At 70.2% G+C, this 56,985-nt stretch carries 53 protein-coding genes (2 of these 53 only partly in view); 18 read left to right on the top strand and 35 right to left on the bottom strand.

Going from position 1 to position 56,985, the window contains the following annotated elements; translation table 11 throughout:
• The 3 genes from KBO27_RS07215 to KBO27_RS07205 form a co-directional block, all read right to left on the bottom strand.
• Positions 1–1,605: the 5' portion of an acyl-CoA synthetase gene (locus KBO27_RS07215; RefSeq protein WP_210969132.1), read on the bottom strand. It extends 36 nt beyond the left edge of the window; the window shows 1,605 of its 1,641 coding nt (coding positions 1–1,605); the start codon lies at positions 1,603–1,605; its stop codon lies off the left edge, out of view.
• 157 nt (positions 1,606–1,762) lie between these two features.
• Positions 1,763–3,313, bottom strand: coding sequence for an acyl-CoA synthetase (locus tag KBO27_RS07210; protein ID WP_210969131.1), 1,551 nt, complete (start codon positions 3,311–3,313; stop codon positions 1,763–1,765).
• A 135-nt stretch (positions 3,314–3,448) separates the two neighbouring features.
• The gene (locus KBO27_RS07205) at positions 3,449–4,486 is read right to left on the bottom strand and encodes an LLM class F420-dependent oxidoreductase (RefSeq protein ID WP_210969130.1); all 1,038 of its coding nucleotides are present in this window, start codon (positions 4,484–4,486) and stop codon (positions 3,449–3,451) included.
• Between the two features lie 91 nt (positions 4,487–4,577).
• On the opposite strand from KBO27_RS07205, the gene KBO27_RS07200 reads away from it, so the two are divergent.
• Positions 4,578–5,534 (top strand): Zn-ribbon domain-containing OB-fold protein, encoded by a 957-nt coding sequence (locus KBO27_RS07200; RefSeq protein ID WP_372448830.1) that lies wholly within the window; start codon positions 4,578–4,580, stop codon positions 5,532–5,534.
• A gap of 10 nt (positions 5,535–5,544) precedes the next feature.
• A complete protein-coding gene (locus tag KBO27_RS07195; protein ID WP_210969129.1) occupies positions 5,545–6,603 on the top strand; it encodes a thiolase family protein in 1,059 nt (352 codons plus the stop codon).
• Between the two features lie 41 nt (positions 6,604–6,644).
• On the opposite strand, the gene KBO27_RS07190 is transcribed toward KBO27_RS07195, so the two are convergent.
• Positions 6,645–7,865, bottom strand: a complete 1,221-nt coding sequence (locus tag KBO27_RS07190) for an RNA-guided endonuclease InsQ/TnpB family protein (protein ID WP_210969128.1) — start codon at positions 7,863–7,865, stop codon at positions 6,645–6,647.
• Between the two features lie 326 nt (positions 7,866–8,191).
• Between KBO27_RS07190 and KBO27_RS07185 the strand changes: the two genes are divergently transcribed.
• Genes KBO27_RS07185 through KBO27_RS07175 form a run of 3 tightly spaced genes read left to right on the top strand, consistent with a single transcriptional unit; the run spans position 8,192 to position 10,665 of the window.
• On the top strand, positions 8,192–9,352 hold the full coding sequence (locus KBO27_RS07185) for a thiolase family protein (protein WP_210969127.1): 1,161 nt from the start codon (positions 8,192–8,194) through the stop codon (positions 9,350–9,352).
• Positions 9,353–10,222 (top strand): TIGR03619 family F420-dependent LLM class oxidoreductase, encoded by an 870-nt coding sequence (locus tag KBO27_RS07180; protein WP_210969126.1) that lies wholly within the window; start codon positions 9,353–9,355, stop codon positions 10,220–10,222.
• Positions 10,223–10,233: 11 nt separating this feature from the next.
• Positions 10,234–10,665, top strand: coding sequence for a nuclear transport factor 2 family protein (locus KBO27_RS07175; RefSeq protein WP_210969125.1), 432 nt, complete (start codon positions 10,234–10,236; stop codon positions 10,663–10,665).
• Positions 10,666–10,847: 182 nt separating this feature from the next.
• Here the strand turns inward: KBO27_RS07175 and KBO27_RS07170 are convergent, their stop codons facing one another.
• Positions 10,848–12,074: a cytochrome P450 gene (locus tag KBO27_RS07170; RefSeq protein ID WP_210969124.1), complete on the bottom strand. Its 1,227-nt coding sequence runs from the start codon at positions 12,072–12,074 to the stop codon at positions 10,848–10,850.
• A 200-nt stretch (positions 12,075–12,274) separates the two neighbouring features.
• On the opposite strand from KBO27_RS07170, the gene KBO27_RS07165 reads away from it, so the two are divergent.
• Complete coding sequence (locus tag KBO27_RS07165; RefSeq protein WP_210969123.1) at positions 12,275–13,405, top strand: steroid 3-ketoacyl-CoA thiolase; 1,131 nt, start codon at positions 12,275–12,277, stop codon at positions 13,403–13,405.
• Positions 13,406–13,600: 195 nt separating this feature from the next.
• Here KBO27_RS07165 and hsaB read toward each other — a convergent pair whose 3' ends face one another.
• From hsaB to KBO27_RS07100, 13 genes are all read right to left on the bottom strand, one after another.
• Positions 13,601–14,155, bottom strand: a complete 555-nt coding sequence (gene hsaB, locus KBO27_RS07160; RefSeq protein WP_210969122.1) for a 3-hydroxy-9,10-secoandrosta-1,3,5(10)-triene-9,17-dione monooxygenase reductase subunit — start codon at positions 14,153–14,155, stop codon at positions 13,601–13,603.
• 11 nt (positions 14,156–14,166) lie between these two features.
• Positions 14,167–15,072 carry an iron-dependent extradiol dioxygenase HsaC gene (gene hsaC, locus KBO27_RS07155; protein ID WP_210969121.1) on the bottom strand — a complete coding sequence of 302 codons (906 nt, stop codon included), beginning with the start codon at positions 15,070–15,072 and terminating at the stop codon, positions 14,167–14,169.
• A 22-nt stretch (positions 15,073–15,094) separates the two neighbouring features.
• Positions 15,095–15,946 (bottom strand): 4,5:9,10-diseco-3-hydroxy-5,9,17-trioxoandrosta-1(10),2-diene-4-oate hydrolase, encoded by an 852-nt coding sequence (gene hsaD, locus KBO27_RS07150; protein WP_210969120.1) that lies wholly within the window; start codon positions 15,944–15,946, stop codon positions 15,095–15,097.
• The gene (hsaA, locus tag KBO27_RS07145; RefSeq protein WP_210969119.1) at positions 15,946–17,124 is read right to left on the bottom strand and encodes a 3-hydroxy-9,10-secoandrosta-1,3,5(10)-triene-9,17-dione monooxygenase oxygenase subunit; all 1,179 of its coding nucleotides are present in this window, start codon (positions 17,122–17,124) and stop codon (positions 15,946–15,948) included. Before hsaA ends, hsaD begins: the two co-directional genes overlap by 1 nt.
• A 30-nt stretch (positions 17,125–17,154) precedes the next feature.
• Positions 17,155–18,198 (bottom strand): 4-hydroxy-2-oxovalerate aldolase, encoded by a 1,044-nt coding sequence (gene dmpG, locus KBO27_RS07140; RefSeq protein ID WP_132679270.1) that lies wholly within the window; start codon positions 18,196–18,198, stop codon positions 17,155–17,157.
• Complete coding sequence (locus KBO27_RS07135; protein WP_210969118.1) at positions 18,195–19,100, bottom strand: acetaldehyde dehydrogenase (acetylating); 906 nt, start codon at positions 19,098–19,100, stop codon at positions 18,195–18,197. The genes dmpG and KBO27_RS07135 overlap by 4 nt, the downstream gene beginning before the upstream one ends.
• Positions 19,101–19,313: 213 nt before the next feature.
• Entirely contained in the window at positions 19,314–20,090 is a 777-nt protein-coding gene (locus KBO27_RS07130) for a 2-keto-4-pentenoate hydratase (RefSeq protein WP_210969117.1), read from the bottom strand.
• 110 nt (positions 20,091–20,200) lie between these two features.
• Positions 20,201–21,367, bottom strand: coding sequence for a lipid-transfer protein (locus KBO27_RS07125; RefSeq protein WP_210969116.1), 1,167 nt, complete (start codon positions 21,365–21,367; stop codon positions 20,201–20,203).
• A complete protein-coding gene (locus tag KBO27_RS07120; RefSeq protein WP_210969115.1) occupies positions 21,364–21,789 on the bottom strand; it encodes a MaoC family dehydratase in 426 nt (141 codons plus the stop codon). Before KBO27_RS07120 ends, KBO27_RS07125 begins: the two co-directional genes overlap by 4 nt.
• Positions 21,790–21,859: 70 nt before the next feature.
• Positions 21,860–22,819: a bifunctional MaoC family dehydratase N-terminal/OB-fold nucleic acid binding domain-containing protein gene (locus tag KBO27_RS07115; RefSeq protein ID WP_210969114.1), complete on the bottom strand. Its 960-nt coding sequence runs from the start codon at positions 22,817–22,819 to the stop codon at positions 21,860–21,862.
• 13 nt (positions 22,820–22,832) lie between these two features.
• Complete coding sequence (locus tag KBO27_RS07110; protein WP_210969113.1) at positions 22,833–23,987, bottom strand: acyl-CoA dehydrogenase family protein; 1,155 nt, start codon at positions 23,985–23,987, stop codon at positions 22,833–22,835.
• A gap of 9 nt (positions 23,988–23,996) precedes the next feature.
• Entirely contained in the window at positions 23,997–25,052 is a 1,056-nt protein-coding gene (locus tag KBO27_RS07105; protein WP_210969112.1) for an acyl-CoA dehydrogenase family protein, read from the bottom strand.
• A gap of 112 nt (positions 25,053–25,164) precedes the next feature.
• Positions 25,165–27,264: an acyl-CoA dehydrogenase family protein gene (locus tag KBO27_RS07100; protein WP_210969111.1), complete on the bottom strand. Its 2,100-nt coding sequence runs from the start codon at positions 27,262–27,264 to the stop codon at positions 25,165–25,167.
• 113 nt (positions 27,265–27,377) lie between these two features.
• Between KBO27_RS07100 and KBO27_RS07095 the strand changes: the two genes are divergently transcribed.
• Positions 27,378–28,061: a class I SAM-dependent methyltransferase gene (locus tag KBO27_RS07095; protein ID WP_307870275.1), complete on the top strand. Its 684-nt coding sequence runs from the start codon at positions 27,378–27,380 to the stop codon at positions 28,059–28,061.
• A 234-nt stretch (positions 28,062–28,295) separates the two neighbouring features.
• On the opposite strand, the gene KBO27_RS07090 is transcribed toward KBO27_RS07095, so the two are convergent.
• The 3 genes from KBO27_RS07090 to KBO27_RS07080 are packed head-to-tail and all read right to left on the bottom strand — an operon-like array spanning position 28,296 to position 31,319.
• A complete protein-coding gene (locus KBO27_RS07090; RefSeq protein ID WP_210969110.1) occupies positions 28,296–29,360 on the bottom strand; it encodes a prenyltransferase in 1,065 nt (354 codons plus the stop codon).
• Entirely contained in the window at positions 29,347–30,060 is a 714-nt protein-coding gene (locus KBO27_RS07085) for a methyltransferase domain-containing protein (RefSeq protein WP_307870283.1), read from the bottom strand. Before KBO27_RS07085 ends, KBO27_RS07090 begins: the two co-directional genes overlap by 14 nt.
• A 2-nt stretch (positions 30,061–30,062) precedes the next feature.
• Positions 30,063–31,319: a glycosyltransferase family 4 protein gene (locus KBO27_RS07080; protein WP_210969108.1), complete on the bottom strand. Its 1,257-nt coding sequence runs from the start codon at positions 31,317–31,319 to the stop codon at positions 30,063–30,065.
• A 171-nt stretch (positions 31,320–31,490) separates the two neighbouring features.
• Between KBO27_RS07080 and kstR the strand changes: the two genes are divergently transcribed.
• Complete coding sequence (gene kstR, locus KBO27_RS07075; protein ID WP_210969107.1) at positions 31,491–32,099, top strand: cholesterol catabolism transcriptional regulator KstR; 609 nt, start codon at positions 31,491–31,493, stop codon at positions 32,097–32,099.
• On the opposite strand, the gene KBO27_RS07070 is transcribed toward kstR, so the two are convergent.
• From KBO27_RS07070 to KBO27_RS07060, 3 genes are all read right to left on the bottom strand, one after another.
• Complete coding sequence (locus KBO27_RS07070; protein WP_307870274.1) at positions 32,085–33,113, bottom strand: MBL fold metallo-hydrolase; 1,029 nt, start codon at positions 33,111–33,113, stop codon at positions 32,085–32,087. The genes kstR and KBO27_RS07070 overlap by 15 nt on opposite strands.
• Positions 33,114–33,168: 55 nt before the next feature.
• Positions 33,169–34,065 (bottom strand): SDR family oxidoreductase, encoded by an 897-nt coding sequence (locus KBO27_RS07065; RefSeq protein WP_210969274.1) that lies wholly within the window; start codon positions 34,063–34,065, stop codon positions 33,169–33,171.
• Between the two features lie 284 nt (positions 34,066–34,349).
• Entirely contained in the window at positions 34,350–35,102 is a 753-nt protein-coding gene (locus tag KBO27_RS07060) for an SDR family oxidoreductase (RefSeq protein ID WP_210969105.1), read from the bottom strand.
• Between the two features lie 94 nt (positions 35,103–35,196).
• Between KBO27_RS07060 and KBO27_RS07055 the strand changes: the two genes are divergently transcribed.
• Genes KBO27_RS07055 through KBO27_RS07040 form a run of 4 tightly spaced genes read left to right on the top strand, consistent with a single transcriptional unit; the run spans position 35,197 to position 38,620 of the window.
• Positions 35,197–35,946, top strand: coding sequence for an enoyl-CoA hydratase family protein (locus KBO27_RS07055; RefSeq protein ID WP_210969104.1), 750 nt, complete (start codon positions 35,197–35,199; stop codon positions 35,944–35,946).
• A complete protein-coding gene (locus KBO27_RS07050; RefSeq protein ID WP_210969103.1) occupies positions 35,947–36,816 on the top strand; it encodes a CoA transferase subunit A in 870 nt (289 codons plus the stop codon).
• The gene (locus KBO27_RS07045) at positions 36,813–37,556 is read left to right on the top strand and encodes a CoA-transferase subunit beta (RefSeq protein WP_210969102.1); all 744 of its coding nucleotides are present in this window, start codon (positions 36,813–36,815) and stop codon (positions 37,554–37,556) included. Before KBO27_RS07050 ends, KBO27_RS07045 begins: the two co-directional genes overlap by 4 nt.
• 11 nt (positions 37,557–37,567) lie before the next feature.
• Positions 37,568–38,620, top strand: coding sequence for an NAD(P)H-dependent flavin oxidoreductase (locus tag KBO27_RS07040; RefSeq protein ID WP_210969273.1), 1,053 nt, complete (start codon positions 37,568–37,570; stop codon positions 38,618–38,620).
• Positions 38,621–38,714: 94 nt separating this feature from the next.
• On the opposite strand, the gene KBO27_RS07035 is transcribed toward KBO27_RS07040, so the two are convergent.
• Genes KBO27_RS07035 through KBO27_RS07025 form a run of 3 tightly spaced genes read right to left on the bottom strand, consistent with a single transcriptional unit; the run spans position 38,715 to position 41,346 of the window.
• Entirely contained in the window at positions 38,715–39,341 is a 627-nt protein-coding gene (locus KBO27_RS07035) for a TetR/AcrR family transcriptional regulator (protein ID WP_307870273.1), read from the bottom strand.
• A gap of 44 nt (positions 39,342–39,385) precedes the next feature.
• Entirely contained in the window at positions 39,386–40,159 is a 774-nt protein-coding gene (locus KBO27_RS07030) for an SDR family oxidoreductase (protein ID WP_132678869.1), read from the bottom strand.
• Positions 40,156–41,346 (bottom strand): acyl-CoA dehydrogenase family protein, encoded by a 1,191-nt coding sequence (locus KBO27_RS07025; RefSeq protein ID WP_210969101.1) that lies wholly within the window; start codon positions 41,344–41,346, stop codon positions 40,156–40,158. Before KBO27_RS07025 ends, KBO27_RS07030 begins: the two co-directional genes overlap by 4 nt.
• A 104-nt stretch (positions 41,347–41,450) precedes the next feature.
• Here KBO27_RS07025 and KBO27_RS07020 point away from each other — a divergent pair, with 104 nt between their 5' ends.
• Genes KBO27_RS07020 through KBO27_RS07005 form a run of 4 tightly spaced genes read left to right on the top strand, consistent with a single transcriptional unit; the run spans position 41,451 to position 45,515 of the window.
• Positions 41,451–42,305, top strand: a complete 855-nt coding sequence (locus KBO27_RS07020; protein ID WP_210969100.1) for an enoyl-CoA hydratase — start codon at positions 41,451–41,453, stop codon at positions 42,303–42,305.
• Positions 42,306–42,308: 3 nt separating this feature from the next.
• Positions 42,309–43,424, top strand: coding sequence for an acyl-CoA dehydrogenase family protein (locus KBO27_RS07015; protein ID WP_210969099.1), 1,116 nt, complete (start codon positions 42,309–42,311; stop codon positions 43,422–43,424).
• Positions 43,421–44,392 carry an acyl-CoA dehydrogenase family protein gene (locus tag KBO27_RS07010; RefSeq protein ID WP_210969098.1) on the top strand — a complete coding sequence of 324 codons (972 nt, stop codon included), beginning with the start codon at positions 43,421–43,423 and terminating at the stop codon, positions 44,390–44,392. Before KBO27_RS07015 ends, KBO27_RS07010 begins: the two co-directional genes overlap by 4 nt.
• A 46-nt stretch (positions 44,393–44,438) precedes the next feature.
• Positions 44,439–45,515, top strand: coding sequence for an acyl-CoA dehydrogenase family protein (locus KBO27_RS07005; protein ID WP_210969097.1), 1,077 nt, complete (start codon positions 44,439–44,441; stop codon positions 45,513–45,515).
• An 85-nt stretch (positions 45,516–45,600) separates the two neighbouring features.
• Here KBO27_RS07005 and KBO27_RS07000 read toward each other — a convergent pair whose 3' ends face one another.
• The 3 genes from KBO27_RS07000 to KBO27_RS06990 all read right to left on the bottom strand — a co-directional run bounded on the left by KBO27_RS07000 (position 45,601) and on the right by KBO27_RS06990 (position 47,718).
• Positions 45,601–46,029, bottom strand: coding sequence for a MaoC family dehydratase (locus tag KBO27_RS07000; RefSeq protein ID WP_210969096.1), 429 nt, complete (start codon positions 46,027–46,029; stop codon positions 45,601–45,603).
• A 2-nt stretch (positions 46,030–46,031) separates the two neighbouring features.
• Complete coding sequence (locus KBO27_RS06995) at positions 46,032–46,493, bottom strand: FAS1-like dehydratase domain-containing protein (protein ID WP_210969095.1); 462 nt, start codon at positions 46,491–46,493, stop codon at positions 46,032–46,034.
• Between the two features lie 64 nt (positions 46,494–46,557).
• Positions 46,558–47,718 carry an acetyl-CoA C-acetyltransferase gene (locus KBO27_RS06990; RefSeq protein ID WP_210969094.1) on the bottom strand — a complete coding sequence of 387 codons (1,161 nt, stop codon included), beginning with the start codon at positions 47,716–47,718 and terminating at the stop codon, positions 46,558–46,560.
• A gap of 224 nt (positions 47,719–47,942) precedes the next feature.
• On the opposite strand from KBO27_RS06990, the gene KBO27_RS06985 reads away from it, so the two are divergent.
• Positions 47,943–48,257 (top strand): hypothetical protein, encoded by a 315-nt coding sequence (locus tag KBO27_RS06985; protein ID WP_132678882.1) that lies wholly within the window; start codon positions 47,943–47,945, stop codon positions 48,255–48,257.
• 12 nt (positions 48,258–48,269) lie between these two features.
• Here the strand turns inward: KBO27_RS06985 and KBO27_RS06980 are convergent, their stop codons facing one another.
• From KBO27_RS06980 to KBO27_RS06960, 5 genes are all read right to left on the bottom strand, one after another.
• Entirely contained in the window at positions 48,270–52,319 is a 4,050-nt protein-coding gene (locus KBO27_RS06980) for a tetratricopeptide repeat protein (RefSeq protein ID WP_210969093.1), read from the bottom strand.
• A 153-nt stretch (positions 52,320–52,472) separates the two neighbouring features.
• Positions 52,473–53,537 carry a lysozyme gene (locus tag KBO27_RS06975; RefSeq protein ID WP_307870271.1) on the bottom strand — a complete coding sequence of 355 codons (1,065 nt, stop codon included), beginning with the start codon at positions 53,535–53,537 and terminating at the stop codon, positions 52,473–52,475.
• Between the two features lie 195 nt (positions 53,538–53,732).
• Positions 53,733–55,229 (bottom strand): tripartite tricarboxylate transporter permease, encoded by a 1,497-nt coding sequence (locus KBO27_RS06970; protein ID WP_210969091.1) that lies wholly within the window; start codon positions 55,227–55,229, stop codon positions 53,733–53,735.
• Positions 55,230–55,691, bottom strand: a complete 462-nt coding sequence (locus KBO27_RS06965) for a tripartite tricarboxylate transporter TctB family protein (RefSeq protein WP_210969090.1) — start codon at positions 55,689–55,691, stop codon at positions 55,230–55,232.
• A gap of 5 nt (positions 55,692–55,696) precedes the next feature.
• On the bottom strand, positions 55,697–56,695 hold the full coding sequence (locus KBO27_RS06960; RefSeq protein WP_210969089.1) for a Bug family tripartite tricarboxylate transporter substrate binding protein: 999 nt from the start codon (positions 56,693–56,695) through the stop codon (positions 55,697–55,699).
• Positions 56,696–56,922: 227 nt separating this feature from the next.
• On the opposite strand from KBO27_RS06960, the gene KBO27_RS06955 reads away from it, so the two are divergent.
• Positions 56,923–56,985, top strand: partial view of a Tex family protein gene (locus tag KBO27_RS06955; protein ID WP_307870270.1) — the 5' portion only. The gene runs 2,352 nt beyond the window's last position; the window shows 63 of its 2,415 coding nt (coding positions 1–63); its start codon is at positions 56,923–56,925; the stop codon falls past the right edge of the window.

The raw sequence follows: 56,985 nt of genomic DNA, 5'->3' as shown, positions 1-56,985 counted from the left end.
TTCGGTGGGTTCGTGGGTCTCGGTGTGCTTGCGCGCCCACGGGTAATCGGGCTTCCCGCTGGGCGAACGGGTGATCTGCTCGACCAGCCACAGGCTGCGCGGCACCTTGTAGCCGGCGATGACCTGGCGCGCGTGGGCGTCGAGCTCCGCCAGGCTCGGCGCGGCACCGGCGCGCGGCTGCACGAGCGCGGCGACGCGCTGGCCCATGCGCTCGTCGGGAACGCCGACCACCAGCACGTCGAAGACGTCGGGGTGCGACTTCAGCGCGCTCTCGACCTCTTCGGGGAAGACCTTCTCGCCCCCGGTGTTGATGGACATGTTGCCGCGACCGAGCAGCGTGACCGTGCCGTCGGCCTCCAGCCGCGCGTAGTCCCCCGGGACGACGTAGCGCGTGCCCTCGACCTCCACGAACACCGAGGCGGACTTCTCCGGGTCCTTGTAGTAGCCCAGCGGCACGTGCCCCGTCTTGGCCAGCCAGCCGATCTGCCCGGTTCCCGGCTCCAGCGGCCGGTTGTCGTCGTCGATGACGATGAGCTTGCGGTCGGCGGTGACGCGGGGGCCTTCGGTCTGCACGCCGTCCTTGGTGACGATGCCGATGCCGCCGAAGCCGGTCTCCGAGGAGCCGATGGCGTCGGTGATCACCACGTGGGGCAGCGCGTCGAGGTACTGGTGCTTGACCGAGGTGGAGAACAGCGCGGCCGTGGAGGAGATCGCGACCACCGAGGAGGCGTCGTAGTCGCCCTCGTGGAGCGCTTCGATCATGGGGCGCGCCATGGCGTCTCCGACGATGGCCAGCACGTTGACCCCGTTGCGCTCGACGGCCCGCCACACCTCGTGCGGGTCGAACTCGGGGACGAAGACGGTGGTGGCGCAGGCGAAGAGGTTGCCGAAGGTGGCCCACTGCGCCGCGCCGTGGATGAACGGGGCCGCCGGAAGTCGCACCAGGCCACCGGTTTCCGCGCCGGTGCGGGCGAGTTCCCACTCGTCCTTGACGTACTCGCCGGTCATGAAGTCGATGCCGCCGCCGAGGACGCGCCAGACGTCCTCCTGGCGCCACATGACGCCCTTGGGCATGCCGGTGGTGCCGCCGGTGTAGAGCAGGTAGAGGTCGTCGGAGCTGCGCTCGGCGAAGTCGCGGTCGGCGCGCTGGGCGGCGAGCGCGGACTCGTACTCCACACCGCCGTAGCGGGTGTGGTCGGCGTCCGAACCGTCCTCGATCACTAGAACGTGATTCAACGCCGGAACCTGCGGCAGCACCTCGGCGACGTGGTCGCTGTAGCGCCGCTCGTGGACCAGCGCGACCATGTCCGCGTTGTCGAAGATGTACTGCAGCTCGGCGGGCACGTAGCGGTAGTTCACGTTGATCGCGACCGCGCGCAGCTTGTACGCCGCGAGCATCGCCTCCAGCGCTTCGATCGAGTTCCTGGAGTACACACCGATGTGCGCGCCCGGACCGACGCCCTTGGCGGCGAGGTGGTGGGCCAGCCGGTTGGACCGCTGCTCCAGTTCCGCGAACGTCACCTGGCGCTCGCCGCAGACCACTGCGACGCGCTCAGGGACCATGTCGACTGCGTGCTCGAAGAGATCTGCGATGTTGAGTGCCACTCGAAAAAAGTAGAACGTGTTATCGCCGATGACAAGGGGGTGGAGGTGCTACCGCGAAACGGGCGGTTCGCCATGGAAGAACCCGATGGGCAGCACGAAACCGCGTGCAGCGGAGCACTCCTGCCACCGCACGCGGTCGCGCACCGATCACCGCAGGTCAGATGGCCGTCTCGCGGCCCTCCCAGTACGGGTCGCGCAGCTTGCGCTTGTAGAGCTTGCCGTTGGGGTCGCGCGGCAGCTCATCGATGTAGTCGATGCTGCGCGGCACCTTGAACTTGGCCAGCCGCTCCTTCGCGTAGGCCAGCAGCTCCGCGGACAGCTCATCGCCCGCGGCGACGCCCTCGGCGGGCTGGACGACGGCCTTGACCTCCTCGCCCCAGTCGTCGTGCGGCACGCCGAACACCGCCACGTCGGTGACCTTGTCGTGCACCGACAGCGCGTTCTCGATCTCCGCCGGGTAGATGTTCACGCCACCCGAGATGATCATGTCGTTGCGCCGGTCGCACAGGTACAGGTAGCCGTCGGAGTCGAGGTAGCCGACGTCACCCAGGGTGAACAGGTCACCCACCCGCGATTCCTGAGTCTTCTTCTTGTCGTTGTGGTACTCGAAGGTCGAGCCGCCCATCTGCATGTAGACGGTGCCGATCTCACCGGCCGGCAGCTGCTCACCGTCGTCGCCGAGCACGCTGACCACCGAACCCGGCCACGGCTTGCCCACCGAACCGGGCTTGCGCAGCCACTCGTCGGCCATGATCGTCGTGCCGCCGCCTTCGGTGGCCGCGTAGTACTCCACGACCACCGGACCCCACCAGTCCAGCATCGCGCGCTTGACCTCCTGCGGGCACGGTGCGGCACCGTGGATCATGGTGCGCAGCGAGGACACGTCGTAGCGCTCGCGGGCCTCCTGCGGCAGCGCCAGCAGCCGGTGGAACTGGGTGGGGACCATGTGGCTGTGCGTGACGCGGTGCCGCTCGATCAACCGCAGCATCTCCTCGGCGCCCCAGCGGTCCATCAGCACCGCCGTGTGCCCGAACTGGATGGAGATGCTCACGAAGTTGAGCACCGCCGTGTGGTAGAGCGGCGACCCGCACAGGTGCACGTGATCGTCGAAGGGCTTGAGCCCGAACACCCCGAAGAACCACGCGTTGGCGGCCGGGACGTCGTCCGGGTCGGCACCGCTCAGCGGCCTGCGCACGCCCTTGGGGCGACCGGTGGTCCCGGAGGTGTAGAGCATCGGCGAACCCGTGGTGCGCACGTCGGGCCGCTTGGCGGGTTCGTCCGCGCCGAGGTTCGCCAGCGGCTGGAACCCCGCCACCTCGCCGACGGCGAAGCGCGCCGCGCTGGGCAGCCCGCTGCGCGCGGCGGCGTCGGAGGCGGCATCGGCGAAGCGCTCGTGCGCGATGAACGCCTTGGCACCGCTGTCCTCGACGATGTAGGCGACCTCGGCACCGACCAGGTGCCAGTTCACGGTCACCACGTACAACCCGGTCTGGATCGCGGCGAAGTACGCGGCCAGCAGGTCCGCGCCGTTGGGCAGCATCAGCACGATGCTGTCGCCCGGTTCCAGTCCCATGCTCTGCAGACCGCGGCCGTACCGGTCGGCGGCGGCGGCGAGCTCGGCGTAGGTCACCGAGCCACCGTCCGGCGAGACCACGGCCGTGCGGTTCGGCTGCTGGTCGGCGATGTTCCACAGTCCTATGTCGGCCACGGCGGACTCCTGTCGACGGCGTGAGCTTTCCCCAGCCGAACAAACCTAGAACGTGTTGCAGTTATCGAGCAAGGTCGCGGACCGAACCGGCTGCGAACATTCCGGCCCGCGCCCCGCTCCCACCGAGAACAGATTTCAGCTCTGGACGGCGTCGGCGACCGACCGGACGTGCTCGACGTCGCGGCAGCCGACCAGCAGCACGTCCACACCGGCCTTCTCCCACACCGCGATCCGCTCGCGGACGTGGTCGCGGTCGCCGATGATGGCCACGTCGTCGATCACCTCGTCCGGCACCGCCGCCACCGCCTCCTCGCGGCGACCCGCGGCGAAGAGCCGCTCGATGTCGGAAACCGCCTCGTCATAACCCATCCGGCGGAACAACTCGGCGTGGAAGTTCATCCCCGGCGCGCCCATCCCGCCGAGGTAGAGCGCCACCGACGGCTTGAGCTTGGCGCGCTCGGACTCCGGGTCGTCGGTGACCACGACCTGGCAGGTCGCGGCCACCTCGAACTCCTCACGGGTGCGGCGAGCGCCCTCGCGGGCGAAGCCCTCGGCCAGCCACTCCTCGTACATCGGGCCGACCCGGGGCGAGTAGTAGACCGCGATCCAGCCGTCGGCGATCTCGGCGGTCTGCGCGACGTTCTTCGGCCCCTCCGCGCCCAGCCAGATCGGCAGGTCCGCGCGCAGCGGGTGGGTGATGGGCTTGAGCGGCTTGCCCAGCCCCAGCGAACCGGGCCCGTCGTAGGGCAGCCGGTGGTGCGGCCCGTCGTTGCGGATCGGCGCCTCGCGCGCCAGCACCTGCCGCACGATCGAGACGTACTCCCTGGTCCGGGCCAGCGGCTTGGCGAACGGCTGGCCGTACCAGCCCTCCACCACCTGCGGCCCGGAGACGCCCAGACCGAGGACCGCGCGGCCGCCGGAGAGGTGGTCGAGGGTCAGCGCGTGCATCGCGCAGGAGGCCGGCGAGCGCGCCGACATCTGGGCGACCGACGTGCCCAGCCGGACGCCGCGCGTGTCCGAACCCCACCACGCCAGCGGCGTGAACGCGTCCGAACCCCACGACTCCGCGGCGAAGACGGCGTCGAATCCGACCCGGTCGGCTTCGAGAACGAGTTCTCGGGCGTTCTGCGGTGGAGCGGCACCCCAGTACCCGAGCTGCAGTCCTACTTTCACTTGTGAACCTCCCTTTCCCGGCCGCCCGCGGACCCTGCCCATAGTGCACCGGATATTGCCGAGATGGCGAGAACATGTTTCACTTCGGGTTGTGACTGGGATCTCCGAACCGCTCAGCGCCCCGCTCAACATCGGCTTCGACTACACCCGTTCGCTCGGGACCGTGCACGGCCGATTCGCCACGTCGCTGCGCGATGGCGGCATCGTCGGCGTGCGCGGCAGCGACGGCCGGGTGCACGTGCCGCCCATCGAATACGACCCGGACACCGCCGCCCCGCTGGACGACTTCGTCGAAGTCGGCAGCCAGGGCACGGTGGTGAGCTGGACCTGGATGCCCGAACCGCTGCCCGGCCAGCCGCTGGAGCGCGCGTTCGCCTGGGCGCTGGTGCGCCTCGACGGCGCCGACACCCCGCTGCTGCACGCCGTGGACGTGCCCGGCCCCGAGGCGATCTCCACCGGGATGCGCGTGCAGGTCCGCTGGGCGGCCGAGCGCGGCAACGGGATTCGCGACATCGCCTGCTTCGAACCCGCGGGCACCACCGAGCAGCTGGAACCGGCCGGAGGTGATCCGGTGACGATGCTGACCACGCCGGTGAACCTCGACTACACCCACTCCGCCTCCCCCGAGGAGAGCCGCTACCTGGAAGGGCTCGTCGAGGGACGGCTGCTGGGCCAGCGGTGCCCCGCCTGCGCGAAGGTCTACATCCCGCCGCGCGGCGCCTGCCCCACCGACGGCGTGCCCACGGTCGAGGAGGTGGAGCTGCCCGACACCGGGATCGTGACGACGTTCTGCATCGTCAACGTCCCGTTCCTGGGCCAGCGCATCAAGCCCCCGTACGTCGGCGCCTACATCCTGCTCGACGGCGCCGACATCGCCTTCCTGCACCTGGTTCTGGGCTGCGAGGCCGACCAGGTGCGGATGGGCATGCGGGTCAAGGCCTCGTGGAAACCCCGCGACCAGTGGGGCCACACGCTGGAGAACATCGACCACTTCGAACCGACCGGGGAACCGGACGCGGCGTTCGAAACCTACGCCCACCACCTGTGAAGGAGCTGGAATGACTGACGTCGCCGTCGTCGGCTTCGCACAGGCACCGAACGTGCGCGCCACCAACGGCACCACGAACGGTGTCGAGATGCTGGTCCCCATCTTCCAGGAGGTCTTCTCCCAGACCGGGCTGTCGAAGTCCGACATCGGCTTCTGGTGCTCGGGGTCGTCGGACTACCTGGCCGGACGCGCCTTCTCGTTCATCGCCGCGATCGACGCGATCGGCGCGGTCCCGCCGATCAACGAGTCGCACGTCGAGATGGACGCCGCCTGGGCGCTGTTCGAGGCGTGGGTGAAGATCCAGACCGGCGAGGTGGACACCGCGCTGGTCTACGGCTTCGGCAAGTCCTCGGCCGGGAACCTGCGTCGCACGCTGGCCCTGCAGCTCGACCCCTACTCGGTCGCGCCGCTGTGGCCGGACTCGGTGAGCATCGCCGGCCTGCAGGCCCGGATGGGCCTCGATGCCGGGGACTACACCGAGCAGGACATGGCCGAGGTCGCGGCTCGAAACCGCGCTTCCGCAAAGGGAAACCCGAGCGCGCAGATCTCCGGGGCGTTCGACCCGCAGGAGCTGCTGAGCGAGCCCTACCTCGCCGATCCGCTGCGCGCGCACGACTGCGCCCCGATCACCGACGGCGCGTCGGTGGTCGTGCTGGCCTCCGCCGAGCGCGCCCGGGAGATCCGCGAGCGGCCCGCCTACATCGGCGGGATCCAGCACCGCATCGAGTCCGGCAGCCTCGGCGCACGCGACCTGCGACGTTCGGCCTCCACCGAGGCCGCGGGCACGGCGCTGGGCACCGACGGGGTCGAGATCGCCGAGCTGCACGCGCCTTTCACCCACCAGGAGATCCTGCTGCGGCGGGCGCTCGGGCTGGGCGAGTCGGTGTCGGTCAACCCCTCGGGCGGGGCGCTGTGCGGGAACCCGATGTTCGCGGCCGGGCTGTCGCGGATCGGTGAAGCGGCCACGCAGGTCTTCGAGGGCAGGGCCGGGAAGGTGCTGGCGCACGCGACGAGCGGTCCCGCACTGCAGCAGAACCTGGTGTGCGTGATGGAGGGACGAGCCTGGTGACTCCACCCACGCGTGAACGCGCGGGCTTCCTGTGTCGGCGCCTAGGCCGCCGCACAGAGGGCCAGCCCGGCCCTGGAACGCACGTTGCGTGCGCCGACGACGTCTGCGTTCGCGGTGTAGCCGCACCGCTGGCAGACGAAGCCGGCTTGAGTGACGCGGTTGTCCTTGGCGACGTGCCCGCATTCAGGTTGGGGGCAGGTGCGAGAGGTGTTGCGGGCGTCCACTGCGATCACGCGGCGACCGGCGCTTTCAGCCTTGCCAGCCAGGATCGTGAGGAATTGCCCCCAACCCGCATCGAGAACGCTGCGATTGAGCCCGGCCTTGGCCGATGCTCCATTGGGCAGATGCTGGTCGGGGTGGTCGGGATCAGGTTTTGCGACGGGTGCTTTGGTCATTCCCGCGATGTTGAGGTCTTCGTGTGCGATCACGTCGTAGTCGCGCACAAGCGCGAGCGCGGTCTTGTGGTGGTAGTCCCGGCGTTGACGCTGGACCTTGCCATTCAGCTTGGTCACCCTCGCCTGCGCGGCGCGATGCTTCTTGCTTCGCTTACGCGCGGGAATTCGCATGGGGAAAGCGTCGAGCGCGCGTTGCGCCTCGGCAAGATCCTTCTGAACCCGTTGGGCATGCCGGGGGTTGGCGACGTGCTGGCCGTCGCTGGTGGTCAGGAAGCGCGCCACACCCAAGTCGATTCCAACCTCACGGCCGGTCTCAGGCAGCGGGGCAGCCGGGACGTCGTCGCACGAGAGCACCACGAACCAACGCTTGCCCTCGCGCTTGACCTCAATCGTCTTCACCCGGCCCTGAACTGGACGGTGCCGGTGAACGCGGATGTGCCCGACACCTTGCAGGCGAACTCGAGTCTGGTGGGTCTCCGGCGTGGGGTCCCAACGACACCCGTCCCCGTCTTTGGGGAAAGTGACGGTGTCGAAGCGCCCGGCACCCTTGAAACGCGGGTAACCGGGTGTTTGACCTGCTTTGACGCGGCGGAAGAACGCGGCGAACGCCTTGTCCAAGCGCCGCAGGGTGGCCTGCTGCGACGAGAACGACCAACGCCCCTGGCCTTCAGGAGCCAACGACCGGATCTCCCTCAACTGTCCCGACTGGTCGCCATAACGGATACGAGTCTGGGACGAATGCGCATAGGCATCGCGGCGCTCCTGCAACGCCGCGTTGTACAGCGCACGATGATCATTCAGCATCGCCAGCAGACCCTGCTTCTGCTTGGAAGTGGGGCGCAACAGGAACTTGAAGGACCGCCTCACGACTGGTCACCGCCTTTGCGCCACGGGCGTTCCCACCACCCACGCTCAATGACCTTCTCCCGGATGGGTTCCTCCAGGCGTGCCGCGCCCCGGCCGTCGAGAACCGGGCCGCGGCACTTCGGGTACCGCACCACCTGCTGCCCAAAGGCGTACACGTCACCCGAGAACCAGCAGACCTTCCGGATAACAGACACATCAACAATTTACATCCGGACCATGACAAAAAGGGGAAGGAGGTGGCGAGGGAGCCAGCTGCGCACGCACGCGCTTACCGCAGCGGCGCTTCACCCCGCAGTAAAGGCAGCGGGTCTCCTCGCCGAAAACTGATGGGCAAGCAGTTGGCGGCCGTGCTGGGTACCGGCCAGACCCACCACACCAGCAAGCGGCTGGACGTCTCGATGGCCGGGATGTGCCGCGAGGCGGTGGACCGCGCGATGGCCGACGCCGGGGTGGACTGGCCGGACATCGACGCGGTCGTGGTCGGCAAGGCACCGGACCTGTTCGAGGGCGTGATGATGCCCGAGCTGCACCTGGCCGACGCGCTGGGCGCGACCGGGAAACCGATGCTGCGGGTGCACACCGCGGGATCGGTGGGCGGATCCACCGGCAACGTGGCGGCGAGCCTGGTGCAGGGCGGCGTGCACAAGCGCGTGCTGGCGGTGGCGTTCGAGAAGCAGTCCGAGTCCAACGCGATGTGGGCGCTGTCGATCGTCCCTCCGTTCAGCATGCCGGTCGGGGCGGGAGCGGGCGGCTACTTCGCGCCGCACGTGCGCTCCTACATCCGCCGCTCCGGTGCGCCGACGCACACCGGGGCGATGGTGGCGGCCAAGGACCGTCGCAACGGTTCTCGAAACCCCTACGCGCACTTGAAGCAGCCCGACATCACGGTGGATTCGGTGATGTCCTCGCAGATGCTGTGGGACCCGATCCGCTACGACGAGACCTGCCCGTCCTCCGACGGGGCGTGCGCGGTGGTCATCGGCGACGAGGCCAGCGCGAACGGCCGGAAAGCCGCGTGGATCCACGCCACCGCAATGCGCACCGAGCCGACCACCTTCGCCGGCCGCGACCAGGTCAACCCGCAGGCGGGCAAGGATGCGGCGGCGGCGCTGTGGAAGCAGGCCGGGATCACCGATCCGCTGACCGAGGTCGACGCCGCCGAGATCTACGTGCCGTTCTCGTGGTTCGAGCCGATGTGGCTGGAGAACCTCGGTTTCGCCGCCGAGGGCGAGGGCTGGAAGCTCACCGAGGCGGGCGAGACCGCCATCGGCGGCCGCATCCCGGTCAACCCCTCGGGCGGGGTGCTGTCCTCGAACCCGATCGGCGCCTCCGGTCTGCTGCGCTTCGCCGAGGCGGCGCGGCAGGTCACCGGCGATTCCGGGGAGAACCAGGTCGACGGAGCCCGGATCGCGCTCGGCCACGCCTACGGCGGCGGTTCGCAGTACTTCTCCATGTGGGTCGTCGGATCGAACAAACCTGGAGCCTGAATGAAGTTCACGATGTCGGTGGCGATGACGCCGCTGGACCAGCTCGTCGAGCTCGCCCGCACCGCCGAGGAGTGCGGGTTCGCCTCGGTCGCGCTGCCGGATTCGCTGTTCTACTCCGAGAAGGTCTCCGCCGAGTACCCGTACACGCCCGACGGGTCCCGGATGTGGGACGCCGACACGCCGTGGGTGGATCCGCTGATCGCCACCGCGGCGATGGGCGCGGCGACCTCGCGGCTGCGGTTCTACACCTCGGTGCTCAAGCTCGGCCCGCGCAACCCCGTCCTGCTGTCCCGGCAACTGGCCTCGGTGGCGTCGATGACCGGCAACCGCTTCGGCCTCGGGCTCGGGCTCGGCTGGGCGCCCGAGGAGTTCGAGTGGTGCGGCGCGCCGTACGCCAAGCGCGGAGCGCGGGTCGACGAGATGATCGAGATCATCCGGCTGATCCTCGGCGGCGGGATGGTGGAGTACCACGGGAAGTTCTTCGACTTCGACAAGCTGCAGATCTCCCCCGCGCCGTCCGAGCCGATGCCGATCTACGTCGGCGGGCACACCGAGCCGGCGCTCAAGCGCGCCGCGCGGGTGGGTGACGGCTGGGCCTCGGCGATGATGAAGCTCTCCGAGCTCCGGGAGACGATCGACCGGCTCGGCGAGCTGCGCGCCTCCTACGACCGCGCCGACGTGCCCTTCGAGATCCAGGCGGTGTGCATCGACCGGTTCGGCGTCGACGGTTACCGCGAGCAGGCCGAGGTGGGCGTCACCGACGCGATCGTGGTGCCGTGGATCTTCGACGGGCACGGCTTCGACGCGCCGCTGGAGGCCAAGAAGGACTCCATCCGCAAGTTCGCCGCGGAAGTCATCGAGAACGTCTGAGGAGGCCGGAGATGAGCGGAGTGCACTGGAAGGCGACCCGCGAGCCGCATCCCGCCCGCGACGCCGCCATGGCGTCGATGGACGCGGTGGCGCGGGGCGCGAAGGACGAATGGCTCGCGCTGTTCGCCTCCGACGCGGTGGTGGAGGACCCGGTGGGGCCGTCGGTGTTCGATCCCGACGGCAAGGGGCATCACGGGCGCGAGGGGATCTCGGCGTTCTGGGAGACCGCGATCGCTCAGGCCGAGCGCATCGAGTTCCACATCGACGACTCCTTCGCCTGCGGCAGCGAGGTCGCCAACACCGGCAAGATCACCACCCACCTGCCCGACGGCTCGGCGATGGACGCCGAAGGCGTCTTCTCCTACCGCGTCGACGACGAGGGCCGCATCCAGGCCCTCAGAGCCTTCTGGGAGTTCGACCGCGCGGTCGCAACCCTGCACTGATCCTGAACGAGGCGGAGCCGTTCCGTGCGCGGGGAACGGCTCCGCCTCGTTCGGGCTTTCAGCGGAAATCGGGTCCCTGGTTCCAGTGGAGATCGGGAGACGGATTTCCACTGAAATCGGGGGATTCAGCGGGCGAGGTGGTCGGCGGTGCCCCCGGTCCTCGGGCGGGGGCACCGTCGGGGTCACCGGTACTGGACGCGGTACTCCTTGATGCCGTTGAGCCAGCCGGAGCGGAGCCGGCGGGGCTCCTCGAGCTGCCGGATGTCGGGCATGTGGTCGGCGATGGCGTTGAAGATCAGGTCCATCTCCAGCCGCGCCAGGCTCGCGCCCAGGCAGTAGTGCGCGCCCGTGCCGCCAAATCCGACGTGCGGGTTCGGGTCGCGGGTGATGTCGAACTTCTCGGGCTGGTCGAAGACCTCAGGGTCGAAGTTGGCCGAGCTGTAGAACATCCCGAGCCGCTGGCCCTTCTTGATCTGCACGCCCGACAGCTCGGTGTCGGCCATCGCGGTGCGCTGGAAGGAGACCACCGGGGTGGCCCACCGGACGATCTCGTCGGCGGTGGTCTCCGGGCGCTCGCGCTTGTACAGCTCCCACTGGTCGGGGTTCTGCATGAAGGCGTGCATGCCGTGGCTGATCGCGTTGCGGGTGGTCTCGTTGCCCGCCACCGCCAGCAGGATCGTGAAGAACCCGAACTCGTCATCGCTGAGCGCGCTGCCGTCGACGTCGGCTTCCACCAGCTTGGTGACGATGTCGTCCATGGGGCACTTGCGCTTCTGGTCGGCCACGCTCATGAAGTAGCCGAGCATCTCCGCGGCGGCGGTCTCCGGGTTGATGTCGTACTCGGGGTCGTCGTAGGCGACCATCTGGTTGGACCAGTCGAAGATGTCCTTGCGGTGGTCCTGCGGCACGCCCAGCAGCTCCGCGATGGCCTGCAGCGGCAGCTCGCAGGCGATGTCGGTGACGAAGTCACCCGTGCCGGTTTCCAGCGCCCCGGAGGCGATCGCCTCGGCCCGCTCGTGCAGCACCTCCTTGAGGCTGTTGACCGCGCGCGGCGTGAACCCGCGCGCCACCAAGCGCCGCACCTTGGTGTGCTCCGGCGGGTCGATGTTGAGCATGATGAACCGCTGCATCTCGATCTGCTCGCGGGTCATCTCCTCGTTGAACCGGATGATCGCGGTGTTCTCGTAGGTCGAGAACAGGTCGCTGCGCCGGGAGATCTCCTTGACGTCCTCGTGCCGGGTGACGACCCAGTACCCCTCGTCGTCGAACCCCGACTTGCGGAACGGTTGCTTGTTCCACCAGATGGGCGCGGTACGCCGGAGCTCCGCGAATTCCTCCAGCGGCACCCGCTCGGAGTAGAGGTCGGGGTCGGTGAAGTCGAAGCCTTCCGGAAGGCTCGGTGCTACCACGGCTACCTCCTGCGCTGCACGAACTGAAACGAGTTCTATGTGAAGCGAACCACAAGATGCGGGTTCGGTAAACCCCTTTCACCGCACATGAATCCTACGACCAAAGGGAAAGATCGTTTGGCGAGCGACCGCACCATGGCGCATGGGGATAACATGTTCTAGATTTGAGTCGGCAGTGATCGCGGTGAGAGGAGATTCAGGTGGGCACTCCGGTGATCGTGGAGGCGGTGCGCACGCCGATCGGCAAGCGCAAGGGCTGGCTGTCCGGGCTGCACGCCTCGGAGATCCTCGGCGCCGCCCAGCGCGGCCTGCTCGACCGCGCCGGCGTCGACCCGGCGTCGGTGGAACAGGTCATCGGCGGCTGCGTCACCCAGGCCGGCGAGCAGGCGGGCAACGTCACCCGGACCGCGTGGCTGCACGCCGGACTCCCCCAGGAAACCGGTGCCACCTCGATCGACGCGCAGTGCGGGTCGGCGCAGCAGGCCACCCACCTCATCGCCGGGCTCATCTCCACCGGCGCCATCGAGATCGGCGTCTCCTGCGGCGTGGAGGCGATGACGCGGGTGCCGCTGGGCAGCAACATCGGCACCGACGTGGGCCGCCCGAAGCCCGACTCCTGGGACATCGACCTGCCCAACCAGTTCCTCGCCGCCGACCGCATCGCGGCCCGCCGCGGCATCACCCGCGACGACCTGGACCGGTTCGGCGTCCGCTCGCAGGAGCGGGCCCAGCTGGCGTGGCAGGAAGGGCGCTTCGACCGGGAGATCGTCCCGGTCCGCGTCGGCGACGACGAGGTCACCCGCGACCAGGGCCTGCGCGAGACCAGCCTCGACGCGCTCGGCGGGCTCAAGCCCGTCCTCGACGACGGGCTGCACACCGCGGGCAGCTCCTCGCAGATCTCCGACGGCGCGGCGGCTCTGCTGCTCATGGACTCCGACCGCGCCCAGGCCCTGGGGCTGCGCCCGCGCGCTCGGATCGTCTCGCAGTGCCTGGTGGGCGCCGAACCCTACTACCACCTGGACGGCCCGGTGCAGGCCACCGAGCGGGTGCTGGCCCGCAGCGGCATGAAGATCGGCGACATCGACGTCTTCGAGGTCAACGAGGCGTTCGCCTCGGTCGTGCTGTCGTGGGCCGGCGTCCACGGGCCGGACCTGGACCGCGTCAACGTCAACGGCGGCGCCATCGCGCTGGGCCACCCGGTCGGCAGCACCGGCGCCCGCCTGCTCACCTCGGCCCTCCACGAGCTCGAACGCAGCGACGGCACCACGGCCCTGGTCACCATGTGCGCCGGAGGAGCCCTCTCCACGGGCACCATCATCGAACGCCTCTGACAGACCCCGAAAACGCGTGCCGGCACGGGTCCTTCACCCGCGCCGGCACGCACCGCTCCCCACACGCAAGACTCCCCACCCACACCACGCGTCCCCAAGCACACCCCCACCAGGCACAACACGCCCGACCGCAGGGGGGGAATTCAAATTTCGCGCGAAATTCGAATTCCTCACCCGGTCGGGCGCGTGTGGTCGTCAGAGCCAGTCTTCCGGGGTTCCGGTGAGGAAGTCCTCGGGCCAGTACTGGGCTGGGGTCGTTGGGCGGGTGATGCCCGTGTAGGCGCCCTTGTAGAACAGGAGCGGGTCCTCACCCGTGGCCTCGCCGAGGGTGCGGACCCTGCCGAGGACGACGTGGTGGTCGCCGCCGTCGAGGACCGACTCGACCGCGCAGTCGAGCCAGGTGAGGGCGCCGTCGAGGACCGGGGCGCCCGAGGGCGCCGGGGTCCAGTCCAGGTCGGCGAACTTGTCCTCACCCCGGCGGCCGAACACCGCGGAGACGTCGCGCTGCCCTGCTGACAGGACGTTGACGCAGAAGTGGCCGGCGCGCTCGATCAGCGGCCACGTGCGGGACGTCTTGCCCGGGCAGAACAGCACCAGCGGCGGGTCCAGGGACAACGCCGAGAAGGACTGGCAGGCGAAGCCCACCGGCTCTCCGTCGCAGACGGCGGTCACGACCGTGACGCCGGTGCAGAAGTGCCCGAGCGTGCGCCGGAACGCGGCGCCGTCGACCTCCGGGACCACGGCTTCCATCGCCCCTCCCCTCACTGCGGCCGGTTTCCGACGCTGAAGTCGTGACCCCACAGGCTGACCGCCGTGCTCTCGCGGGCGATCCAGTCATCGTCGTCGACCTGCCTTCCCTCGCAGCCGAACTCGACGTCGAACCCGCCCGGGGTCTTCATGTAGAACGACAGCATCAGGTCGTTGACGTGCCTGCCCAGCGTCGCCGACATCGGCACCTTCCGCCGGTAGGCGCGGTCGAGGGTGAGCCCGACGTCGTCGACGTCGGCGACCTCGACCATCAGGTGCACGATGCCGCTGGGCGTGGGCATCGGCAGGAACGCCAGGCTGTGGTGGCGCGGGTTGCAGCCGAAGAAGCGCAGCCACGCGGGCTCGCCGTCGGCGGGCCTGCCGACCAGCTCCGGCGGCATCCGCATCGAGTCGCGCAGCTTGAACCCGAGGACGTCGCGGTAGAACCGCAGCGCCGCCTCGTCGTCGTGGGTGGACAGCACCACGTGCCCCAGGCCCTGCTCGTCGGTGACGAACGTGTGCCCGTACGGGCTGACGACCCGCCGGTGCTGCAACGCGGCGCCGTGGAAGACCTCCAGCTCGTTGCCCGAGGGGTCGCTGAAGCGGATCAGCTCCATCACCCGCCGGTCCGCGAGCTCGTCGGCGGTGCCCTCCTTGAACGGAATCCCGTTGGCGTTCAGCGAGTCCCGCACCTCCTGCAGGCCGGCCGCGTGCTCGGCCTCCCAGCCGGCGTGCAGCAGCCGGTCCTGCGAACCGGGCACGATCACCAGCCGCGCCGGGAAGTCGTCCATGCGCAGGTACAGCGCGTCCGGGTCGTTCCCGCTGCCCTCGACCATGCCGAGGACCTTCAGGCCGTACACCCGCCACGCCTCGATGTCGGTGGCCTCGATGCGCAGGTACCCGAGAGAGCGAATGCCCATGGTCGAACCCTCCCTTGCCAAGTCAGTCGATCAGGAAATCTCGGGTGATGCGGTTGAACTCCTCGAACTTCTCCAGCTGCGCCCAGTGCCCGCAGCGGCCGAAGACGTGCAGCTGCGCGCGCGGGATGAGCTTGAGCGCCACCAGCGCCCCGTCCAGCGGGTTGACCCGGTCCTCGCGTCCCCAGATCAGCAGCACCCGCTGCCGCAGCTTGTAGGCCTCCCGCCACAGCAGGCCCTCCTCGAAGGACTCGGGCTGGGAGAAGGACTTGCCCATCGCCTTCATCGCGGCCAGCGATTCCGGCGCGCTCGCAGCGGCGAAGCGCTCGTCGAGCAGTTCCTCGGTGATCAGCGACTGGTCGTAGACCATCGTCCGCAGGAACGCTTCGAGCTTCTCCTTGGTCGGTCCGGGCGGCGCCGCGAACCGGCCGAGCTTCTGCACGCCTTCGGTCGGGTCGGGTGCGAACACGTTGATGCTCAACCCACCCGGCCCCATCAGCACCAGCCGGCCGGCGCGGTCCGGGAAGTTCAGCGCGAAGCGCACCGCGGTGCCGCCGCCGAGCGAGTTGCCCAGCAGGTGCGCCTTGTCCACGCCCAGCACGTCGAACAGCTCCTCAAGGGCGTTCGCGCTGTGGGTGAAGTACTGGCCGTGCTCGGTCGGTTTCGACGACTTGCCGAAGCCGGGCTGGTCCACGGCGATGACGTGGAACTCCTCGGCGAAGGCGGCGATGTTGCGGCTGAAGTTGCTCCACGCCGACGCCCCGGGCCCACCGCCGTGCAGCATGACCACAGTGGACTCGTTGCCGACCCCGGCTTCGTGGTAGTGCAGCGTCAGCCCGGAGGGCAGCGTCGCGTCCTGGCTCTTGATCTCCACCATCAGACCATCGAATCCTTCACCGGTAGACCGAATTCCCCGCTGCCGAACATCGTGTAGGCGCGCTCGGCGTCGTTGGCCGCGTGCACCCGGCCGGCGTGCGCGTCCCGCCAGAACCGCTGGATCGGCGTACCGGCCTGCAACGCCCGGCCGCCGGAGTTCTCGAAGAGCCGGTCCACCGCGGAGATCGCCCGCGCGGTGCCGCGCACCTGGTCGCGCCGCGCTTTGAGCCGCAGCGACATCGGCACCTCCTCGCCGGCTCGGAGCAGGGCGAGCTCCTCGGCGATGTTGGTGGACAGCTGCAGCCACGCGGCGTCGATCTCGCTGGCCGCCTCGGCGATGCGGACCTTGGCGAACGGGTCGTCCTTGGCCTGCTCACCGGCGTAGGCGGCGCGGACCCGCTTGGCCTGGTGCTCCACGTGCGCGTCGTAGGCGCCCTGCGCCATGCCGATGATCGGGGCGGTGATCGTCGAGGGGTGCACCGTCCCCCACGGCAGCCGGTACAGCGGCGCGGTGTTGACCTCGTGGCCGGGGCACTGGGTCTTCGACATCGCCATGAAGCTCAACGCCCGGTGGGAGGGGATGAACACGTCGTCCACGACGATGTCGTTGCTGCCGGTGCCGCGCAGGCCGACGGTGTCCCACACGTCGTTGATGGCGTAGTCGCCCAGCGGCAGCAGGTAGGTGCAGAAGTCGACCATCTTGCCCTCGCCGTCGAGCGCGGGCCCGCCGACGAACACCCAGCCGGCGTGGTCGCACCCGGACGAGAAGCTCCACTTGCCGGACAACCGGTAGCCGCCGTCGACGACGGTGGCCTTGCCCATCGGCGCGTAGGAGGAGGAGATCCGCGTGCTGGTGTCCTCACCCCAGACGTCGTCCTGCGCCTGCTGCGGGAACAGCGCCAGGTGCCAGGGGTGCACGCCGAGGATGGAGGCGACCCAGCCGGTGGAACCGCATGCGCTGGCGATGAGCTTCACCGCGGTGTAGAACTCCACCGGGTCGGCCTCGTAGCCGCCGTAGCGCTGGGGCTGCAGCAGCGCGAAGAAGCCCGCGTCCTGCAGTTCGGCGATGGATTCCGCCGGGATCTTGCGGCCGTCCTCGGCCTGCTGCGCGCGATCGCGCAGCGAGGGAAGCAGCTTGCGCACCGCTTCGAGAACTTCTGTGCTGTCCCGCTCACTCATGCAGCGCTCCGTTCGAGAGTTCGGGTCTTCTCACTCGGCCTGTTCGCGTTGGAGCTCCAACGCGATGTCGATCAGCTGGTCCTCCTGGCCGCCGACGAGCTTGCGCTCACCGGCCCGGACCAGCAGCTGGGCCTGGCTGACGCCGTAGCGCTCGGCCTGGTTGGCGGCGTGCTTGAGGAAGCTGGAGTACACCCCGGCGTAGCCCATCATCAGCGCGGAGCGGTCGAGCAGGCATTCCTCGGGCATCGCCGGGCGCACCACGTCCTCGGCGGCGTCGGCGATGGCGAAGAAGTCCACCCCGGTCCGGAATCCGAGCTTGTCGCACACGCCGACGAACGCCTCGACCGGCGTGTTGCCCGCTCCGGCGCCGAAACGCCGTGCGCTGCCGTCGATCTGGACGGCACCGGCACGTGCGGCGGCGACCGAGTTGGCCACGGCGACGCCGAGGTTCTCGTGACCGTGGAAGCCGATCTGCGCGTCACCGCCGATCTCGGCGTCCAGGGCGGAGACCCGCTCGGCGACCTGTTCGAGCACCAGCGCACCGGCGGAGTCGACGACGTAGACGCACTGGCAGCCGGCGTCGACCATGATCCTGGCCTGCTTGGCCAGCACCTCCGGCGGCTGGGAGTGGGCCATCATCAGGAATCCGACGGTCTCCATGCCCTGATCGCGCGCGAGCCCGAAGTGCTGCACGGACACGTCGGCTTCAGTGCAGTGGGTGGCGATCCGGCACACCGAGGCCCCGTTGTCGCGCGAGATGACGATGTCGTCGGTGACGCCGACGCCGGGCAGCATCAGCACGGCGATCTTGGCGTTGCGCGCGGTCTCGGCGGCGAGGGTGATCAGCTCCTGCTCCGGCGTGCGGGAGAAGCCGTAGTTGAACGAGGATCCGCCGAGCCCGTCGCCGTGGGTCACCTCGATCACCGGCACACCGGCGCCGTCGAGCGCGGTGACGATGTCGCGCACCTCGTCGGCGGTGAACTGGTGGCGCTTGTGGTGCGAGCCGTCGCGCAGCGAGGTGTCGGTGATGCGCAGGTCCAGCTCGTCGCTGTAGGTCTTGGGCAGTCCGGTCACCGCGCGGCCTCCTTCTGCAGCGCCCCGGTGCGGGCGAGCTCTTCGCCGACCCGCACCGCGGCGGCGGTCATGATGTCGAGATTCCCGGAGTACTTGGGCAGGAAGTCGCCCGCGCCTTCGACCTCGACGAACACCGCGACGCGGGCATGGCCGCCGGTGACGGCCGAGGGCGGGTCGAACTGCGGCTCGGACAGCAGCCGGTACCCGGGGACGTACTCGGCGATGTCGGCGGCCATGCGGGTGATCGATTCGCCGATGGCGTCGGTGTCGGCGTCGGCCGGGATGGCGCAGAAGATGGTGTCCCGCATGATCATCGGCGGGTCGGCGGGGTTGAGCACGATGATCGCCTTGCCGCGCTCGGCTCCCCCGATGACCTCGATGCCCTTGGCGGTGGTGCGGGTGAACTCGTCGATGTTCGACCGGGTTCCGGGTCCGGCCGACACCGAGGAGACCGAGGCGACGATCTCGGCGTAGGCGACCGGGACGACTCGCGACACGGCGTGCACGATCGGGATGGTCGCCTGCCCGCCGCAGGTGATGAGGTTGATGTTCGGCGCGTCGAGGTGCTCGTCGATGTTGACCGGCGGCACGACGTAGGGCCCGACGGCGGCCGGGGTGAGGTCGATGGCGCGGATACCGCGCTCGGCGTAGCGCGGCGCGTTGGCCTTGTGCACGTAGGCCGAGGTCGCCTCGAAGACGATGTCCGGACTTTCGTTCTCCAGCAACCAGTCCACGCCCTCGGCGCTGGTGGTCACGCCCAAATCGGCCGCGCGGCGGAGCCCGTCGCTGTCCGGGTCGATGCCGATCATCCAGGCGGGCTCGACGTGTTCGGCCCGGCTGAGCTTGTAGAGCAGGTCGGTACCGATGTTGCCCGACCCGACGATGGCCGCCTTCGCGGTCATGACGCCCTCCTAGGAGTGTGTCGAAGTCCTTTTACGCATGAGTGCAGGTAGGAGAACCTGAGGGGCTCCGTGGACTCCGCGCGCCACTCCTGATGTATGCCAATACACGGCGTCGCGGCGTGCTCGCCACGAAGCCCCTCAGAACCTCCGGCGGTGCAAGCTGCTTGCTCACTCGCCACAAGAGAAAGTGGCTCCGCCACTTCGATGCACCCCCTAAGGTTTCGCGGTGAGGTCGACGGTGCCGAGACCGGTGAACTCGGCGCGGAAGACGTCGCCCGGTCGCAGGTCGATGGCGCGGGTGCAGGAGCCGGGCAGCACGACGTTCCCGGCTCGCAGCCGCACCCCGAAGCCGGCGACCTTGTTCGCCAGCCAGGCCACCGCGGTGGCGGGGTTGCCCAGCACCGCGTCGGAACGGCCCTCGGCGACGACCTCGCCGTTGCGCTGCAGGACGGCGTCGATGCCTCGCGGATCGAGCTCGGCGGGCGCCACCCGCTGCGCTCCGAGCACGTAGCCGGCGGAGGAGGCGTTGTCGGCGATGGTGTCGGCGATGCCGATGCGCCAGTCGCGGATCCGGCTGTCGATCAGCTCGATCGAGGGGATCAGCGCCTCGGTGCGCTCCAGCACGCCCTGCTCGTCGCAGTCCGGCGGGATGTCCTCGGCCAGCAGGAATCCGACCTCGACCTCCACGCGCGGGTAGCAGTAGGCGCGGGCATCGATCGGAACGTCCTGGGCCAACCGCATGTCGGCGAGCAGGTGCCCGTAATCGGGTTCGTCGACGCCCATCATCTGCTGCATCGCCGGCGAGGACAGCCCGACCTTGTGCCCGGCGACGGCGATGTCGCGGCGCCGGATGTTGATCAGCTGGATCTCGTAGGCGTCGACCACGTCGATGTCCGGGTGCGACTCGACCAGCGGTGGGATCGGGGCCCGATCCCGCTCGGCCCGCCACAACCGCTCGGCGAGCCCTTCCCGGGTCTCGGCACTGAGCATTCGACCTCCCCGACACCGAATGGAACAGGTTCCCCATCGCACTGGAACTGGTTCACGTGCTGTTACGCGCTACATCATACCGCCCAACGCGGCAAAATCTATAACATGTTTCAGTTCGCTGTGAGGACGAGTCCGCTGGTCGGGACGCCGGTTCCCGCGGTCACCAGAACGTTGTTCACCTCATCGACCTGGTTGACCGCCGTTCCCCGGATCTGGCGGACCGCCTCGGCGATGCCGTTCATCCCGTGGATGTAGGCCTCCCCCAGCTGACCGCCGTGGGTGTTCAGCGGCAGCCGCCCGCCGTGCTCGATGGCGCCGTCGGCGATGAAGTCCTTGGCCTCACCCCGGCCGCAGAACCCGAGCTCTTCGAGCTGGACCAGCACGAACGGCGTGAAGTGGTCGTAGAGGATGCCGACCTGCACGTCCTGCGGACCGATCCCGGACTGCTCCCACAGCTGCCGCGCCACCAGGCCCATCTCCGGCAGACCGGTGATGTCGTCGCGGTAGTAGCTGGTCATGGTGAACTGGTCCGGCCCGCTGCCCTGCGCCGCTCCCGCCACGACCGCGGGCGGGTGGGCCAGGTCGCGAGCGCGGTCCAGGCTGGTCACCACCAGCGCGACCCCGCCGTCGCTCTCCTGGCAGCAGTCCAGCAGCCGCAGCGGCTCGGTGATCCACCGCGAGTTCTGGTGGTCCTCCAAGGTGATCGGGCGCTCGTAGAACCAGGCGTTCGGGTTGGTGGCGGCGTGCTTGCGGTCGGCGACCGCGATGCGGCCGAAGTCCTCGCTGGTCACGCCGTAGGAGTGCATGTAGCGGCGGGCGAACATGGCCACCTGCGCGCCCGGAGTGCCCAGGCCCATCGGGTAGGACCAGCTGTTGTCCACTCCCGTGGAGGTCGCCTGCCCGGACAGCCCGGCGTTGAACTGGCCGAACCGCTGCCCGGAGCGCTCGTTGAACGCGCGGTAGCAGACCACGACCTCGGCCATCCCGGTCGCCACCGCCATCGCCGCCTGCTGCACCGTGGCGCAGGCCGCGCCGCCGCCGTAGTGGATGCGGCTGAAGTAGCTCAGGTTCGGGATGCCGACCTCGCGGGCCACCGCGACCTCGGTGTTGGTGTCCATCGTGAAGGTCACCAGACCATCCACATCGGACGGTTCGATCCCGGCGTCGGCCAGCGCACCGCGCACGCACTCGGCGGCCAGCTGCAGCTCGCTGCGCCCGGAGTCCTTGGAGAACTCGGTCGCGCCGATGCCGGCGATGGCGGTCTTTCCTGAGGTCATCGGGCCACCTCCGGGAGTTCCAGCCGCACCCGGCCGGTGACATGGGTGCCGAGCTGGTTGCGCCCCAGCACCTCGACCACGAACACGCTGTCGCCGCGTTCCAGCACCTGCCCGTGCATGGTGAGCGCGTCGTAGGCGTAGCAGGGCACGCCGAGCTTGATCGACACCCCGCGCACCAGCGCCTCCGGTCCGGCCCAGTCGGTGACGTAGCGCTGCACCAGACCGGTGGTCGTGAGGATGTTGAGGAAGATGTCCTTCGAACCCTTGGCCTGCGCCAGGTCCCGGTCGTGGTGCACGTCCTGGAAGTCGCGGGTGGCGATGGCCGTGCTGACGATGAAGGTGGGAGTCGCGTCGATGCGTTCCTCCGGCAGCGCGTCGCCGATCGCGACCTCGCCTGCCGTGCGTGTGCGCGCCAGTGTCATGCTGTCTCCAGTGTTCTGCGGGACACCCGCACCCGGTCGGACGAATGAGCACGCGAAGCGGAAGTGTCGCTCATGCGTCCTCCGAAGGTTTCCAGTACGGCAAGGTGAGTTCGTCGTCGATCCGCTGGTAGGCGACCTGCACGCGCTGTCCGATGGTCACCTCGTCGGGCTCGACGTCGTGCAGTTCGCCGAGGATCCGCACGCCCTCGTCGAGCTCGACCAGCGCGATCACCAGGGGCAGCTTCTTGCCCGGGATCGCCGGCCGGTGGTGCACGACGTAGCTGTAGACCTCGCCGAGCCCGCCGGACACCAGGTGCGTGCGCTTGGTGGCGCCGCACTCCGGGCACATCGGTCCCGGCGGGTGGCGCAGCAGCCCGCACCCGCCGCAGCGCTGGATGCGCAGCTCTCCGGCGGCGGTGCCCTCCCAGAAGTAAGCGGTGTCGCGGTTGATCGCGGGCCGGATGACCTCGGTCGGCGGCTCCGGTTCCGGCGCTGCCTCAGCGCTGGCGGCTTCGGCCGGCTTGAACTTCAGGACCCGGAACATCATCTCGGCCACCGGCTCGTCACCGACGTACCAGGTGTTGCGGGTGGTGACGAACCAGCCCTCGCCGAGCCCGGTCGTCTTCGGCCCGACCACCGAGTCGAGCTTGGTGGTGACCGTGACGTGCTCACCGTGCCTGAGGTAGCGGTGGTAGGTCTGGTCGCAGTTGGTCGCGACGACCGAGGTGTACCCGGCCTCGTCGAGCTCGCCCATCATGGCGTAGAGCGGGTCGTCGGGGTCGCGCTGCGGGTTGAGCCCGCCCATCGTCCACACCTGCGCCATCGCCGGCGGCGCCACGAGTCCACCGTGGACGGACTCGGCCGCGGCCTCCGCCGAGGTGTAGACGGGGTTGGCGTCGCCCATCGCCTCGACCCAGTTGTTGATCATCGGCAGGTTGACCGGATCGCGCGCGGGACGCGGTGCGCTCGAACCGCGCTCGGCGATCCGCTTCGCCGCCAAGCGGATCTCGTCGGCCTCGGTGCTGGTCATGACAGTCCCCTCCTCAGCGCGGTACCCGCGGAAGCCCCAGCCCGGCGGTGGCGATCAGTTCTCGCTGCACCTCGCTGACACCGCCTCCGAAGGTCAGCACGATGTTGCGCTTGGCCTGAACGTCCAGCCAGTGCATCAGTTCTGCGGTGTCCTCATCGGACGGATCGCCGTGCCGCCCGACGATCTCCTCCAGCTCCCGGCCGAGCATCTGCACGGCCTCGGAGGAGAACACCTTGGTCGCCGAGGCGTCGGCGACCTCCACCGGACCGAGCGACGCCGAGGCCGCGACCTGCCAGTTGAGCAGTTCGTTGACCCGCTCGAACGCCCGCACCCGCGCGAGAACCCTCCGCACGTCGGGACGGTCGAGCAGATCGCGCTCGCTCGCCCACGCGTGGACGCGCTCGCGCAGCCCGCCGGTGCGACCGGACGGACCGAGCATGACGCGCTCGTGGTTGAGCTGCGTGGTGATCAGTTTCCAGCCCCGGTCCTGCTCCCCCACCAGCATCGACGCCGGGACCCGCACGTCGTTGAAGTAGGTGGCGTTGACGTGGTGCGAGCCGTCGGCGGTGATGATCGGCGTCCAGGAGTAGCCGGGGTCGCTGGTGTCGACGATCAGGATCGAGATGCCCTTGTGCTTGGGCGCCTCGGGATTCGTGCGGCAGGCCAGCCAGACGTAGTCGGCGTCGTGCCCTCCCGTGGTGAAGATCTTCTGCCCGTTGACCACGTACTCGTCGCCGTCTCGCACTGCCGTGGTGCGCAGCGAGGCGAGGTCGGTGCCCGCTTCGGGTTCGGTGTAGCCGATCGCGAAGTGCACGTCACCGGCGAGGATCTTGGGCAGGAAGAAGGACTTCTGCTCCTCGGTGCCGTAGGCCTGCAAGGTCGGCCCCACGGTCTGCAGCGTCACCGACGGCAGCTGCACGTCGGCGCGGGAGGCCTCGTTGGCGAAGATGTACTGCTCGACGTCCCCGAAGCCGCGCCCGCCGTACTCCTCGGGCCATCCCACGCTCAGCCAGCCGTCGCGGCCCATCCGGCGCACCACCGCGCGGTGCGCCTCGTCGTGCCGGTCCACGGCGAGGGCCGCGCGCTCCTCGTCGGTGACGAGGTTGCTGAAGTACTCCCGCAGTTCGGCCTGCAGCTCCCGCTGCTCCTCGGTGAGTTCGATGAACACGGCTTCTCCTCAGGCGTGTCGGGCGAGGACGTCGACGCGGTGCGCGGCGCCGCCTGCGAGCCGCGCCAGATCCTTGACCTGCGAGTAGTAGCGGTGCATCGGGTAGGTGATGTCCACGCCGAGTCCGCCGTGCAGGTGGTGGCAGGTGTGCATCGCCGCAGGCGCCTGGTCGGTGAGCCAGAACGCGGCGACGTCGAGGTCCTCCCCCGCCTCGCGCCCGGTGCCCAGCCGCCAGGACGCCGACAGCGCCGCGAGGTGCAGGGTCCGGTTGACCACGTAGACGTCGGCGATCTGCTGCGCGACGGCCTGAAACGCCGCGAGCGGCTTGCCGAACTGGTGACGCGTGCGCAGGTGCTCGGCGGTGAGCTCCAGCGCTCCCGCCACGGCGCCGTCGCCGAGCGCGCACATGCCGGCCAGCGCGCAGTCGTGCACGTCCTGGAGGACCGATTCGCCTGGTGCGCCGAGGATTTCGCCGTCGACGCCGTCGAGGTCGACGACCCATTCGGTGCCGACCGAGGACTTCACCGAGTGCAGCGTGACGCCGTCGGCGTGCGGATCGACCAGCACGATCGCGGGGCCGTGCTCGGTGCTCGCCGACACCAGCAACCGGTGCGCGCTGTCGGCGTGCAGGACACCGGTCTTGCGCCCGGTGACGCGCGTTCCCTCCGCCGTGGTGCGGGGTTTCGCGGGCAGCGGGTCGGAGACCTCGTTGAGCGCCGCGCTGAACACCCGTCCGGGTTCGGTGAGCAGCCGCTCCTGCTGAGCCTGCTCGGCGTGCCTGGCGATGGGCAGGACGCCGAGGGCGAGGGTCGCCAGCGCCGGAACGCCGACCCCGGCCTTGCCGACCTCGGCGAGCACCAGACCGACCTCCAGCGGGCCGAGCCCGGCACCGCCGAGGCGCTCGGGCACGGGCAGCGACAGCAGGCCGGACTCGCCGAGCGCCTTCCACACCGACTCGTCGAAACCGATTCCAGTTGAGGCGGCGGCCCGCTCGGTCTCCCGTGCCAGAACTTCGGCCGCCAGATCCCGCACTGCCTGCTGCGTCTCTCCGAGCGTGAACTCCATCCCGCCCCCTAGACCAACCCTGGCCACGTTGTGAAACTTGTTCTACTTCTACCGCCTGAGCAAGCTCCGGCGCAAGCCTCGGCACGCACGAGCGAGCCGACCGCGGGAGCGATCAGCGAGGCAGTCCGAGGATTCGCTCGGCGACCACGTTGAGCAGGATCTGGGTCGTGCCACCGGCGATCGACAGGGCGCGGGTCAGCAACACCTCGTGCACCGGCTCGGCCTCCATCACCAGCGCCTCGGTGCCGAGCATCTCGACCCCGAGCTCGGCCACGTTCTGGCGGTGCCACACGCCCAGCAGCTTCTCGACGCTGGACTCCGCGCCCGGTCCCCGCCCGTGCAGGCTGCGCAGCGTCGCCCGCAGGCGCAGCAGCGAACCGGCCAGGCCGTCCACCACCGCACCGCCGAGGCGTTCGCGCAGCGACGGGTCGGCGTCCCCGGAGGCGGCCAGCAGCCGTTCGACCTCCTGGCCGAGGCTCGACCCGCCGCCGAGCGCGACGCGTTCGTTGGCCAGCGTGGTGCGCGCGAGCTTCCAGCCCTGACCCGGTTCGGCGACCAGGCACTCGTCGGGGACGAAGACGTCGTCGAGGAACACCTCGTTGAACCGCTCCACGCCGGTGATCTCCCGCAGCGGCCGGACGGTGATGCCCTCCGAGGCCATGTCGACCAGGAAGTAGCTGATACCGCGGTGCTTCGGCGCGTCCGGATCTGTGCGGGCCAGGCAGATGCCCCAGTCGGCTTCCTGCGCGAGGGAGGTCCACACCTTCTGGCCGGTCAGCTTCCAGCCGCCGTCGACGCGTTCGGCCTTGGTGCGCAGCCCGGCGAGGTCGGAACCCGCTCCCGGCTCGGAGAACAGCTGGCACCAGGTGATCTCGCCGCGCAGCGTCTGCCAGACGAACCGCTCGCGCTGGGCGTCGGTGCCGTGCTCGACGATCGTCGGCACCGCCCAGTTGCCCACCACCATGTCGGGGCGTCGCACGCCCGCCCGGTCCAGCTCCTCGTCGATGAGCAGCTGCTCGTGGGGACCGGCTCCGCAGCCGTAGGGCTGGGGCCAGTGCGGGGCGAGGTAGCCCGTCTCGGCGAGCCGCTCCCGCTGCCGCTGCGGGGAGAGCGCCGCGATCTCCTCGACCGCGCCGCGGATCTCACCGCGCCGTTCCTCGGGGAGCTCGGCGGACAGGCTCAGCCTCCGCCGCACGCCGGAGGCCGACAGCTCGGCGACGCGACGGCGCCAACCCGCCGAACCACCGACGGTCTGGCGCAGCGCCAGCGCGCGGCGGAGGTAGAGGTGGGCGTCGTGCTCCCAGGTGAACCCGATGCCGCCGAGCACCTGGATGCAGTCCTTGGCGACCTCCACCGCGGCGTCGAAGACGGCGGCTCCGGCCGCGGCGGCGGCCAGCGGGTGCTCCTCCGGGGCGTCCTCGGCGGCTCGGGCGGCGTCCCAGGCCAGGGCGGTGGCCTTCTCCACCTCGCACAGCATGCGCGCGCAGAGGTGCTTGACGGCCTGGAACGAGCCGATGACCTGCCCGAACTGCTCGCGGGTGCCCGCGTGCTCGACGGCGGTGCGCAGGCACCAGCCGGCGATCCCGACGGCCTCGGCGGCCGCGAGCGTGACCGCGAGATCGCGCACGTCCCGTTCACCGACGACGTGGGTGGCCGGGATCGTGACGTCGCGCAGCACGACCTCCGCGACCGGGCGGGACACGTCCAGCGACGGGCGCGCTCGCAGCTCCGCCCGCTCGGCCTCGACCAGGAACCACACGTCCCGGTCGTCCACCCGGGCGCACAGCAGCAGGTGCGTCACGCCGGTGGCGCCCGCGACGGCCGCGACGCGACCGGAAACCACCAGCCCGCCACCGGTTTCGGCACCGACGAGCTCACCGGGCTCCAGCGCGACCGCCGCAGTGGCCCGGCCCTCGGCGAAGTCGGCCTCGCCGAGCAGCGCGACGGTCACGGCGGTGGACCAGACAGGGCCGGGCACCAGCGCGTCGGCGGCCTGCTCCAGTCCGGAGGCGAGGTCGGTCAGCGTGCCGAGACCTTCGGTGATCAACGAGAACACGCCGATCTCGGTCAGGCCGGTCCAGGTCTCCTGCTCGTGCCAGACCGGGGCGTCGGCGTTCTCCAGCTTGCGCACCGGATCGGTGCCCAACCCCTCGGCCCACGACCGGATGGACTCCTGCAGGGCCCGCTGCTCCTCGGTGATCGCGATCGGCACTACGCCTCCTCGTCCGCGCCCGCACTGCGAGAATTAGAACATGTTCTAACAAGCTAGCGGGTGGACCGGGTACGCTGCAATGCGCATCAGTACCGATTCGAAAGAGGCACCACGTGACGCAGGGATCGACCACCGACCGCGAGCACCACCCGTCGATGCCTGCGGAACTGCTCGACCTCGCCGAGCAGGCGACCGGGTTCATGCCCACCGACGAGGGACTGGCGCTGCACGAGACCGCCACGACCTACCTCGGCACCGGGGTCGGCGTCGAAATCGGCACCTACTGCGGGAAGTCCACGATCTTCCTGGGCGCCGCCGCGCGGCGCACCGGCGGCCGGATCGTCACCGTCGACCACCACCGCGGCTCCGAGGAGCACCAGCCCGGCTGGGAGTACCACGACCCGGACCTGGTGGACCCCACCATCGGCAAGCTCGACACCCTCGGCGAGTTCCGCCGCACCATCGCGCGGGCGCGCCTGGAGGACGAGGTCACCGCCGTCGTCGGCCGCTCCGGCGCGATCGCCGAGTTCTGGCGCACGCCGCTGAGGCTGCTGTTCATCGACGGCGGGCACACCGAGGAAGCCGCCATCACCGACTACGAGGGCTGGTCCCACTGGCTCGTCCCGGGCGGCGCGCTGGTCATCCACGACGTCTTCCCGAACCCGGAGGACGGCGGCCAGGCCCCGTACAACATCTACCGCCGGGCCCTGGCCACCGGAGCCTTCACCGAAACCCGGGTCACCGGCTCGATGCGCGTCCTCGAACGCACCGCGGGCGAACCCGGCTCCCTGCCCTGACCCCGACCCACCCGTTCCAATTTCGCGCGAAGTTCGAGCTCCGAGCCTCACGCTCGAACTTCGCGCGAAATTCGAGCCACACCTCCTGACCAGGCACTACACGCCCGAGCGCGGGGGAGGATTCGAATTTCGCGCGAAATTGTGAGGGTGTTCGGACGGGTCGAATTTCGCGCGAAATTGGAAAAACCCCACTCGACCAGGTGGTTTTCGCCGGTCGGGTGGGGTGTCTCCGCGTCAGCGGGTGCGTTCGTACTCGCAGCAGGCGGCGTTCTCGACCGGGAGTCCGGTGGGGAGTTCTTCGCCTCGGAAGATGCCGTTGCCCAGGCTGGTTCGGGTCAGGGCGTCCGCAGCGAGGATGACCGCCGCGGCGGTCCAGGAGGACTGCTCCTCCGGCCAGCGCTTCTGATCCGCGAAGACGTAGCCCGTCCAGTAGGAACCGTCGGGGTCCCGCAGGTGCTGCATCGCGGCCAGCTGCTGCACGGCTCGGTCGTGCTCGCCCAAGGCGTCCAGGGCCAGCACGAGCTCGCAGGTCTCGGCGCCGGTGACCCACGGGTGGTCGTCGACGCAGCGAATGCCCAGGTCCGCCACGACGAAGTCGTCCCAGCGCTCGTCGATGCGCCGCAGCCCGGCCTCACCCCGGACGGCACCGCCGAGGATCGGGTAGTACCAGTCCATCGAGTACCGGGTCTTCGGCGTGAACGCCTCCGGATGCCTGCGCAGCGCGTGCCCGAGGCGGCCGACGGCCACCTCCCAGCTCGGCTGCGGCACGCCGACGCGGTCGGCCAGCGCCAGCGCGCACCGCAGGCTCTGGTGGATGCTGGAGCTGCCCGACAGCAGCGCCTCACCGGTCGGACCGGCTTCACCGATGCCCCAGTCGATCTCACCGCGCCGGTGCTGCGCGGTGAGCACGAAGTCGATGGCGTCGCGCACCATCGGCCACATCCGCTCGGCGAACTCCTCGTCGCCGGTGATCAGCACGTGGTGCCAGACGCCCACCGCCGGGTAGGCGCAGTAGTTGGTGTCGGCGCCGGCGTCCTCGACCACGCCGTCGCGCACCTGAAGGGGCCACGAGCCGTCGGAGCGCTGGGTGGCGCGCAGCCACTCGTACGCCCGCTCCGCCTCCACGAGCTGCCCGATCACCGACAGCGCCATCGCGCACTCCACGTGGTCCCACGGGTCGGTGTGACCACCCGGGAACCACGGGATCTCCCCCGAGGGGAGCTGAACGGACGCGATGGCCTTGCCGGTCTGGACGAGCGCCTCCGCGGAGACGACGCCCGGCAGCTCAGGCGCCGGCACGAGGTTTGCCCAGGTAGATCGCGATGCTCTTGCCCGCGACCGGGTTGAGCAGCTGCTCCGCGGTCCGCGAGATCCACGGCGCCTTCATCATGTCCCACACCAGGAACGCGTGGTACGCCTTGGCCAGCGGGTGATCGTTGTTGTCGGTGCCCACCGCGCACTTGATCCACCAGTACGGCGAGTGCAGCGCGTGCGCGTAGTCGCGGAAGGCGTAGCGCAGCCCGGCGTCGGTGAGCTTGCCGATCAGCTCGTCGGCGGAGTAGATCCGCACGTGGCCGCCCTCGACCTGGTGGTACTCGTCGGACAGCGCCCAGCAGATCCGCTCCGGCCAGGCGCGCGGGACGGTGACCACGACGCGTCCGCCCGGCTTGACCACGCGGACGAGCTCGCGCATCGCCTTCTCGTCCTCGGGGATGTGCTCCATGATCTCCGAGGCGATGACGACGTCGAACTCGCCGTCGGCGAACGGCAGGGCCAGCGCGTCACCGGAGACCGTCTGGGCCTTGGCGCCCTCGGGCACCTCGCCCTCGTCCTTCATCGCGGCGAACATCGCGGCGACGTTCTCCAGCTCTTCGACGTCCTGGTCGAAGGCGGTGATGTCGGTGCCGCGCCGGTACAGCTCGAAGGCGTGCCGGCCACCGCCGCAACCCAGGTCCAGCACCCGCTGTCCCGGCCGCACACCGAGCCTGTCGAAGTCCACCGTCAGCAACGCGTTGCTCCCTTCCCACCGCGCGGGCTGCGCGAGATCGCTTCGGCGTAGCAGTCGACGGTCGCCGCTGCCACGGATTTCCAGCTGTAGCGGGCCAGCACTCGCTCGCGCCCGTTGGCGCCGAGCCGGGCGCGATGCTCCGGCGAGTCCAGCTGCCGGGCCAGCGCCTCGGCCAGCGCTTCGGCGTCGCCCGGCGGCACCAGGTCGGCGCACTCCCCGTCGGGCCCGACGACCTCGGGGATCGCACCGGCGCGGCTGGCGACCAGCGGCGTGCCGCAGGCCATCGCCTCCACGGTCGGCAGCGAGAACCCCTCGTAGAGCGAGGGCACGCTCGCGACCTCGGCGGAACCCAGCAGCTCGGCCAGCTCCTCGTCGCTGATGCCCTTGACGGTGCGCACCACGTCGCCGATGGCCAGCTCCTCGATGCGCTGCTCGGTCGGCCCGCCGGGGGTCAGCTTGCTGACCAGCACCAGCTCGACCTCGCGTTCGGTGCGCAGCTTCGCGACGGCCTCCAGCAGCGTGCCGACGCCCTTCATCGGGGTGTCGGCGCTGGCCATGGCCACGATGCGACCGGGAACGCGCGGCTTGGCCGGGGGCTTGAACACATCGGCGTCCACGCCCAGCGGCACGACGCGCAGCTGCTCGGGGCTGACCCCGAAGTCCTCGCGGATGTCGTCCGCGGAGTTCTGCGACACGGTCAGCAGCTGCGGGATCTGGCGGGCGACGCGGGCCTGCATCCGGGTGAAGCCGTACCAGCGGTGCACGGTGAGCTTGCGCCAGCCCTTGGCAGCGGCGAGGTCGACCCGGCGATCGTGGGTGATCGGGTGGTGGACGGTGGCGACCAGCGGAATCCCGGCGCGCTGCAGGGAGAGCAGACCCGAACCGAGGCACTGGTTGTCGTGCACCACGTCGAACTCGTGCGAGCGGGCCTTGAGCAGCCGCGCCGCGCGCATGCTGAACGTCATCGGTTCGGGGAACCCCGCGGTCCACATGGTGCCGACCTCGAGCAGGTCGATGTGGTCGCGCAGCTCGCGCCAGTGCGGGGTGCGGAACGGGTCGTCGTCGTTGTAGAGGTCGAGGCTGTCCACGGGCGTCAGGTCCACGCCGGGGTCCAGGTCCGGGTAGGGCTGACCGGAGAACACCTCGACGTGATGTCCCAGCTCGGCGAGGCCGCGGCTGAGGTAGCGGACGTAGACACCCTGTCCGCCGCAATGCGGCTTGCTTCGATAGGAAAGCAACGCGATCCGCACGATTCACCTCACACTGCCCGGGGGCCGCGGGCTGGGTAGACTGGAACATGTTTCGGTCGAGGTAACCCGCTTACCTTAACCCGTTGGTAGCCCCGCACGATGAGTCGCGTGGCGACGAACACGCTTCGCCGTCACCTGATGTCCGTCGACTGTTCAAGGAGAGCCCCGCCCATGGAAAGCTCGCAGAACGTGCTGGAAGCGCTCCGGGGCGGCAGCAACACCGGCACCACGGCGCAGGCCGAGCGGCGCAAGCGCATCATCGACGCCACCATCGCGCTGGCCAGCAAGGGCGGTTACGACGCGGTGCAGATGCGCGCGGTCGCCGAGAAGGCCGATGTCGCACTGGGCACCCTGTACCGCTACTTCCCCTCCAAGATTCACCTGTTGGTGGTCGGCTTGGCGCGGGAGTTCGCGCGCGAGCAGGAGAAGATGGACCGCTCGAAGATCCCCGGCGACACGCCCTACGACCGGGTGCTGCACGTGCTCAACCGCACCACCCGCCAGCTCCAGCGCAACCCGGAGCTGACCGAGGCGATGACCAGGGCGTTCATGTTCGCCGACACCTCGGTGGCCAACGAGGTCGACACCGTGGCGCTGCTGATGGAGCAGCTGTTCACCCAGGCCATGACACCCGACGAGCCCACCGAGGAGCAGCGGGCGATCGCGCGGGTCATCGGCGACGTCTGGCTGTCCAACCTGGTCGCGTGGGTGACCCGCCGCGCCTCGGCCACCGACGTGTCCAACCGGCTCGAACTGACCGTGCGGCTACTGCTGGCCTGAGTACTCCACGACATCATCGTTCGCGGTGGCGGTGAGTTCGCCGCGCGTGACCAGGAGGTCGAGGTGCGCGCTCGTCTCGCCGACCGCCAGCACCTGGTTGAACAGGTCGAGGTCGGCGAAGTCCTTGTCGCGCCGCGTCCAGCCGAGCTTGAGGGCCGCCTCGTAGGCGGTTCCCGCGCCGTCGCGGACGACCTCGGCCGTCTGCTGCAGGCGCTCGTCGTGATGGCGCAGCAGCTCGTCGATGCGCTGGTGGGAGCTGCCGCCGACGGGCCCGTGCGCGGGCAGCAACCGCAGGTCCGGGTAGGTCTGCATGAGCCGCAGCGAGTCCAGGAAGTCGCCGAGCGGCAGTTCCGGGCGCGCCGATTCGACGCCGATCGAGGGCGTGATGTGCGGCAGGATGTGGTCGCCGGAGAACAGCGTCGAGGAGTCGGCGTCGAGGAACACCACGTGTCCCCGGGTGTGCCCGGGTGTCGGCACGGCGAGCAGGGTGCGCGACCCCAGCGGAATCTCGACCTTGCCGTGCAGCCACTCGTCCGGCTGCTCGTAGGGGTTCTCCCCCTTGCGCTCCGGCGGTGCGCCGCCGTAGGCCTCCGCGAGCTTGCCGAGCAGCTCCTGCGCACCCCAGCGCTGCAGCCGCCGCATCTCGGCGAGTTCGGTGCCGCCTCGGAGGATCGCGTCCATCGTGGGCTGCTCACCGGCGCCGAGGCTGATCTTGGAGCCGAAGGTGCGGCGCAGCTGCACCGCGAGCGTGTAGTGGTCGCGGTGCACGTGGGTCACCAGGAACCGCTGCACGTCGGCGAAGTCGTAGCCGATCTCGCCGAGACCCTTCTCCAGCTGGGTGCGTGCTTCTTCCAGCGCCCAGCCGGAGTCGATGAGCACCAGCCCGTCGGAGTCCTCGATGGCGTAGACGTTGACCGCCCGGAGTCCGTCGTTGGGCAGCGGCAGCGGAATCCGGTGCACGCCGGGCCCGACCTGTTCCACGCCGGGCTCGATCCACGCGTGCCGATCGCTCACCGCTGTCCTCCGAGTTTTGACGAACTTCTTCAAAGAGATGTACCACTCCGCTTCCTCAGGTGCCGTAGACGGGGTCGGGAACGGGGGCCTTGGCGAGCAGTTCCGCCACCACGGGGCCGAGTTCGCCGGCGTCCCAGCGTCGGCCCGCATCGCGCGACGGTCCTCGGGTCCAGCCGGTTCCGACGGTGATGTCGCCACCGGCGACCTCGAAGACCCGGCCGGTGACCTCGGCGGAGTCGGCGCTGCCGAGCCAGGCCACCAGCGGTGAGACGTTTTCCGGCGCCATGTCGTCGAATCCCTGGTCCGGCTGGGCCATCATGTCGGCGAAGACGGTCTCGGTCATGCGGGTGCGCGCCGACGGTGCGATGGCGTTGACGGTGACGCCGTAGCGGGAGAGTTCGGCGGCGGTGTTGAGGGTGAGCGCGATGATCCCGGCCTTGGCCGCGGCGTAGTTGGTCTGGCCGATGCTGCCGAGCAGGCCCGCGCCCGAGGTGGTGTTGATGATCCGCGCCTGCACCACCTCGCCCGCCTTGGCGCGGTCGCGCCAGTGCTGCGCGGCGTGCCGCATGGTGGCGGCGTGGCCCTTGAGGTGGACGCGGATGACCTGGTCCCACTCGTCCTCGGCGATGTTGACGAACATCCGGTCGCGCACGAACCCGGCGTTGTTGACCAGCACGTCCAACCGCCCGAACCGCTCGACGGCGAACTCCACGAGCTCCCGCGCCTGACCCCAGTCCGCGACGTCGGCCCCGTGCACCTCGGCCTCACCGCCGAGGGCCCGGATCTCGTCGGCGACCTCCGCGGCCGCGGACCCGTCACCCCCGCTGCCGTCCAACTGCACCCCGATGTCGTTCACGACGACCTTCGCCCCCTGCCGCGCGAACTCCACGGCGTGCGCCCGGCCGAGTCCGCGCGCACCCCCGGTCACGATGACGACCCTGTCCTCACAGATCACGTTCGTCCTCCTAAAAGTCGTTGCCGGCACCCAACACCGGCGTCTGCCAACCCACCCCACCCCGGATTTCAGTGGAAATCAGGACCCGGGTTTCCACTGAAACCAGGACCCGGGTTTCCACTGAAATCCGGAACCCCGCCCCTGTCCCGAACTTCCACTGAAATCCGGAACCCCGCCCCTGTCCCGAACTTCCACTGAAATCCGGAACCCCGCCCCTGTCCCGAACTTCCACTGAAATCGGGGGGTCCGTGGGGAGGGTGCCGGGCTCGGGGTTGTTGTGGTCAGGAGCGGATTGCGTTGAGGTAGGCCGTTCGTTCGCCTCCACCGTCGACGGTGAGCGTCGAACCGGTGACGTACGAGGCCAGCGGTGAAGCCAGGAAGAGGCAGGCGTTGCCGACGTCGGACGGCTCGGCCAGGCGTCCCATGGGGACGATCGAGCTCAGGTCCGCCTCGCCGTAGTGGTCGGCCTGGTCCTCCGAGCGGACCAGGCCCACGACCACGCCGTTGACGCGCACGTCGGGTGCGAGTTCCTGGGCGAGCGTGCCGGTGAGGTTGTCCAGACCCGCCTTGGCGGCTCCGTAGGCCGCGGTGCCGGGTGAGGGACGACGACCGGAGACGCTGCTGATGTTGATGACCGAGCCCCCGGACTCCACGAGCGCGTCCCGCGCGTGCTGAGCGAGCAGCAGCGGCGCGATCAGGTTCAGCTCGACCACCTTGCGGTGCAACCGGATCGACGTGCCGGCGGTGTCGGCGACCGGAGTGCCACCCGCGTTGTTGACCAGCACGTCCAGCCGCCCGGAGCGCTGCCGGATGTTGCCGATCAGCTCGGCGACCTGCTCGCTCTCCCGGACGTCGACCTGCGCGAAGTGTGCGGTGGCCGAACCGTGCGAGGGCAGCTCGTCGACGGGTGTGCGGGCGCAGACGTGGACCTCCGCCCCGGCGCGCAGGAACGTCTCGGCGATGCCCGCGCCGAGGCCCCGCGTTCCCCCCGTCACCAGCACGACCCGGCCGGTGAGGTCGATCTCGATGCCCATCCGCCGCTCCCTGCGTTCTCGCCCCTGGCGGGGTGTCCTGCGGTGTTGCTACGGTAACAAGCCAACCAAACAAGTGCTAGGTTTGGCAGGTGGCATGGGCACGCAAATCGAACGGCGGGACAGCGGAATCGTCGTCCTCACCGTCGACCACCCACCGGTGAACGCACTGCCGGTCAAGGGCTGGTTCGACCTCGCCGAGGCGCTGCGCGACAGCGGTGCCGATCCGCAGACCCGGGTCGTGGTGCTGCGCGCCGAGGGACGCGGCTTCAACGCGGGTGTGGACATCAAGGAACTGGCCGCCGACCCCGGCCACGACAAGCTCGTCGCCGTCAACAACGGCTGCTACGAGGCGTTCAAGGCCGTCTACGAGTGCCCGGTGCCGGTGATCAGCGCGGTGCAGGGGTTCTGCGTGGGCGGCGGCATCGGCCTGGTCGGCAACTCCGACGTGATCGTCGCCAGCGACGACGCGACCTTCGGCCTGCCGGAGGTGGACAGAGGAGCCCTCGGCGCTGCCACGCACCTGTCCCGCCTGGTGCCGCAGCACATGATGCGCGCCATGTTCTACACCGGGAAGACGGCCACCGCGCAGCAGCTGGCCGAGTTCGGTTCGGTGCACGCGGTCGTCGGGCGCGAAGGACTCCTGGACGCCGCGCTGGAGGTGGCCGCCGACATCGCGGCCAAGAACCCGCTGGTGATCCGCAAGGCCAAGGCCGCGCTCAACGGCATCGACCCGGTGGACGTCAACCGCAGCTACCGGTTCGAGCAGGGCTTCACCTTCGAGCTCAACCTCACCGGGGTGTCGGACGAGATCCGCGCCGAGTTCGGCCGCGAGAAGGAGGCGTAGGTGCAGGACAAGCAGCTGACCGTCGACGAGGTGGTCTCCCACCTGCGCGACGGCATGACGATCGGCATCGGCGGCTGGGGTTCCCGGCGCAAGCCGATGGCGCTGGTGCGCGCGATCCTGCGCTCCGACCTCAAGGACCTGACGCTGGTGTCCTACGGCGGTCCGGACGTCGGATTGCTGTGCGCCGCAGGCAAACTCCGCGAGGTCGTCTACGGTTTCGTGTCGCTGGACTCGATCCCGCTCGACCCGCACTTCCGGGCGGCCCGCCAGCGCGGCGAGCTCGACGTGGCCGAGTACGACGAGGGCATGGTGCTGGCGGGACTCCGCGCGGCCGCGGCACGACTGCCGTTCCTGCCCACGCGCGCCGGGCTCGGTTCCGACGTGATGGCGCTGAACCCGGAGCTGCGCACCGTGCGCTCCCCCTACGCCGACGACGAGGAACTGGTCGCGATGCCGGCGCTGAACCTCGACGTCGCGCTGGTGCACATGAACCGCGCCGACCGCTACGGCAACGGCCAGTACCTCGGCCCCGACCCGTACTTCGACGACCTGATGTGCGCGGCGGCCGAGACCAGCTTCCTCAGCTGCGAGCGGATCGTGGCGACCGAGGAGCTCACCGAGACCGCTCCCCCGCAGTCGCTGCTGATCAACCGGCTCCACCCGCAGGGCGTGGTGGAAACGCCCCACGGCGCGCACTTCACCAGCTGCGTGCCCGACTACGGCCGCGACGAGGCGTTCCAGCGGCACTACGTCGCCAGCGCGAAACCCGGCCAGTGGGAGGCGTTCCGCGCGGAGTTCCTCGACGGGGACGAGGCGGACTACCAGGCGGCGGTCGAGAAGTTCCACGCGAGCGCGGAGGTGCCGGCATGACGATCAGCAGAGCCGAGGTCTGCGCGGTGGCCTGCGCCGACAGCTTCGCCGACGCGGGGTCGGCCATCGCCTCGCCGTTCGGCACCATCCCCTCGATCGGCGCCCGGCTGGCCCGGTTGACCAGCGCCCCCGACCTGCTGCTGTCCGACGGCGAGGCGATGCTGATCGCCGAAACCCCGCCGCTGGGCGAGGAATCCACCGCCACCGTGGAGGGCTGGCTGCCCTACGGCAAGGTCCTGGACCTGCTGGCCGGCGGGAAGCGCCGGGTGATGATGGGCGCCTCGCAGGTGGACCGGTTCGGCAACCAGAACATCTCCCGCATCGGCGACTGGGCGCAGCCCAAGGTGCAGCTGATCGGGGTGCGCGGGGCGCCGGGCAACTCGGTCAACCACACCACGAACTACTGGATCCCCCAGCACAGCACCAAGATCTTCGTCGAATCCGTGGACCTGGTGGCCGGTGTCGGGCACGACCGGGCGCGTCAGGTCGGCGCGAAGTACCACGACGTGCAGGTCGTGGTGACCGACCTGGCGGTGCTGGACTTCCAGGGCCCGGACGGCTCGATGCGGCTGCGTTCGGTGCACCCTGGCGTGAGCGTGGACGAGGTGCGGGAGAAGACCGGGTTCGAGCTCGCCGTCGACGAGGTCGCCGAGACCCGCTTGCCGACCGAGGACGAGCTCGCCCTGATCCGCGACCGGATCGATCCGAAGGGGTTGCGGGACAAGGAGGTTCCGGCGTGACCGAGCAGCTGCTGCGCACGCCGCTGTGCGACCTGACCGGTGTGCGCCACCCGATCGTGCAGACGGGCATGGGCTGGGTGGCCGGGCCGAGCCTGGTCTCGGCGACGGCGAACGCGGGCGGTCTGGGCGTGCTGGCCTCGGCGACGATGACGTTGCCGCAGCTCACCGACGCGGTCCGCGAGGTCAAGGAGCGCACCGGCGAGCCGTTCGGGGTGAACCTGCGCGCCGACGCCGGCGACGCGGAGGAGCGCGTCGACCTGCTCATCCGCGAGGGCGTGAAGGTGGCCTCGTTCGCGCTCGCGCCGTCGCAGCGGCTCATCGGCAAGCTCAAGGACGCCGGGGTCGTGGTGATCCCGTCCATCGGCGCCCGCAGGCACGCCGAGAAGGTCGCGGCGTGGGGCGCGGACGCGGTGCTGGTGCAGGGCGGCGAGGGCGGCGGGCACACCGGCGCGGTGGCCACGACCCTGCTGCTGCCGCAGGTGGTGGACGCGGTGGACATCCCGGTCATCGCCGCGGGCGGGTTCTTCGACGGCCGCGGCCTGGCCGCCGCGCTGTGCTACGGCGCGGCGGGGGTGGCGATGGGGACCCGCTTCCTGCTCACCACCGACAGCCGGGTCCCCGACGAGGTCAAGCGCTCCTACCTGGAGGCGCAGGTCGGCGACACAGTCGTCACGTCCGAGGTGGACGGTCTGCCGCACCGGATGCTGCGCACCGATCTCACCGAGTCCGCCGAGTCGCGGGGCCTGCTCCGGCGTCTTCCCGACGCGCTGCGCCAGGCGGTGGCGTTCAAGTCGCTCACCGGCATGACCTGGCGGCAGCTCGTCACCGACGGGCTGGCCATGCGCAAGGCCCAGAAGCTCCCGCTGCACCGCGTCCTGCTGGCCGCCAACACTCCGATGCTCATCAAATCGGCCCTGGTCGACGGCCACCCGGAAGCCGGCGTCCTCCCCGCAGGCCAGGTCGTCGGCATGATCGACGAGCTCCCCAGCTGCGAGAAGCTGATCGACACCCTCATCACGGAGGCCCGCGACACCCTCCGCCGGACCGGCGCGCTCAGCGCCTGATTCGAATTTCGCGCGAAATTCGACCGCGAAAGTTCGCACTCGAATTTCGCGCGAAATTCGAATCCCCCCACGCGGCCGGGTGTGTTGGTGCTGGTCAGCGGGTGACGATGCCGTCGCAGAGGATGTTGATGTACTGGTCCGCGATGGACTTGATGCTCAGCTTCCCGTTGGGGTTGAACCAGTGGACCGTGGTCCACACGGTGTCGCGGATGAAGCGGTAGGTGAGCTTGGCGTTGAGGTCTTCCCGGAAGACCCCGCTCTTCTGCCCTTCCTGGAGGACCTTCAGCCAGGTCTTCTCGAACTCGTCGGCCACGCCGGGCAGGTAGTCGAAGCGCTCGAACTGGGCCAGGTAGTTGGCCTCGTTCTGGAAGATCGCGATCGCGGCCGGGTGCTGGCGCAGCGCCGCGTAGGACCGCTTGATCAGCTCGGTCAGCGCGGTGCGCGGGTCCTCGGCCTCCTCGATGATCTTGGCGTTGGCCTGCCGCTGGTCGTCGAGGAACTCGCGCAGGATCTCGTCCACCATCGCCTCCTTGGAGTCGAAGTGGTGGTAGAGGCTGCCGGAGAGGATGCCCGCGGCGTCGGCGATGTCGCGGACCGTGGTCGCGAGGAACCCACGGGTGGCGAACAGCTCGCCGGCGATGGCGAGCAGTTCGGCTCGGCGTTCGGAGCCGTTCTCCCGCGCCGGGCGGTTGCGTGCGGACAAGCGCTTGGTCGAGACCACGAGACCATCCTCTCAAAGCCGCCGCGGCGTTGCGCGCCGGAGGGTCATGGGTGCTGGTTGGAGACCGAGATGACCTCGCCGGTGAGATAGGTCGAGTAGTCCGAGGCGAGGAAGACGATCACGTTGGCGATCTCCCACGGCTCGGCGGAGCGGCCGAACGCCTCGCGCTGGGTGAGCGTGGCCAGCAGGTCGTCGGAGGTGACCTTGGCCAGGTTCTCGTGCATCACCAGGCTCGGGGCCACGGCGTTGATCCGGACGCCGAGCTCGGCGGCGTCCATCGCGGCGCAGCGGGTCAGGGCCATGACCCCGGCCTTGGCGGCCGCGTAGTGGGACTGCCCGGCCTGCGCCCGCCAGCCGACGACGGAGGCGTTGTTGACCACGACACCGGGGTTTCCCTGGTCGCGGAAGAGCCGGGTCGCGGCGCGCGTGCAGCGGAAGGTGCCGCCGAGGGTGACATCGACGACCTTGTCCCACTGCTCGTCGGTCATCTCCAGGATCGAGGCCGTGCCGCCCAGGCCGGCGTTGTTGACCACCACGTCGACCTGACCGAAGGTGCTGGTCGCGGTGTCGAACATGCGCTGCACCTGGGACTCGTCGGTGACGTCGCAGGCCACCGAGGCGACCTTGGCGCCGGGCAGCTCGGCGAGTTCCGCGCAGGTCTCGGCGAGCCGGCGCTCGTGCCGGTCGCTGATGAGCACCTGGGCGCCCTCTTCGAGCATCCGGCGCGCGACCGCCGAGCCGATTCCGGTGCCTGCCGCGGCGGTGACCACCGCGGTCTTGCCGTTGAGCAGTCCGTGCGCGGGCGGTGCCTGGGTCATCGGGTGCCCTCCTGAGGTCGGGGTTCGCGCGGCAGGCCGAGCACCCGCTCGGCGATGATGTTGCGCTGGATCTCGTTGGAGCCGCCGTAGATCGTGTCGGCGCGGGTGAACAGGAACAGCCGCTGACGGCTGTCGAGGTCGTAGGGCGCACCCTGGGCGACGAGCCCGTCGGGGCCGGCGACCGCCATGGCGAGCTCACCGAGCTCGCGGTGGAAGTTCGACCACAGCAGCTTGACCACCGACGATTCGGGACCGGGCGGCCCTTCGGCGCCGAGCAGCCGGAACACGGTGCAGCGCAGGGCTTCCAGGTCGGTCCAGGCGCGGGCGATGCGGTCGCGCAGCAGCGGGTCGTCGAGGGCGCCGTTGGCGCGGGCCTGCTCGGTGATCTCGGCGAGCTCGCGGCGGAAGACGACCTGCTGATCGACGGTTCCGATGCCGCGCTCGAACCCGAGCGTGCCCATCGCGACCTTCCAGCCCTGCCCGACCTCGCCGACGACGTGCCCGGCCGCGGTGCGGGCGTCGTCGAAGAACACCTCGTTGAACTCCGAGGTGCCGGTGAGCTGCACGATCGGGCGCACCCGGATGCCGGGCTGGTCCATCGGCACCAGGAAGTAGGACAGCCCCTGGTGGCGGCGCTGTTCTGAGTCGGTGCGGGCGAGCACGAAGCACCAGTCGGCGACGTGCGCCATCGACGTCCACACCTTCTGGCCGTTGAGCACCCACTCGTCGCCCTCCAAGCGGGCGGTGGTGGCGACGTTGGCGAGGTCGGAGCCCGCGCCGGGCTCGGAGTAGCCCTGGCACCACAGCTCGCGCGCGCCGACGATCTCGGGCAGGAACCGCTTCTGCTGCTCGGGGCTGCCGAAAGCCATCAGCGTGGGCCCGAGCAGTTCCTCGCCGATGTGGCCGACGCGCACCGGTGCCTGCGCGCGGGCGTACTCCTCGTGGAAGATGACCTGCTGGCCGACGCCGGCTTCGCGCCCGCCGAACTCCCGGGGCCACCCCAGGCACGTCCACCCGTGCTCGGCGAGCAGCCGGTCCCACGCGAGCCGCACGTCGAATCCCTCGTGCTCGCGCCCGGGCCCGCCGAGTCCGCGCGCTTCGGCGAACTCGCCGGTCAGGTTCTCGGACAACCACTGCCGGACTTCGCGGCGGAAGGCCGCTTCCTCGGCGCTGTCGGTGAGGTCCACAACCGCCTCCTCGGCGTCGTTCCCGCGTCGGCACTCTACCAAGCACTTGCTTGTTCGGCTAACCTCGACGTGCCGCAATCGCAAGGCCGAGCTAGGAGCGCCCGATGGCAGCAGAACGAGGGGTCGTCCACTACGAGGTCCGCGACCAGGTCGCCGTGGTGACGATGAACCGGCCCGACTACCGCAACGCCCAGAACTCGGTGATGACCTACGCGCTCGACGACGCCTTCTACCGTGCCTGCGAGGACGACCGGGTCAAGGTGATCGTGCTGGCCGGCGAGGGCAAGCACTTCTCCGCCGGTCACGACATCGGGTCTCCCGAACGCGACATCGACGTCAGCTACCCCCGCCGGGCGGGCCTGTGGTGGGACCACACCAAGCACACCGGCGGCGAGTCGCGCTTCGCCCGCGAGCAGGAGGTCTACCTGGGCATGTGCCGCCGCTGGCGCGAGATGCCCAAGCCCGCCATCGCCTCCGTGCAGGGCGCGTGCGTGGCCGGCGGCCTGATGCTGGCGTGGGTGTGCGACCTGATCGTCGCCAGCGACGACGCGTTCTTCGCCGATCCCGTGGTGAAGATGGGCATCCCCGGAGTGGAGTACTTCGCCCACCCGTGGATGCTCGGACCGCGGATCGCCAAGGAGTTCCTGTTCACCGGCAAGCGGATGAGCGCGCAGCGGGCCTACGAGATCGGCATGGTCAACCAGGTGGTGCCGCGCGAGGAGCTCTCCGACACGACGATGAGCCTCGCCGACACCGTCGCGGAGATGCCGATGTTCGGGCTGTCGCTGACCAAGAAGGCGATCAACCAGGCCGAGGACCTGATGGGCATGCACAACGGCATGGACTCCGCGTTCGGGCTGCACCACTTCGCCCACGCGCACAACGCCGAGGTCGGCAAGGACTCCCTGGCGGGCATGGACGCGCGCAGCATGAAGAAGTCCAACCAGGAACGTGGGTGAGCCGTGGATCTGGAGTTCTCGCAGACCGATCTGGCCTTCCGCGACGAGGTGCGGGCGTGGCTGCGCGAGCACGTGCCCGCCGAACCGCTGCCATCACTGGAGACCGCTGAGGGATTCGCCGCGCACCGCGAGTGGGAGCAGCTGCTGCACTCGGCGGGGTTGTCGGTGGTGTCGTGGCCCGAGGAGTTCGGCGGTCGCGGCGCATCGCTGCTGCAGTGGGTGATCTTCGAGGAGGAGTACTACGCCGCCGGAGCACCCGGTCGCGTCAGCCAGAACGGCATCTTCCTGCTGGCCCCCACGCTCTTCGAGCACGGCACCGACCAGCAGAAGCAGCGCTACCTGCCGCGGATGGCCACCGCGGAGGACATCTGGGCGCAGGCGTGGTCCGAACCCGAAGCGGGCAGCGACCTGGCCGGGATCCGCTCGACCGCGCGCCGCGTCGACGGCGGCTGGCTGCTCAGCGGCAACAAGACGTGGAGTTCACGCGCGGCGTTCGCCGACATCGCCTTCGGACTGTTCCGCAGCGACCCGGACGCGCCCCGGCACAAGGGCCTGACCTACTTCCTGTTCCCGCTGGACGCGCCCGGGGTCACGGTCCGGCCGATCCAGCGGATCGACGGCAAACCCGCCTTCGCCGAGCTGTTCCTCGACGAGGTCTTCGTCCCCGACGCCGACGTGCTGGGCGGGGTCGGCGACGGCTGGCGGGTCGCGATGAGCACGGCCAGCAACGAACGCGGGCTCACGCTGCGCAGTCCGGGCCGGTTCCTGGCCACCGCGCGGAAGCTGACCGAGCTGCCCGGCGGGCTCGACGACGACCGGGTGGTCGACGCGTGGGTGTCCGCGCAGGCGTACCGGCTCGCGACGTTCGAGACGGTGACCAAGGTGCTCGACGGCGCCGGGCTGGGCGCCGGGGCGAGCCTGAACAAGATCTTCTGGTCCGAAATGGACACCTCGATGCACGAAACCGCCTGGGACCTGCTGGGACCGGAGGCGGAGACGAGCTCGTGGGTCGAGGGGTACCTGTTCTCGCTGGCCGGCCCGATCTACGCCGGGACCAACGAGGTCCAGCGCAACATCGCCGCCGAGCGGGTGCTCGGACTGCCGAGGGGGTCGCGATGAGATTCGTGCTCGAATCCGAGCAGCAGGACATGGCCGACACCCTGCGCGCCATGTTCACCGCCGCCGACGTGCCGACCATCGCCCGCTCCTGGGCCGACGGGGACGGCGAGAGCTGGCTCAAGCTGTGGCGAAGCCTCGCCGACCTCGGCGTCACCGGTGTGACGCTGCCGGAGGAGCGCGGCGGACTCGGGCTCGGCCCGGTCGAACTGGCTCTCTGCCTGCAGGAATGCGGCTACGCCGGACTGCCGGGACCGGTGATCGAGTCGCTGGCGTTCCTCCCGGCGCTGCTGCCGGACCTCACCGCCGACACCAAGGTGCGCACCGCGATCGTCGAGCAGCACGTTCCGCACGCTCTCGACGCCGACCTCGCCGACGAGGTCTACGCGTGTGGACCGGGATCGAACCGCCTCCTGTCGCCGATCTCGTTGCAGCGGAGGGATTCCTTCGACGCCGCACGCCGGTTGTTCGACGTCGAGGGCCCCGGCGAGGAGATCCCCGGCGCGGACTTCGAGCGGGCCTTCGACGTCGCGGTGCTGGGCTGCGCCGCCTACCTGCTCGGACTGGGACACCGGATGCTCGACCTGGCCACCGAGCACGTCAAGCAGCGACAGCAGTTCGGGCGTCCGGTCGGCGAGTTCCAGGCGGTCAAGCACCACCTGGCGAACGCGCTGCTCAAGCTGGAGTTCGCCCGTCCGCTCATCCGCGGCGCCGCCCTGTCGGCGGGCTCCGCGCACGGCGGTCGCGACGCCTCGGCGGCCAAGCTCGCCGCGGCCGACGCCACCCACCTGACCAGCCGCATCGCCCTGCAGGTCCACGGCGCCATCGGCTACACCGCCGAGCACGACCTGCACCGCCACCTCACCAAGACCGCGGCCCTGCGCCAGTCCTGGGGCACCCCCACCTGGCACCGCCGTCGCATCGCCCGATCCCTCACCGCAGACCCGGACACCGCCATCGGAAGCCCCTGACCCGAGCGGGTTCGACGTGGATGAGCATCTGAGCTGGGAGGTTGTTGTGCGGTTTGCTTTCACCGAGGAGCAGGACGAGTTGCGCGAGGTCGTGCGGCGGTTGCTGGACCGGCGGGGTGGACCGGAGGTCCGGGAGCCCGATGTCGTGGCCGAGGGGTACGACCAGGAGGTGTGGGCGCAGCTCGCCGAGCAGGTCGGGGCGCACTCGCTGGGAATCCCGGAGGAGTTCGGAGGTGGCGGGTTCAGCCTGCTGGAGACGCTGATCGTGGTGGAGGAGCTGGGCCGGCGGTTGTCGGACATCCCGTTCCTGGGCAGCGCGGTCCTGGCCTCCGAAGCGGTGCTGGCCACGGGCGATCGGGCGGCGTGCGAGCGGCTGCTGCCGGGGATCGCCTCGGGCGAGCAGGTGGTGTCCCTCGCCTGGGCTGAGCCCGACACCGGCTGGGCGCGTGACGGTTTCCGCACGAAGGCCCGAAGCGACGGCGACGCCTGGCTGCTCGACGGGCGCAAGGTGCACGTGCTCGACGGGGCGCAGGCCGACACCGTCCTGGTGCTGGCCACCGCCGACGGACGACCCGCGCTGTTCGAAGTCGCCGAGCCCAGGACCACCGCCACCACTCCCCTGGACCTGACCCGCCGGATGGCCGAGATCGACCTCGCCGCCACCCCCGCCCGCCTGCTGGGACACCCGCCGGTGCAGCGCATCGTCGACGTCGCCGCAGCGGCGGTGGCCGCGGAATCGGTCGGAGCCGCTCAGCGCTGGCTGCACGAGACGGTGGAGTACACCAAGATGCGGACTCAGTTCGGCCGCCCGATCGGCTCGTTCCAAGCGCTCAAGCACCGGCTGGCCGACTGCTACGTGGCCGTGGAGTCCGCGCGCTCGCTGTCCTACGCGGCTTCCTGGTCGGTGTCCACTCAGGACGATCGGGCGAGCGAACTGGCGGCGATGGCCAAGTCCGCGTGCACCGAGGCCTACTACGCGATCGCCGCCGAAGGGGTGCAGCTGCACGGTGGCATCGGGATCACCTGGGAGCACGAAGCGCATCTGCACCTCAAGCGCGCCCACTCCGCGACCCGGCTGTTCGGCACCCCGAGCACCCACCGAGCAAAGCTGCTGACCGCCTAGGAACGATGTGGAGGTCGTCGCCTTGCTCGGTGGTGCGGGTGGCGGAACCTGCGCGGCTCCGCGCGCCACGCCTCGAGCCTTCGACCTAGGAGAGCCGGACCACCGCGCGGGCCTGGGCCAGGACCTCGACTCCGCCGGAGGTGGCTGAGAGTTCCACCACCGCGCGGTTGCCGTCGAGCTTCTCCGTCACCTGGCCGGCGACCTCGACCTCGACGCCGGTGTCGTCGTCGGGGACGACCACGGGCTTGGCGAACCGCACGCCGTACTCCTCGACCGCGCCGGGGTCACCGACCCAGTCGGTGACCAGCCGAGCGGCCTCGGCCATCGTGAGCATGCCGTGCGCGATGACGTCCGGCAGCCCGGCCGACTTGGCGATCCGCTCGTTCCAGTGGATGGTGTTGAAATCGCCGGAGGCACCGCAGTAGCGCACCAGCGTCAGCCGCTGGATGGGATAGCGCTGCGGAGGGATCTCCGTGCCGACCTCGACCTGGTCGAAAGCCACGCTCGCAGCCACGGTCACTGCCCTCCCTCTGCGGTCCCACGAGAGATGATCGTGTTGACCGCTGTTCCGACCACGTCGCCGTGGACGTCGACGATGTCGGTCTCGATGCGCACCAGCTCGTTGCGGCCCGCGTCGCGGATCTCCACGATCCGGCCCTTCGTGCTGAGGACGTCACCGGCGCGGATGGGGCGCCGGTAGCTGAACTTCTGCTCGCCGTGCACCACCATCCGGTAGTTCAGCCCGAAGTCCGGGCGCAGGATCGGGTTCTTCTCCGACGCCGCGCCCGTGGCCACGATGCCGAAGGTCGGCGGCGCGATCACGTCCGGATGCCCGAGCGCGCGAGCCGCCGCCCGATCGCGGTAGGCCGGGTTGGGGTCACCGATCGCGTCGGCGAACTCGCGGATCTTGCCGCGGGTGACCTCGTAGGCCTCGTCGGAGGCGAACTCGAACCCGACGTAGTCCCTGTTGATCGCCACACTTCCTCCTACTCACCACCGGAGCGGCTCGCACCGCCGGGCGAAGCGTTGCCCTGGAAGCGGTTCACAGCCGCTCGATGATGGTGACGTTGGCGGTGCCCCCGCCCTCGCACATGGTCTGCAGGCCGTACTTCCCGCCGGTGCGCTCCAGCTCGTTGAGCATGGTGGTCATCAGCTTCGCGCCGGTGGCGCCGAGCGGGTGGCCGAGCGCGATGGCGCCGCCGTTGGGGTTGACCTTGGCGGGATCGATGTCGATCTCCTTCTGCCAGGCCAGGACGACGCTGGCGAAGGCCTCGTTGATCTCCACCACGTCGATCTCCGACGCCGCGATGCCGGCCTTGTCCAGCGCGTGCTTGGTGGCCGGGATCGGCGCGGTCAGCATCTTCACCGGGTCGTCGCCGCGCACGCTCATGTGCCGGATGCGGGCGCGCGGGGTCAGCCCGTGCTCGCGGACGGCCTGCTCGGAAGCCACCAGCAGCGCCGCCGATCCGTCCGAGATCTGGCTGGCCACACCGGCGGTGAGGCGGCCGCCGTCGGTGAGGGTCTTGAGCCCGGCCAGCTTGTCCTTGCCGGTGTCGCGCCGCGGCCCCTCGTCGTGCTCGACGCCGGCCAGCGGTGCGGTCTCGCGGTCGAAGTGCCCGCCGTCGATGGCGGCGAGGGCGCGGAGGTGGCTGCGCAGCGCGAACTCCTCCATCTCCTCGCGGGAGATGTCCCACTGCTCGGCGATGAGCTCGGCGCCGCGGAACTGGGTGACGACCTCGTCGCCGTAGCGCTTGGCCCAGCCCTCCGATCCGCAGTCGGGCCCGTAGGCGCGGGGGAAACCGAGCTGGTCGGACCCGCGCAGCGAGCTGCCGATCGGGATGGCGGTCATGTTCTGCACACCGCCCGCGACCACCAGGTCGTTGACGCCGGACATCACCGCCTGGGCGGCGAAGTGCACCGCCTGCTGCGAGGAACCGCACTGGCGGTCCACGGTGACGCCGGGGACGTGCTCGGGGTAGCCGGCCGCGAGCCACCCGGTGCGGCCGATGTTGCCCGCCTGCGCACCGACGGTGTCGACGCAGCCCCAGATCACGTCGTCGACCCCCGCCGGGTCGATTCCGGTGCGGTCCACGAGGTTCTGCAGCACGTGCGCGGACAGGTCCGCCGGGTGAACCCCGCTGAGCCCGCCGCCGCGCTTGCCTACCGGCGTGCGAACCGCGTCGATGATGTAAGCCTCCGCCATGAGGAGTCCCTTCCGTCGGCACCAGTGGCCAGCTCGAGAGTAGTCTCGGCGAGACGCGAAAAACAAGCAAGCGTTTGGTTGCACCGAACCCGCCCGCGTTCGCCCTGCGAACGGCCCCTGCAATCACTTTCCGTGATCGACTGGTAGCTCTCCGCTGTGTTAAAGTCTGGCGAATTGCGCGTGCACGTGCAGACGAGCTGCGACGAACGATCTGGGGGCTTCAGATGCCTTCGTCAGAACAGGTCGGCGAACCCGACCCGAGCATGTGGTTGCGCCAGTTGGTGCTGCGGGGGTTTCAACTCATGCCACCGGTGCGCGACGGCACCGGCGAGCTGGAGGCGCTGATCTACGTGCGCCCGCACGGTGACGTCATCGACATCGTCGAGGTCCTGGCCGAAGACCACGTCCGCGCCGCACGAGTACCGCGCCGCGGCGAGATCCGCACCGACGACAACGCGGCCTACTGGCGCACGACCGGCAACGTCGTCGACGTCGTGGACGAGGTGCTGGCCCTGCCGAAACCGCTGATCCGGGCCTGAGGAGCCGGACCGCTAGCGGGCTTCGCGGCTGCCCACTGGGGTTTCCGCCGCCCGCAGTTCGTTGAGGCGGTAGTTGGCCTGCGCCGCGAGGTGCTCGCCCGCGCCGAGGACACGCTCGTAGGCTTGGCGGGCTCCGGCCAGGTCGCCGCGCCGGTGCAGCGCCTCACCCAGGCTCAGCACGGCCTCCGGGGCCGGCTCCGGGGCGCCGATCTCGACCGCGCAGCGCAGGTAGACCAGCGCCGAGTCCGGGTCGTCGTCGGCCAGCAGCGCCGAACCCGTTTCCTGCGCCCATTCCGCGACGTGAGCTTCGGGCACCACCGCGGTCATCCGCCGCAGCGTGTCGGCGGCCTCCAGGTGGTCGCCGTGGCCGCGCTGCTCGTCGAGGACGACGCGCACGTTGTTCAGCGCGTCCTCCCCCAGCTCCGCCTCGGGCACGTGCGTCGCGGCCCTGACGAACGCGTGCACCGCACCCGGCAGGTCACCGGTCTCGTACCGGATCAGGCCGATCCCGAAATCGCCTCGCGCGGCCAGTTCCGGGTCCTCGCAGTTGCTGATGCGCTCGAAGTGGCGCTGCGCGGCGTCCCGGTCGCCGTCCTCCAGCAGCAGTTCGCCGAGGCGGCTGCGCGCGGAGTCGGAGTGCACCGGAACTCCCAGCGCCACCGCGCGTTCCAGCCATCGCGCGGTCTCGGAGCGCTCCTCGGCGCGGTCGGCGAGCAGCAGGTGCGACAGGACCGCGGTGGAGGGGTCTTCCGATTCGGCGGCGCGCAGCAGCATCTCGGCTGATTCGGGCGCGGACTCGCCGACGGCGCGGATGCGGCGTTGCAGCGCCATGCCGAAGATCTCGGGCGATTCGGCATCGCGCTCGGTCTCGTCCCAGGTCCGCTTGGCCTCGGCGGCCTCACCGACCCGGTGCTGCAGGTGGCCCAGCAGCACACCGGCCTCCACCGCCGCGGTCCCGGCGCCTTCGGTCTTGGCGTGGCGGGCGACGGCGATCGCGCCGTTGAGGTCGTGCACGCGGATCAGCAGCTGGGCCATCAGGACCCCGGCGCGCGCTATGGCGGCGGGTTCACCGGTGCGGATCGCGCGGCGGTACCAGCTCAGCGCGATGGCGTTCTCGCCCCGCTCATCGGCGAGCTTGCCCAGCGCTATGTGCGCCTTGGGCAGCGCGGTGCGGTGGCCGTGGTCGGCGACCAGGCGGAAGAACGCGGGCGCGTCCGAGCCGCCCGCCGCCTGCGACCGGCGGCCGAAGTCCAGCCCCAGTTCGGAGCAGATGCGCGCGTCCTCGTCACCGGCGTCGGCGAGGACGCGGGCAGCGGCGGCCAGATCGGTCCAGGCCGCGCACCAGAAGTCGGCGATCGGCTCGGAACCGTAGTGCTCGGCCACCGCGCTGCGCGCGGCGTCCACCTCGCCCTCGCGCAGCAGCCGGTGCGCGCGTTCCTCGGCGGATTCCTCCTCCCCAGCAGGGGTTTCCGGCTCCGGGAGGGTGGCCCGGATCTCGGTGAGCCGCGCGGCGGCCTCCTCCGACCTGCCGACGCCGGCTGCGGCGACCTCGGCGAGCAGTTCGGCCGCGTGCTCGGGTTTTCCGGCGCGCTGCAGCAGATCGGCCGTGCTGACCTTCGCGACGGCGGCTTCCTCCGGGTCCGAGCCTTCGGCCGCCCGGCGCCAGGCGTCCAGCGCGCCGTCGGCGTCGCCCTCCTCGTCGCGCATCGCGCCGAGGAGCAGCAGGGCGCGCTGGCGCAGTTCGACGTGCCCGGACTCGGCGATCAGCCGCAGCGCCCAGTCGGTGAACTCCGGGACGCCGCGCCGCCGGTAGCAGTGCGCGAGGTCGAGGCAGAGCCGGCTGACGGTGAAGAGCGGTTCGTCCTCGTCGGCGAGCCACATGAAGCTCGCGCGCGCCGGTTCGAGCTCCTGGCGCAGCGCGCGCATCGCGAACACCGACGCGGGAGCCACCGTCGAGGACGAGCCCGCGGCGCGGGTGAACATCTCCAGCGCCAGGTCCAGGCGGTCGTTGTCGACGTGGTGCTCGCCGAGCAGGAACGCCGCGCGCGGGCCGTACTCGGAGTGCCCGCTGGCGGCGGTGCGCTGGTAGAGGTCGATCAGCGCCTCGTTGCGCTCCAGCGTCCGGTAGATCAGCGACAGCTTGCCGAACACGTCGCCGAGGATCGCCGGATGCCGGGTGGCCAGCGCGGTCTCGAACGCGGCGATGGTGCCGTCCGGGTCACCCTGCTCCATGAGCAGCTCGCCCAGCCTGCTGGCGGCCCACGGCCGCAGCGCGGGGTGGCCCTCGTCGACGACGCGCTGCAGCAACCGGCGGGCCTGCTCCTGGTCGTCGCCGAGCAGCATTTCCTCGGCCAGCGCGTAGCGCGCGGCGGTGGCGCACAGCTTGTTCGGCGACTCGGCGAGCCGCGCGAGGACCTCCACCGGGGTGTCCTCACCGCGTTCGGCGCGGGTGGCCTCGGCGAGCTCGCGCACCGAGGGTTCCGCACCTGCGAGCAGGGCGTCCACTTCGGACTCGTCGTCGCGTTCCACGCGCAGCAGCACGGGAAGCACGCCTCGGGCGGCGGGTTCGTCGAGCAGCGCGTCGATGAACGCGGCGTGCCGCGCGTCCGGCCCGGTGCCGGTGGCCGCGAGGCGGCGCAGCAGCTCCCGGGCGCGGCCGGGATCGCCCAGCGCGGCTTCGGCGATGGCCAGCGAAACCTGCGCGCGCGCAGCGGTGTCGGAGTCGCCGTCGACGAGGAGCTGGTAGGCCTCGCGGGCGGCGGTGATGTCACCGGAGGCAGCGGCCTGCCGCGCGCGCCGCTCCAGCTCGGCGGGGTCGACGGGCTCGGCGGCCTCGGGTTCGATGGGCGGGATGACCAGCTGCGCGGTGTCCTCGACGTCGGATGCTTCGGAGTCCATCATGGACAGAGCCAGTGCCGCTTCGTGCGCGACGGTGGCGTCCTCGGCCTCGGCGGCCAGCCGGAACGCCTCCGCCGCCGCTGCCTCGTCGCCCTGGTCGTACCGCAGCACGCCGACGTGGTAGGCGGCGCGCGGCGCCTTGTCCGGGTGCCCGGAGGCCACGACCTGGTTGAACGTCTCGATCGCGGCCTCGACCTCGCCGGTGTCGCGCTGCAGCTCGGCCAGCACGCCCAGCGCTTCCAGGCCGTAGCGCGGGTGGCGGCTGTCGATGACCCGCTGCAGCACCTCGCGGGCCTGCGGGATCCGATCCGTCCGGCGCAGTTGCAGGCTCAGCTGGATCAGCGCCCGCAGCCGCACGCTGGGGCGCGGGTCCTGCGCGGCGCGCTCGTAGGCCCGCGCGGCCCCGGCCGGGTCGTCGAGCGCCACCAGCACGCCGCCGCGCAGCACGTGACCCCAGGCGAGGTGCTCGGGATGGCCGAGCTCGATGATCTGCTCGGCGAGCCGCCGGGTGACGTCGGTGTCGTCGACGTGCAGCGCGTAGAGCTTGCCCGCGCCGAGCGAGCCGTAGTGCGGGTGACCGCTGTCGAGCAGCTTGCGCAGCAGCGGTTCGGCGTCGTGGTCGCGTCCCTGCTCCAGCATCGCCAGCGCGCGCTGGTAGGCGATCTGCAGGAACTCGGTCCCCTCGGTGCGCTCGGGCGGGAGGTTGAGCTGCTGGGCGGCTTCGACCACGGCGGGATCGCCGCAGGACAGCGCGCGGGTGCGGGCCTCGCGGGCGCCGGCGATGTCGCCGAGCTGTTGGAGCACCTGGGCCAGCAGGACGTCGGCGCGGCCGGCCTCGTCGGGTTCGGCGCCTTCGGTGGCGAAGCGCAGCAGCACCTGGGCGGTGGGCAGTTCCCCGGTGTTGAGCAGCAGGTGCCCGAGGGCGAGGGCGGCGGCCTGGGCGTGCACGGGATGACCGGAGTCGATCACTCGTTGGTAGACGTCGCGGGCGGCGGCGAGGGCGTCGTTCTCGGTGAGGATCGCCCCGAGCATCAGGCCGGCTTGAGCGGCCGCTTCGTAGTCGCCTTCCTCCAGCACGGTGCGTAACGCCTGCGCAGCGGCGTCGTGATCACTGTCGAGCAGCAGCTGCCTCGCTCGCGTGACCTCTTGCTCCCACCGTGACATTCCGCCGCGCCCTCCGATCGGGTGATCGCCGAGGACGAGAATATCGCCCTCGGGGCGCGTGCAGACCGGCCGCGGCCACCTTTCCCCCGCACGCGCGAAAGAAGCGGGCCGCCCATGCGATGGACGACCCGCTCCCAGGAATTGCGCGCTCGGTCAGCTGGCGAGCTGCTTGAGGCGCTCGAAGCCTTCCTTGTACTGGTTGATGTCGGTGTTGCCGCCGATTCCGGCGACCTTGCCCTTGTCGGTGTACTGCCAGAAGTCCCAGTCCTGGAAGCCCTTGGGCACCGTGGGGCTGTCGACCTCGTAGGCGGCCAACCACAGGTCGTGGTCCTTGAACGTGTCCGTGCTGCCCATGCACTGCTTCCAGAAGGACGGGTTCGCGTAGATGATCGGGTCCTTGCCGGTGCGCTGCTTGACCGTGTCGTTGAACGACTTGGTCCACTGGTGCATCTGGTCGACGCTCATGCCGTAGCAGCTGCCGCCGTTGGGGTCGACCTCGAGGTCGAGCACCGGAGGCAGGGTCTTGCCGTCGTTCTTGTAGTCGATGATGTCCAGGAATCGGTTGGCCTGGGTCGCACCGTCGGAGTCGTCAGGCCGCGCGAAGTGGTAGGCACCCGCGATCAGGCCCGCGTCCTTGGCACCGTGGTACTGCTCGGAGTACTTCGGGTTGGAGAAGTCGGTGCCGTCGCTGGCGAGCACGAAGGTGAACTTCTTGTTGTCGGCGGCGACCTTCTTCCAGTCGATGTTCCCGTTGTGGTTGGAAACGTCGATGCCTTCGACCGGCGGGCCCAGCGGGGCGTCCTGCTTGGCCTCACCGGACTGGGCTTCGGCCTCGGACTTGGTCTCCGCGCGGGTCTGCGGCGGGTCGGCCTTCTTCTGCTCGATCGGTGCGGCCATCGCGGCCGCTTCGACGTCGGGCTCCTCGTTACCACCGGCGACGCCGCCGATGATCAGACCGACGATGCCCACGGCGGCGATACCGGCGCCCACCTGCATGGAGCGCTGCCGGGAAGCGGACTTGACGGACTCGGGGACGTGCGGAGCAACCCTCTCCCGGAGGCGCCGCACGGCGGGTGCGTCCAGCACGCGCTGGAGCAGAGCGTTGTCGGCTCCCTCAGCCTTGGCGTGCCACCCTCGCTCGTTCGCCTCGTGCTTCGGGGTCGAGGCGTGGTCGTTGCTTTCGGGGGATCTGCTGTGGTCGGGGGTCTCGGGTTTCACGAGCCCCACACTCCGCGACGGAGAGTGGTCTGCCATCGAGGTTTATACCTAGACGACTACCTAGTTTCACCCTATCGGGTATCAATGCCCACATATTCGGTTACGCACCGTCAGACGCCCCCCAGAGCGTGCCGGAATCCTAACCACAGCACCACCCCGTCCCGGCAGGCCCCCGGCACGTCCGGGCGCGCTCCGTCATCGAGCACTGCGCGTGACCGCGCGGCGCAGCGGAGCCCCGATCGCGACGAGCAGGGCCAGCACCGCCACGCCCCAGAGCGTGATGGCGATCGGGCCCGAGACCAGGATCGACAGGTCGCCTTCCGAGATGGTCAGCGCCCGGCGCAGCTGCTGTTCGGCGATCGGCCCCAGGATCAGGCCGACCACCGCCGGGGCGACCGGGATGTCCGCCTGGCGCATCAGGAGCCCCAGCAGCCCCAGCGCGCACAGGACCACCAGGTCGACCGTCGTGCCACCGGCGGCGTAAGTGCCCAGCGCGGCGAACACCAGCACCCCGGCGTAGATGCCGTAGGCCGGGATCGTCAGCAGCTTCGCCCACATCCGCACCAGCGGGAGGTTGAGCACCAGCAGCATCAGGTTCCCGATGTAGAGGCTCGCGATGAGCGTCCACACCAGCGGTCCGGACTCCTCGAACAGCTCCGGCCCCGGTTGCAGCCCGTAGGACTGGAAGGCGGTGAGGATGACCGCCGCCGTCGCCGAGGTCGGCAACCCGATCGTCAGCAGCGGCACCAGCACGCCCGCCGAGGCGGCGTTGTTGGCCGCCTCCGGGCCGGCCACGCCCTCGATCGCGCCGTGCCCGAACTCCTCGGGGTGCTTGGTGAGCCGCTTCTCCACGCTGTAGCTCAGGAACGTCGGCACCTCCGCTCCCCCGGCGGGCAGGCTGCCGATCGGGAAGCCCAGCGCCGTCCCGCGCAGCCACGCCGGCCAGGAACGCAACAGGTCGGAGCGCGACAGCACGACGCGGTCGCGCAGCGGTTGCACCGTCGAGGAGCCGGTCCCGCTGAGCAGGTGCCCGAAGGACTCGCTGAGCGCGAACAGCGCGATCACCACGATGACGACGTCGATGCCGTCCAGCAGCGAGTCCACGCCGAAGGTCAGCCGGGGCTGCCCGGTCTGCGAGTCGATGCCCACCAGACCGACCGCCACCCCGACCAGCAGGCTCGCGACCCCTTTGAGCAGGTCGGGACCGAGCAGCGCGCTGACGGTCACGAACGCCACGGCCATCAGCGCCACGTACTCCGGTGGCCCGAAGCTGGTGGCGAACCCGGCGACCACGGGCGCCAGGAACGTCAGGCCGAGCGTGCCGATGGTCCCGGCCACGAAGCTGCCGAGCGCAGCAGTGGCCAGCGCGGAGGCGGCGCGTCCGGCGCGCGCCATCTTGTTGCCCTCCAGCGCGGAGACCATCGAGGCGCTCTCACCGGGGGTGTTGAGCAGGATCGAGGTCGTCGACCCGCCGTACATGCCGCCGTAGTAGATGCCGGCGAACAGGATGAGCGCGCTGGAGGCCTCCAGCCGGAAGGTGATCGGCAGCAGCAGCGCCACGGTCAGCGCCGGACCGATGCCGGGCAGCACTCCCACGGCCGTGCCGATGGTCACGCCCACCAGCGCCCACAGCAGGTGTCCCGGGGTGAGGGCGTTGGCGAATCCGTCGAGAAGCAGTCCGATCTGTTCCATCTAGAAGCCCCAAGGTCCGCTGGGCAGGCTCAATCCGATGAGCCGGTCGAAGACGAAGAACACGGCCGCGGCCAGCGCCCACCCGTAGGCGAGCAGCACCCAGCGGCGCGGAGCGCCGAGCAGCAGCGCGGCACCGACGAACAACCCGGTCGCGGTGAGCACGTAGCCGACCAGCGGCAGCAGCAGCGCGAACGCGAGCAGCACCGCGACCAGCGCGACCACCCGCCACCAGGCGCCGGGGAGCTCCGCGCGCGGGGCTCCGGGGAGCCGGATCTTGGCCTGCACCAGCAGGCCGATCCCGACCGCGCCGAGCAGCACCGCGACCATCACCGGCATCGCGGCCGGTCCCATCGCCGAGCTCTCGTCCGGCAGCCGCGTCGCGTCGACGATGATCACCACTGCGCCCAGCAGCATCAGCGCCCCGAACAGGCCGGTGGAGAACGCGGTTCGACGGTCCTGCACGGCCATCACCCCAACCCGATCTTGCCGAGCACGTCGGACACGCGGTCCTGCTCGGCGCGGAGGAAGGTCTCGAACTCGGGGCCACCGAGGGTCGCGTCGCCCCAGCCCTCTTCGGCCAGCGTCTCGCGCCACTTCGGCGACCGGGTCATCTCCAGCAACGCCTGCTCCAAAGCCCGTTCCTGCTCAGCGGAAATGCCCTTCGGTGCGACGACTCCGCGCCAGTTGTCCAGCTCCACGTCCAGGCCGCGCTCGGTGAGCGTCGGCACGTCGGGCAGCGTCGGCGCCCGCTGCGCGCTGGAGACCGCCAGCGCCCGCATCTGCCCGGAGGTGATCTGCGGTTCGAGCTCGGAGACGCCGGAGATCGCGACGGTGGCCCGCCCGGACAGCGCTGTGCTGAGCAGTTCACCGCCACCGGAGTGCGCGACGTAGGACAGCTGCGCCGGATCGGCACCGACGGCCTGGGCGAGCATGCCGGCGAGGATGTGCTCGGCTCCCCCGGCCGATCCGCCCGCGATGGACACCCCGCGCAGATCGCCCCGCATCCGGGTGGTGAGGTCCGACAGCGACCGGATCGGCGAATCCTGCGGCACCGCGATGACTTCGGCGTCGGTGGTCAGCCGGATCAGCGGTGTGGTGTCGTCGAGCGAGACCGGTGAGTCGTTGGCCTTGACGGCGCCGACCATGATCAGCCCGGTCGCCATCAGCTGGGCCGGATCACCTCGGTAGCGCACGAACTGGCTGAGCCCGATCGTCCCGCCCGCGCCGGTGACGTTGTAGACCTCGGTGCGGCCCACGCTGTCCTGCAACGAGCTCTGCATCTCGCGCGCCGTCTGGTCCCAGCCGCCGCCGGGCGCGGCCGGTGCCATCAACCGCAACTGCCGGTCGCCGAGCACCTGCGCCACGGGGCTGCCGTGCCGCTGCTCGGCCGGGGCGGCGGCGACCACCGCTCCGGTGAGCAGCACCGCCACCACCCACGGGATCACCTTCGTCGGAGAGTGCCGCATTGTTCGCCTCGTTCAACGCCGAGCGGACTGTCCACAACTGTATACAGTCCCGCCACGCCTGAGACAAGGGTCACAGGATCTCGAAATCGGCACGCCCCGACGGATCGTCGGAGCACCCCGGCCGACCCGACACGCCGAGCCGAGTGGCACGGTTGCGCTGGTGTCCCTTCGGGCACAATGCTCGATCGGATCTGGCGAAGATCGCAGAGAAGGCGGAACCAGGAAACGTGACGACTGTTCATCAGAAGATCGCCGAGGAGCTCGGGGTCCGCGAAGGCCAGGTGGCCTCT

This window comes from Saccharopolyspora endophytica, from assembly GCF_018070075.1.
GTDB lineage: Bacteria > Actinomycetota > Actinomycetes > Mycobacteriales > Pseudonocardiaceae > Saccharopolyspora > Saccharopolyspora endophytica.
This window is presented reverse-complemented; position numbering and strand designations above follow the sequence as displayed.

Bases quoted from the DNA above. Each gene is read 5' to 3' on its own strand.
- KBO27_RS07195 (WP_210969129.1), top strand. From the start codon at position 5,545: ATGACTGACGTCGCCGTCGTCGGCTTCGCACAGGCACCGAACGTGCGC.
- KBO27_RS07185 (WP_210969127.1), top strand. From the start codon at position 8,192: ATGGGCAAGCAGTTGGCGGCCGTGCTGGGTACCGGCCAGACCCACCAC.
- KBO27_RS07180 (WP_210969126.1), top strand. From the start codon at position 9,353: ATGAAGTTCACGATGTCGGTGGCGATGACGCCGCTGGACCAGCTCGTC.
- KBO27_RS07175 (WP_210969125.1), top strand. From the start codon at position 10,234: ATGAGCGGAGTGCACTGGAAGGCGACCCGCGAGCCGCATCCCGCCCGC.
- hsaB (WP_210969122.1), bottom strand. From the start codon at position 14,155: ATGGAAGCCGTGGTCCCGGAGGTCGACGGCGCCGCGTTCCGGCGCACG.
- hsaC (WP_210969121.1), bottom strand. From the start codon at position 15,072: ATGGGCATTCGCTCTCTCGGGTACCTGCGCATCGAGGCCACCGACATC.
- hsaD (WP_210969120.1), bottom strand. From the start codon at position 15,946: ATGGTGGAGATCAAGAGCCAGGACGCGACGCTGCCCTCCGGGCTGACG.
- hsaA (WP_210969119.1), bottom strand. From the start codon at position 17,124: ATGAGTGAGCGGGACAGCACAGAAGTTCTCGAAGCGGTGCGCAAGCTG.
- KBO27_RS07135 (WP_210969118.1), bottom strand. From the start codon at position 19,100: ATGACCGCGAAGGCGGCCATCGTCGGGTCGGGCAACATCGGTACCGAC.
- KBO27_RS07130 (WP_210969117.1), bottom strand. From the start codon at position 20,090: ATGCTCAGTGCCGAGACCCGGGAAGGGCTCGCCGAGCGGTTGTGGCGG.
- KBO27_RS07125 (WP_210969116.1), bottom strand. From the start codon at position 21,367: ATGACCTCAGGAAAGACCGCCATCGCCGGCATCGGCGCGACCGAGTTC.
- KBO27_RS07120 (WP_210969115.1), bottom strand. From the start codon at position 21,789: ATGACACTGGCGCGCACACGCACGGCAGGCGAGGTCGCGATCGGCGAC.
- KBO27_RS07115 (WP_210969114.1), bottom strand. From the start codon at position 22,819: ATGACCAGCACCGAGGCCGACGAGATCCGCTTGGCGGCGAAGCGGATC.
- KBO27_RS07105 (WP_210969112.1), bottom strand. From the start codon at position 25,052: ATGGAGTTCACGCTCGGAGAGACGCAGCAGGCAGTGCGGGATCTGGCG.
- kstR (WP_210969107.1), top strand. From the start codon at position 31,491: ATGGAAAGCTCGCAGAACGTGCTGGAAGCGCTCCGGGGCGGCAGCAAC.
- KBO27_RS07060 (WP_210969105.1), bottom strand. From the start codon at position 35,102: ATGGGCATCGAGATCGACCTCACCGGCCGGGTCGTGCTGGTGACGGGG.
- KBO27_RS07055 (WP_210969104.1), top strand. From the start codon at position 35,197: ATGGGCACGCAAATCGAACGGCGGGACAGCGGAATCGTCGTCCTCACC.
- KBO27_RS07045 (WP_210969102.1), top strand. From the start codon at position 36,813: ATGACGATCAGCAGAGCCGAGGTCTGCGCGGTGGCCTGCGCCGACAGC.
- KBO27_RS07030 (WP_132678869.1), bottom strand. From the start codon at position 40,159: ATGACCCAGGCACCGCCCGCGCACGGACTGCTCAACGGCAAGACCGCG.
- KBO27_RS07020 (WP_210969100.1), top strand. From the start codon at position 41,451: ATGGCAGCAGAACGAGGGGTCGTCCACTACGAGGTCCGCGACCAGGTC.
- KBO27_RS07010 (WP_210969098.1), top strand. From the start codon at position 43,421: ATGAGATTCGTGCTCGAATCCGAGCAGCAGGACATGGCCGACACCCTG.
- KBO27_RS06990 (WP_210969094.1), bottom strand. From the start codon at position 47,718: ATGGCGGAGGCTTACATCATCGACGCGGTTCGCACGCCGGTAGGCAAG.
- KBO27_RS06985 (WP_132678882.1), top strand. From the start codon at position 47,943: ATGCCTTCGTCAGAACAGGTCGGCGAACCCGACCCGAGCATGTGGTTG.
- KBO27_RS06980 (WP_210969093.1), bottom strand. From the start codon at position 52,319: ATGTCACGGTGGGAGCAAGAGGTCACGCGAGCGAGGCAGCTGCTGCTC.
- KBO27_RS06970 (WP_210969091.1), bottom strand. From the start codon at position 55,229: ATGGAACAGATCGGACTGCTTCTCGACGGATTCGCCAACGCCCTCACC.
- KBO27_RS06960 (WP_210969089.1), bottom strand. From the start codon at position 56,695: ATGCGGCACTCTCCGACGAAGGTGATCCCGTGGGTGGTGGCGGTGCTG.